Origin of the sequence: Anaerosalibacter massiliensis (assembly GCF_024623155.1) — a bacterium.
Classification (GTDB): Bacteria; Bacillota; Clostridia; order Tissierellales; family Sporanaerobacteraceae; genus Anaerosalibacter; species Anaerosalibacter massiliensis.
In genome coordinates this window covers 1-57,671 of the sequence record NZ_JANJZL010000008.1, presented here as the reverse complement: position 1 = coordinate 57,671, position 57,671 = coordinate 1, and the positions used below count along the sequence as shown (strand labels likewise).

Annotated in this window: 62 protein-coding genes, 1 tRNA gene and 1 riboswitch (1 of these 64 running past the window's edge); of the genes, 3 read left to right on the top strand and 60 right to left on the bottom strand. The window is 30.9% G+C overall.

What is annotated here, in order from left to right; all coding sequences use genetic code 11:
• The 13 genes from flgK to NSA23_RS11425 all read right to left on the bottom strand — a co-directional run.
• On the bottom strand, positions 1-1,396 hold the 5' portion of the coding sequence (gene flgK / locus NSA23_RS11485) for a flagellar hook-associated protein FlgK (RefSeq protein ID WP_257490561.1). The gene continues 23 nt to the left of window position 1, outside the view; 1,396 of the gene's 1,419 nt are visible here — the first part of the coding sequence; the start codon lies at positions 1,394-1,396; its stop codon lies beyond the left edge, outside the window.
• 2 nt (positions 1,397-1,398) lie between these two features.
• Positions 1,399-1,872 (bottom strand): flagellar protein FlgN, encoded by a 474-nt coding sequence (locus NSA23_RS11480; protein ID WP_257490560.1) that lies wholly within the window; start codon positions 1,870-1,872, stop codon positions 1,399-1,401.
• 14 nt (positions 1,873-1,886) lie between these two features.
• Positions 1,887-2,168: a flagellar biosynthesis anti-sigma factor FlgM gene (flgM, locus tag NSA23_RS11475; RefSeq protein WP_042678786.1), complete on the bottom strand. Its 282-nt coding sequence runs from the start codon at positions 2,166-2,168 to the stop codon at positions 1,887-1,889.
• A gap of 67 nt (positions 2,169-2,235) precedes the next feature.
• Positions 2,236-2,658 (bottom strand): TIGR03826 family flagellar region protein, encoded by a 423-nt coding sequence (locus NSA23_RS11470; protein WP_257490559.1) that lies wholly within the window; start codon positions 2,656-2,658, stop codon positions 2,236-2,238.
• 12 nt (positions 2,659-2,670) lie between these two features.
• Positions 2,671-3,333: a ComF family protein gene (locus NSA23_RS11465; RefSeq protein ID WP_257490558.1), complete on the bottom strand. Its 663-nt coding sequence runs from the start codon at positions 3,331-3,333 to the stop codon at positions 2,671-2,673.
• A gap of 9 nt (positions 3,334-3,342) precedes the next feature.
• Entirely contained in the window at positions 3,343-5,556 is a 2,214-nt protein-coding gene (recD2, locus tag NSA23_RS11460) for an SF1B family DNA helicase RecD2 (RefSeq protein ID WP_042678721.1), read from the bottom strand.
• A gap of 810 nt (positions 5,557-6,366) precedes the next feature.
• A complete protein-coding gene (locus tag NSA23_RS11455) occupies positions 6,367-6,945 on the bottom strand; it encodes a hypothetical protein (protein WP_042678722.1) in 579 nt (192 codons plus the stop codon).
• Between the two features lie 59 nt (positions 6,946-7,004).
• Complete coding sequence (locus NSA23_RS11450) at positions 7,005-7,148, bottom strand: YvrJ family protein (protein WP_075052094.1); 144 nt, start codon at positions 7,146-7,148, stop codon at positions 7,005-7,007.
• A gap of 60 nt (positions 7,149-7,208) precedes the next feature.
• Complete coding sequence (locus NSA23_RS11445; RefSeq protein WP_042678723.1) at positions 7,209-7,427, bottom strand: DUF2922 domain-containing protein; 219 nt, start codon at positions 7,425-7,427, stop codon at positions 7,209-7,211.
• Between the two features lie 31 nt (positions 7,428-7,458).
• Positions 7,459-7,680 (bottom strand): DUF1659 domain-containing protein, encoded by a 222-nt coding sequence (locus NSA23_RS11440; RefSeq protein ID WP_042678724.1) that lies wholly within the window; start codon positions 7,678-7,680, stop codon positions 7,459-7,461.
• Positions 7,681-7,734: 54 nt separating this feature from the next.
• A complete protein-coding gene (locus tag NSA23_RS11435) occupies positions 7,735-8,298 on the bottom strand; it encodes a sigma-70 family RNA polymerase sigma factor (protein WP_042678725.1) in 564 nt (187 codons plus the stop codon).
• Positions 8,299-8,491: 193 nt separating this feature from the next.
• A complete protein-coding gene (metK, locus tag NSA23_RS11430; RefSeq protein WP_042678726.1) occupies positions 8,492-9,679 on the bottom strand; it encodes a methionine adenosyltransferase in 1,188 nt (395 codons plus the stop codon).
• Positions 9,680-9,768: 89 nt separating this feature from the next.
• A riboswitch (SAM riboswitch) is annotated at positions 9,769-9,883 on the bottom strand.
• 59 nt (positions 9,884-9,942) lie between these two features.
• Complete coding sequence (locus NSA23_RS11425) at positions 9,943-10,416, bottom strand: COG2426 family protein (protein ID WP_042678727.1); 474 nt, start codon at positions 10,414-10,416, stop codon at positions 9,943-9,945.
• Positions 10,417-10,622: 206 nt separating this feature from the next.
• Between NSA23_RS11425 and NSA23_RS11420 the strand changes: the two genes are divergently transcribed.
• Positions 10,623-10,699, top strand: a tRNA-Pro gene (locus NSA23_RS11420).
• A 731-nt stretch (positions 10,700-11,430) separates the two neighbouring features.
• Positions 11,431-12,144, top strand: a complete 714-nt coding sequence (locus NSA23_RS11415) for a tRNA lysidine(34) synthetase (protein WP_042678728.1) — start codon at positions 11,431-11,433, stop codon at positions 12,142-12,144.
• Between the two features lie 50 nt (positions 12,145-12,194).
• Here the strand turns inward: NSA23_RS11415 and NSA23_RS11410 are convergent, their stop codons facing one another.
• The 33 genes from NSA23_RS11410 to NSA23_RS11250 all read right to left on the bottom strand — a co-directional run bounded on the left by NSA23_RS11410 (position 12,195) and on the right by NSA23_RS11250 (position 43,895).
• Positions 12,195-12,530, bottom strand: coding sequence for a rod-binding protein (locus tag NSA23_RS11410; protein ID WP_257490557.1), 336 nt, complete (start codon positions 12,528-12,530; stop codon positions 12,195-12,197).
• A 24-nt stretch (positions 12,531-12,554) separates the two neighbouring features.
• Complete coding sequence (flgG, locus tag NSA23_RS11405) at positions 12,555-13,349, bottom strand: flagellar basal-body rod protein FlgG (protein ID WP_042678729.1); 795 nt, start codon at positions 13,347-13,349, stop codon at positions 12,555-12,557.
• A 15-nt stretch (positions 13,350-13,364) separates the two neighbouring features.
• Positions 13,365-14,405, bottom strand: a complete 1,041-nt coding sequence (locus tag NSA23_RS11400) for a flagellar hook-basal body protein (RefSeq protein ID WP_257490556.1) — start codon at positions 14,403-14,405, stop codon at positions 13,365-13,367.
• Between the two features lie 64 nt (positions 14,406-14,469).
• A complete protein-coding gene (gene mreB / locus NSA23_RS11395; RefSeq protein ID WP_042678731.1) occupies positions 14,470-15,495 on the bottom strand; it encodes a rod shape-determining protein in 1,026 nt (341 codons plus the stop codon).
• A gap of 183 nt (positions 15,496-15,678) precedes the next feature.
• On the bottom strand, positions 15,679-15,933 hold the full coding sequence (gene spoIIID / locus NSA23_RS11390; protein WP_042678732.1) for a sporulation transcriptional regulator SpoIIID: 255 nt from the start codon (positions 15,931-15,933) through the stop codon (positions 15,679-15,681).
• A gap of 99 nt (positions 15,934-16,032) precedes the next feature.
• Positions 16,033-16,797, bottom strand: a complete 765-nt coding sequence (locus tag NSA23_RS11385; protein WP_050069683.1) for a M23 family metallopeptidase — start codon at positions 16,795-16,797, stop codon at positions 16,033-16,035.
• A gap of 257 nt (positions 16,798-17,054) precedes the next feature.
• Positions 17,055-18,077 carry a stage II sporulation protein D gene (gene spoIID / locus NSA23_RS11380; protein WP_042678733.1) on the bottom strand — a complete coding sequence of 341 codons (1,023 nt, stop codon included), beginning with the start codon at positions 18,075-18,077 and terminating at the stop codon, positions 17,055-17,057.
• A gap of 79 nt (positions 18,078-18,156) precedes the next feature.
• The gene (gene murA, locus NSA23_RS11375) at positions 18,157-19,410 is read right to left on the bottom strand and encodes a UDP-N-acetylglucosamine 1-carboxyvinyltransferase (RefSeq protein WP_042678734.1); all 1,254 of its coding nucleotides are present in this window, start codon (positions 19,408-19,410) and stop codon (positions 18,157-18,159) included.
• 20 nt (positions 19,411-19,430) lie between these two features.
• The gene (locus NSA23_RS11370; protein ID WP_042678735.1) at positions 19,431-20,189 is read right to left on the bottom strand and encodes a YwmB family TATA-box binding protein; all 759 of its coding nucleotides are present in this window, start codon (positions 20,187-20,189) and stop codon (positions 19,431-19,433) included.
• Between the two features lie 139 nt (positions 20,190-20,328).
• On the bottom strand, positions 20,329-20,757 hold the full coding sequence (locus tag NSA23_RS11365; RefSeq protein ID WP_042678736.1) for a F0F1 ATP synthase subunit epsilon: 429 nt from the start codon (positions 20,755-20,757) through the stop codon (positions 20,329-20,331).
• Position 20,758: 1 nt separating this feature from the next.
• Complete coding sequence (gene atpD, locus NSA23_RS11360) at positions 20,759-22,156, bottom strand: F0F1 ATP synthase subunit beta (protein ID WP_042678737.1); 1,398 nt, start codon at positions 22,154-22,156, stop codon at positions 20,759-20,761.
• Between the two features lie 17 nt (positions 22,157-22,173).
• Positions 22,174-23,040, bottom strand: a complete 867-nt coding sequence (atpG, locus tag NSA23_RS11355; RefSeq protein WP_257490555.1) for an ATP synthase F1 subunit gamma — start codon at positions 23,038-23,040, stop codon at positions 22,174-22,176.
• 14 nt (positions 23,041-23,054) lie between these two features.
• On the bottom strand, positions 23,055-24,560 hold the full coding sequence (gene atpA / locus NSA23_RS11350) for a F0F1 ATP synthase subunit alpha (protein ID WP_042678739.1): 1,506 nt from the start codon (positions 24,558-24,560) through the stop codon (positions 23,055-23,057).
• A gap of 21 nt (positions 24,561-24,581) precedes the next feature.
• Positions 24,582-25,124, bottom strand: a complete 543-nt coding sequence (locus NSA23_RS11345) for a F0F1 ATP synthase subunit delta (protein WP_042678740.1) — start codon at positions 25,122-25,124, stop codon at positions 24,582-24,584.
• Positions 25,112-25,624: a F0F1 ATP synthase subunit B gene (locus NSA23_RS11340; RefSeq protein ID WP_042678741.1), complete on the bottom strand. Its 513-nt coding sequence runs from the start codon at positions 25,622-25,624 to the stop codon at positions 25,112-25,114. The genes NSA23_RS11345 and NSA23_RS11340 overlap by 13 nt, the downstream gene beginning before the upstream one ends.
• Before the next feature lie 57 nt (positions 25,625-25,681).
• Complete coding sequence (gene atpE / locus NSA23_RS11335) at positions 25,682-25,960, bottom strand: ATP synthase F0 subunit C (protein WP_042678742.1); 279 nt, start codon at positions 25,958-25,960, stop codon at positions 25,682-25,684.
• 43 nt (positions 25,961-26,003) lie between these two features.
• Positions 26,004-26,675, bottom strand: a complete 672-nt coding sequence (atpB, locus tag NSA23_RS11330; RefSeq protein WP_042678743.1) for a F0F1 ATP synthase subunit A — start codon at positions 26,673-26,675, stop codon at positions 26,004-26,006.
• Between the two features lie 22 nt (positions 26,676-26,697).
• On the bottom strand, positions 26,698-27,096 hold the full coding sequence (locus NSA23_RS11325) for an ATP synthase subunit I (protein ID WP_042678744.1): 399 nt from the start codon (positions 27,094-27,096) through the stop codon (positions 26,698-26,700).
• Positions 27,097-27,101: 5 nt separating this feature from the next.
• Positions 27,102-27,329: an AtpZ/AtpI family protein gene (locus NSA23_RS11320; RefSeq protein ID WP_042678745.1), complete on the bottom strand. Its 228-nt coding sequence runs from the start codon at positions 27,327-27,329 to the stop codon at positions 27,102-27,104.
• A gap of 222 nt (positions 27,330-27,551) precedes the next feature.
• Complete coding sequence (locus NSA23_RS11315; protein ID WP_050069685.1) at positions 27,552-29,153, bottom strand: sigma-54 interaction domain-containing protein; 1,602 nt, start codon at positions 29,151-29,153, stop codon at positions 27,552-27,554.
• A 167-nt stretch (positions 29,154-29,320) separates the two neighbouring features.
• Positions 29,321-30,682, bottom strand: a complete 1,362-nt coding sequence (locus NSA23_RS11310; RefSeq protein WP_042678746.1) for a short-chain fatty acid transporter — start codon at positions 30,680-30,682, stop codon at positions 29,321-29,323.
• A 160-nt stretch (positions 30,683-30,842) separates the two neighbouring features.
• Positions 30,843-31,502: a 3-oxoacid CoA-transferase subunit B gene (locus tag NSA23_RS11305; protein WP_042678747.1), complete on the bottom strand. Its 660-nt coding sequence runs from the start codon at positions 31,500-31,502 to the stop codon at positions 30,843-30,845.
• A complete protein-coding gene (locus NSA23_RS11300) occupies positions 31,502-32,155 on the bottom strand; it encodes a CoA transferase subunit A (RefSeq protein WP_042678748.1) in 654 nt (217 codons plus the stop codon). The genes NSA23_RS11305 and NSA23_RS11300 overlap by 1 nt, the downstream gene beginning before the upstream one ends.
• Positions 32,156-32,393: 238 nt before the next feature.
• The gene (locus NSA23_RS11295; RefSeq protein ID WP_276505344.1) at positions 32,394-33,575 is read right to left on the bottom strand and encodes an acetyl-CoA C-acetyltransferase; all 1,182 of its coding nucleotides are present in this window, start codon (positions 33,573-33,575) and stop codon (positions 32,394-32,396) included.
• A gap of 271 nt (positions 33,576-33,846) precedes the next feature.
• Complete coding sequence (gene wecB, locus NSA23_RS11290) at positions 33,847-34,956, bottom strand: non-hydrolyzing UDP-N-acetylglucosamine 2-epimerase (protein ID WP_042678790.1); 1,110 nt, start codon at positions 34,954-34,956, stop codon at positions 33,847-33,849.
• 26 nt (positions 34,957-34,982) lie between these two features.
• Entirely contained in the window at positions 34,983-36,038 is a 1,056-nt protein-coding gene (locus tag NSA23_RS11285; RefSeq protein ID WP_042678750.1) for a glycosyltransferase family 4 protein, read from the bottom strand.
• A 282-nt stretch (positions 36,039-36,320) separates the two neighbouring features.
• Positions 36,321-37,823 carry a Na+/H+ antiporter NhaC family protein gene (locus NSA23_RS11280; RefSeq protein WP_042678751.1) on the bottom strand — a complete coding sequence of 501 codons (1,503 nt, stop codon included), beginning with the start codon at positions 37,821-37,823 and terminating at the stop codon, positions 36,321-36,323.
• Between the two features lie 404 nt (positions 37,824-38,227).
• Entirely contained in the window at positions 38,228-39,697 is a 1,470-nt protein-coding gene (locus NSA23_RS11275) for a Na+/H+ antiporter NhaC family protein (RefSeq protein ID WP_042678752.1), read from the bottom strand.
• Positions 39,698-39,755: 58 nt separating this feature from the next.
• Positions 39,756-40,826, bottom strand: coding sequence for an ornithine racemase Orr (orr, locus tag NSA23_RS11270; RefSeq protein WP_097668013.1), 1,071 nt, complete (start codon positions 40,824-40,826; stop codon positions 39,756-39,758).
• A gap of 399 nt (positions 40,827-41,225) precedes the next feature.
• A complete protein-coding gene (gene upp / locus NSA23_RS11265) occupies positions 41,226-41,855 on the bottom strand; it encodes a uracil phosphoribosyltransferase (protein ID WP_042678754.1) in 630 nt (209 codons plus the stop codon).
• 53 nt (positions 41,856-41,908) lie between these two features.
• Positions 41,909-42,358, bottom strand: a complete 450-nt coding sequence (gene rpiB / locus NSA23_RS11260; protein ID WP_042678755.1) for a ribose 5-phosphate isomerase B — start codon at positions 42,356-42,358, stop codon at positions 41,909-41,911.
• Positions 42,359-42,375: 17 nt separating this feature from the next.
• On the bottom strand, positions 42,376-42,822 hold the full coding sequence (locus NSA23_RS11255) for a low molecular weight protein arginine phosphatase (protein ID WP_257490554.1): 447 nt from the start codon (positions 42,820-42,822) through the stop codon (positions 42,376-42,378).
• Positions 42,823-42,836: 14 nt separating this feature from the next.
• Positions 42,837-43,895 carry an L-threonylcarbamoyladenylate synthase gene (locus NSA23_RS11250; RefSeq protein ID WP_042678756.1) on the bottom strand — a complete coding sequence of 353 codons (1,059 nt, stop codon included), beginning with the start codon at positions 43,893-43,895 and terminating at the stop codon, positions 42,837-42,839.
• A 136-nt stretch (positions 43,896-44,031) separates the two neighbouring features.
• On the opposite strand from NSA23_RS11250, the gene NSA23_RS11245 reads away from it, so the two are divergent.
• Positions 44,032-44,745: a ZIP family metal transporter gene (locus NSA23_RS11245; protein WP_042678757.1), complete on the top strand. Its 714-nt coding sequence runs from the start codon at positions 44,032-44,034 to the stop codon at positions 44,743-44,745.
• A gap of 44 nt (positions 44,746-44,789) precedes the next feature.
• On the opposite strand, the gene prfA is transcribed toward NSA23_RS11245, so the two are convergent.
• The 14 genes from prfA to kal all read right to left on the bottom strand — a co-directional run bounded on the left by prfA (position 44,790) and on the right by kal (position 57,494).
• Positions 44,790-45,857 carry a peptide chain release factor 1 gene (prfA, locus tag NSA23_RS11240; RefSeq protein WP_042678758.1) on the bottom strand — a complete coding sequence of 356 codons (1,068 nt, stop codon included), beginning with the start codon at positions 45,855-45,857 and terminating at the stop codon, positions 44,790-44,792.
• Positions 45,858-45,904: 47 nt separating this feature from the next.
• Positions 45,905-46,423: a chromate transporter gene (locus NSA23_RS11235; RefSeq protein WP_042678759.1), complete on the bottom strand. Its 519-nt coding sequence runs from the start codon at positions 46,421-46,423 to the stop codon at positions 45,905-45,907.
• Entirely contained in the window at positions 46,423-46,956 is a 534-nt protein-coding gene (locus NSA23_RS11230; protein WP_042678760.1) for a chromate transporter, read from the bottom strand. The genes NSA23_RS11235 and NSA23_RS11230 overlap by 1 nt, the downstream gene beginning before the upstream one ends.
• A gap of 12 nt (positions 46,957-46,968) precedes the next feature.
• Entirely contained in the window at positions 46,969-47,835 is an 867-nt protein-coding gene (gene prmC, locus NSA23_RS11225) for a peptide chain release factor N(5)-glutamine methyltransferase (RefSeq protein WP_042678761.1), read from the bottom strand.
• Complete coding sequence (locus tag NSA23_RS11220) at positions 47,826-48,776, bottom strand: DUF1385 domain-containing protein (protein ID WP_257490553.1); 951 nt, start codon at positions 48,774-48,776, stop codon at positions 47,826-47,828. Before NSA23_RS11220 ends, prmC begins: the two co-directional genes overlap by 10 nt.
• A 133-nt stretch (positions 48,777-48,909) precedes the next feature.
• On the bottom strand, positions 48,910-49,110 hold the full coding sequence (rpmE, locus tag NSA23_RS11215) for a 50S ribosomal protein L31 (protein ID WP_042678763.1): 201 nt from the start codon (positions 49,108-49,110) through the stop codon (positions 48,910-48,912).
• A gap of 69 nt (positions 49,111-49,179) precedes the next feature.
• On the bottom strand, positions 49,180-50,541 hold the full coding sequence (rho, locus tag NSA23_RS11210; protein ID WP_042678764.1) for a transcription termination factor Rho: 1,362 nt from the start codon (positions 50,539-50,541) through the stop codon (positions 49,180-49,182).
• 108 nt (positions 50,542-50,649) lie between these two features.
• The gene (gene glpX, locus NSA23_RS11205; protein WP_042678765.1) at positions 50,650-51,618 is read right to left on the bottom strand and encodes a class II fructose-bisphosphatase; all 969 of its coding nucleotides are present in this window, start codon (positions 51,616-51,618) and stop codon (positions 50,650-50,652) included.
• Between the two features lie 15 nt (positions 51,619-51,633).
• Positions 51,634-52,281 (bottom strand): fructose-6-phosphate aldolase, encoded by a 648-nt coding sequence (gene fsa / locus NSA23_RS11200; RefSeq protein WP_257490552.1) that lies wholly within the window; start codon positions 52,279-52,281, stop codon positions 51,634-51,636.
• 13 nt (positions 52,282-52,294) lie between these two features.
• Positions 52,295-53,173: a class II fructose-1,6-bisphosphate aldolase gene (locus NSA23_RS11195; RefSeq protein WP_257490551.1), complete on the bottom strand. Its 879-nt coding sequence runs from the start codon at positions 53,171-53,173 to the stop codon at positions 52,295-52,297.
• Between the two features lie 48 nt (positions 53,174-53,221).
• Positions 53,222-53,881: a hypothetical protein gene (locus tag NSA23_RS11190; RefSeq protein ID WP_042678768.1), complete on the bottom strand. Its 660-nt coding sequence runs from the start codon at positions 53,879-53,881 to the stop codon at positions 53,222-53,224.
• Positions 53,882-54,009: 128 nt separating this feature from the next.
• Complete coding sequence (locus tag NSA23_RS11185; protein ID WP_042678769.1) at positions 54,010-56,106, bottom strand: methyl-accepting chemotaxis protein; 2,097 nt, start codon at positions 56,104-56,106, stop codon at positions 54,010-54,012.
• Between the two features lie 134 nt (positions 56,107-56,240).
• Positions 56,241-57,062 carry a 3-keto-5-aminohexanoate cleavage enzyme gene (kce, locus tag NSA23_RS11180; protein ID WP_042678770.1) on the bottom strand — a complete coding sequence of 274 codons (822 nt, stop codon included), beginning with the start codon at positions 57,060-57,062 and terminating at the stop codon, positions 56,241-56,243.
• Positions 57,063-57,107: 45 nt separating this feature from the next.
• The gene (kal, locus tag NSA23_RS11175) at positions 57,108-57,494 is read right to left on the bottom strand and encodes a 3-aminobutyryl-CoA ammonia lyase (protein WP_042678771.1); all 387 of its coding nucleotides are present in this window, start codon (positions 57,492-57,494) and stop codon (positions 57,108-57,110) included.
• Positions 57,495-57,671: the final 177 nt, after the last annotated feature.

The window sequence follows — 57,671 nt, the reverse complement described above, 5'->3', positions numbered from 1 at the left end:
TATTATCTATCATTTCATCAATAGCATTTATTACTCTTGAATTAGCTATATATGAATGTTGATATCTAAGCATATCTGCCATTTCTTCATCAAGGGATACTCCTGAAACAGCTTGTCGTCTTTCATCTATTTCTTTTAATAATTTTCCTTGAATATCTAAGGAATTATTAGCTGACTCTCCTTTTATAGCAATATCAGAGATTAAGCTTCTATAATATTCTTCAAAAGTCATATTATTTAAAATCTTTTTATCTCTTAAATTTAATATTTCTTCAGCTATTTCACCATCTTCTGAAATTCCAGATTTAGAAACCGCTATTTCGTTGAAATTTGAAAGTTTTGGATTTATTCTTATATTTGAAGAATTAATTTCATCACCATCATCACTAATAAAAAAATCTATTTCCATATTTTCACCATCAAGATTATAGCCTTTCCTATGCAATTTATTAATTTCATTAGCCATAGTTTTTACTAATTTATCTAAATCACTCCTATAATCTTCTACTAAATTATCCCTAGCATTTATACATCCAGATAAGCTACCTTTTTCATCTAGTTCTATATATTCACCTGTATCTGACCAACAAATATATATATAACCTTTATTAGGTTTGTTCTCTCCTTCTTTGTTATTTGGCCTAACTGTTGTAGTATCTATATAATTTACATATTCTCCATTAACCAAATCCCTACCTTCAAGCGAAACTACTAATTCACCTGTATTTTTTTCATAACTATTTATAGGTATAATATTTGATAGCTCATCTAATAATTGATTCCTCATGTCTCTATAATCATTTGCCTTAATATTTGAATTTCCACCTTCAGCAAATCTTATCTTACTATTTAAATCTGCTATTTTCGTAAGGGATTTGTTTATTTCATTCACTTCCTTCGTTATTTCCTCATTTAAACTAGACTGAAGATTATCTAATTGAGTATCTATATGATTTACCGTTTCAGTAAAAGCTACTCCACTTTCATGCAGTAGCCCTCTCATTGTAAGACTACCTGATTTTTTAGATACTTCATTCCATCCATCCCAAAAATCATTCATGACCTTTTGAAGTCCACTATTAGGCACTTCATTAAATATTATTTCTACTTCATTTAAGATACTGCTAGTAGCATCCCAATAACCATACTTTTCTAATTCATATCTATAGCTAAAGTCTAAAAATTCATTTCTAATCTGTCTTATTTCTTCTACATGAACTCCCGTACCTTTTTCAAGACCATACCCTATACTAGTATAACTATTTGTAGCATGAATAGTATTTTGTCTTGTGTAGTGAGGGCTGTTCACATTAGATATATTGTGAGATACTGTGTCTAATGATTTTTTATTTGCATCAATTCCTGATATAGATATATATAATCCTCCAAAAGACATTTTTACACCTGCCTATCAAAAAAATTATTTTTAGAACTTGTTTTCTTATTTTCATTTCCATAAATATAAGGGGTTGTAGCATTGGTCATTAAATTCAAATTGAACTCTATCCACTCTAATGAATCTTTAATAAGAAAATTGTTTGTCTTGTTTTTTTCATCTATAGATATTAATATATTACAAAGTTTCTCTCTCAATATTTCTATATCTTTTTTTTCTCCTGGCATCTCAGATATTATAGTAGAAAGAGGCATTTCTTTTGTAATACCCCAACTATCTAAAAGATGTTCTCTTTCCAATTCTAAGGAAGCTATTTTATCTATCAATCTCTCTTCCTTAGTTATCATTTCATTTAATCTATCTACATCATTATCTATAATTAGCTCTGTCTTTTCAACTACAACTCTATCTAAGTTTATAAGAAGATCTAATTGTTTTTCTAATATCCTCATAAGTTCTTCTTTAAAAGTGACCACCCAATCACCCCATTTTATATTCTTTTGTCAAAATTTATTCTTTCAATTATTCTATCTACAATATTTTCTCCATCTATTTTATAGTTTCCAGTTTTAATTTCATTTCCTATTTTTTTTACTTTATTCTCTCTAATTTCTGGCAGTTCTTTAATTTTAATAAATGCTGATTGATATTCTACTGCCTTAGATGATAAATCTAGTTCATCTTTTCTACATTTGTTTCCATTTAGTTTTACTTTCCTAGCACTATTATTTTTATATATTTGAAATACTTTATCTACCCTATTTACATTCATAAAAACACCCCATTTCTTTCCCATCTCAATTATATTATCGGAAATAACAAGGTGTTTCTTTAGACCTTTATTCAATTTTACCATTTTTATACCTTTCTTTTATTCTCATCCTTTCTTTCATATCCCCACTTCCTAATTCAGATGGATCTTTCCTTTGGCCTATAGCTTGTTTAAATTCTCTGTCCATTTGTCCAATACATTTATTACAAAATCTACCTGTTTTTATAGATTTTCCACATCTTTCACAAAAAAGTATTGAATTATGTTCATTTTTTATTTCTAGTCTTCCTTCTTTCAAAAAGTCTATTATCTTTCTTGCTGACACTTCTGTTTCTTCAGATACTTCAGATATATTTGCAGAAGGATTTTCTTCTATATATTTTTTTACCTTTTGAAAATCTTCCTCTTCCTTTTTTCTACATCTAGGACATATATTAAAATTATCATATATATAAATATTGCCACAACGTCTACAATTTCTTACATCCATAAAAAATCCCTCCTATAATTTCATTCCAGATGTTATAGATAAGGCGTATACTTTTCTCCCCTTTCCTTCTTGTAAAAGAACCTTAGCACATTCACTTACAGTTGAGCCTGTAGTAATAATATCGTCTATAATAAGTATTTCTTTATCCATAAATTCAATACTATCTTTAATTTTAAATACTCCTTCTATATTTCTAATTCTATCATGTCTGTTTAATTTGTTCTGAGGTTTTGTCCACTTAATTCTTATTAAATTATTTTTAGATATTGGTATATCTAGTTTCTTTGATAAATACCCTGCTATTAGCTCTGATTGATTATATCCTCTAATAGCCTTCCTTCTTCTATGTATAGGTACATAGGTTATTATATCTATATCTTTCATAATATTTTTTTCATATATAGTTTGAAGTAGTATCTCTCCTAAAGGTTTATATAAATATCCATAGTTCTCATATTTATATAGATATATTTTTTCTTTTATAAATTCATTATAAAAAAGTGAATAAATTGTTTTTTCTAAATATGACAGATCGATTTCCCTATTTAAATATTCAATATTATTTCTACAATAGGAACAAATATATCTATCTACATCATCTGTTTCAACATTACAAAGTAAACAAACTCCCCCTTCAGGAAACAATAACTCATTTATACCTTTAAAAAAGTTCATAAAAACCTCCTAAAAATAGGTCAATATTCTTTTCATTCTAAAATCTAATCCAGAATATCTCTTTGTAATCCTATTGTTTTGAATCATAATAGAAAGATACCTTTCCTCACCTACAAGTACTACTAATTCTTTTGCCCTAGTAATTGCTGTATATAAGAGATTCCTAGTAAGAAGCATAGGAGGCCCACTAGATATAGGTATAATAACTACTGGAAATTCGCTCCCTTGACTTTTGTGGACTGTTGTTGCATAAGCTAGCTTTAATTCATCTAATTGACCAAAATCATATTCTACTTCCTTTTCATCATCAAAAAGTACTTTAAGTATTTCAGCATCATTATCTATGTCTACTATAAATCCAAAATCCCCATTATACACTCCTTCACCTTTTTCCTTAACTACTCCATTTTCTATAATCTCCCATTCAGTAGTATAATTATTTTTTATTTGCATTATTTTATCTCCTACTCTAAATATTTCATCTCCTATTTTCTTTTCACTTTTCCCATATCCTTTAGGATTTAGTATTTCTTGAAGATGTTTATTTAATGAATTTGTACCTATATCTCCTTTTTTCATGGGAGTTAATACTTGAATGTCTTTTAGAGAATCATAGCCATTAAAATTTGGAAGCCTTCTATTACAAAGTCCTAATATAGTTTCAACTACTTCTTTTGGATTGTATTTAGGTATGAAATAAAAATCTTTTCCCTTTACATTTAAAGAAGGAAACTCTCCTTTATTTATTTTATGGGCATTGACTACTATCATACTTTCTTCTGCTTGTCTAAATATCTCATCTAATTTTACTACCTTAACTACTCCACTTTTTATAATATCCTTTAATACATTTCCTGGACCTACTGAAGGAAGCTGATCTATATCACCTATAAATATAACTCTGGTTCCTGGCATTATAGCTTTAAGTAGATTGTTCATAAGAATTATATCTACCATAGAAGCTTCATCTATTATAACTACATCTACATCTAATGGATTGCCCTCATCTCTTTCAAAACCCATTTCTTCTTCCATAAAAGAATATTCTAATAACCTATGAATAGTCTTTGCTTCTCTATCTGTAGCTTGACTCATTCTTTTAGCTGCCCTTCCTGTAGGAGCAGCTAGAGCTATTTTGAGCTTCTTTTCTTCAAAAAGTTTTATAATTGCATTTATAGTAGTGGTTTTCCCTGTTCCAGGTCCTCCAGTAATAATAAGCATTCCATTTTCTACAGATTCTTTTATAGCTTCTTTTTGCTTTTTAGCAAATACTATTCCCTCACTATCTTCTATTTTTTCAATTTCTTTTTCTACATCTATATCTAATTCTTCTAATTCTACTCTTGAAATCTCTACTATTTTCCTACTTACATTGGCCTCTGCCATATAAAAAGGCATATAATATATGAGTATTTCTCCATCAATATTTTCTAATTGAATTTCTTTCCTTATAGCTAAATCTCTTATAGATTCTTCCACTATCTCTTCTTCTATTCTAAGCATTTTTTTAGTATCTTCTATGAGTATATTTTGAGGAACATAAGTATGTCCATTACCTGACCATTTCATAAGTTTAAATTTTATTCCTGCTTCAATTCTATAGGGTGAGTTAATTGCTATTCCCATATTTCTAGCTATTTCATCGGCTTTTTTGAAGCCTATTCCAAACACATCTTCTGATAATCTATAAGGATTTTCAGTGATTATATTTATAGTGTCTTTTCCATATTTTTTATATATTCTAATACCATAAGCAGGAGTTATATTATATTGTTGCAAAAATACCATCACATCTCTTAATTCTCTTTGGTCTTCAAAGGCTTCAGAGATTTTTTTTACTTTCTTTTTCCCTATTCCCTCTATTTCTTTAAGCCGTTCTGGATGGTATTCTATTATTTCTAAAGAATCTTTGCCGAATTTCTCTACTATTTTTTTAGCTGTTTTTTTGCCTACATAAGGAATAAGGCCTGATGAGAGATATTTTTCTATTCCATCTAATGTATCTGGAGTTATTGTAGATATGCTTTCTATTTCTATTTGTTCTCCATAATTTGGATGATATACCATATCTCCAACTACCCTTACTGATTGACCTGTTTTTAGAAATGGATCATATCCTACAATTGTTATTGAATCTCCTTCTGCTTCTAATATAGCAACAATAAAACCATTAGATTCATTTTTAAATATTATCTCCTCTACAATTCCCTCTACAGTAACCAAGCCACTTTCCTCCAATTATCATCATATATTAAATAATATTATATCATAAAATATTGCCGTTACTTAAATATAGCTTATATTCTTTTTAATTTGTACTAATTCATAGATCTTCTTTTCATATAGTGCAAATTTGCAGGTTTTAAGATAATAAGCTTTCTTGCCAAAAAGTTTCTAATCAAAACTTTTTAAGTCAGTCCTATTATCTTAATATAATTCTTTTATAATAGTGCCAATCTACGGATTTTAAGATATTAGAATGTACACTTTCTTTTCACATAATGTCAATTTCCGCAAATAGAGATAAAAATTCGCTCCAAAAAAAGTTTTGATAAAATAGTATCTTCATAAAATAGAAAACGCTAAATATTTTCAAACTCGCTTCGCTCAAACAGTGAAAAATTCTTAACGCATTTTCTATTTTATTCAGATTATTTCATAGCAAAACTTTTTTAAGTCACTCACCTTTTATCTCTATTTGCTTTAATATTGTACTATTAGAATAAATATAGTTAGAAATAAAGAAATATCCCTAGGATTTTAAGGTATTAGGTCTGCTGACTTAAAAAGCCTTTGGGTAGAAAATAGAGACAAAGTTTTTCGCAAAACCCGTGAAATTAATTTTTAATCAACTTAGGAAATAACCATAATTTACAGTAGGGTTTTGTAAAATTTAAATCCTATTTTCTCCAAAGCTTTCTCGGAAGAAAAGTCTAATAACTTAAAATCCGTGAACTAGCACTATATGAAAAGAAGGTCTACTAAAACAGCATCTTAATAATAATACTAAATTTATTAATATATAAACCTGTCTTATTCTAAAGTTTCTTTAATCTTAAGCAATTCCTCCCGCAAAATAGCTATATCTCCTTTAGTTGCAGGTTTATTGTATTCATCATAAAAAGCTATAGTCTCATATATTCCCTTTTCTCTTTCATCATAAAACTTTCTTACTATTTCTCCATTATTAATATGTTTTTCGACAGTTTTCAAAGTATTCAGACTTTTGATTTTATAATTAGGTTTTAAAAAAATATTTACACCATTTAGTCCTTCTTCAATTTTATCTATATAATTTATATTTATATAGCCTAAAGCTCCATCATTTCTAGATATAGGTTTTCTCGTTTTAATTGGTATAAATATATTTTCTCTATTGAAGGGAATAGGAACTAAATTATTTACATTTAATAAATTGCCATAATGTTTTCTTGATTCCTTTAAATCTATTAAAAAATATTTACCTAGGCAATTTAAAAAACTCCTCAAGCTCTTATCTATATAAATCTCTCCACTTTTATAAGTATATATAGCTGTACAATTCCCTTTCATATTTAAATATACGGGAATGAAAGCCATCAATTCTTCTTCTACATATTTCCCTATATTCATAAAAATCCCTCCCTCGACTATTATAATAGAACACTAGTTCTAAGTCAAGAGAGGATTTTTTATTTTATACTAGTTATAACTTTAGATAGCTCGTTTATGCTTTCTGTTAAATCGTCTAATTTACCTTCTATTCTAACCAAAAGATAAATAGATATAACTATTGGAAAACCTAAATTAGCTATCTGAGTATAAATTTCCTCCATGATAACCTCCTTTCCTTAATTTAAGTAAACAGTGGTGGAGATATCTCCACCACTTACAAATTATATTTCCATTTCTTCAATAGTAGTTCTAATAATTCTGGCTCCTGTTGGCAATATAATATTCCCTCCTGCAGAGAAGAATACATTTGTATCTACAATAGTGTCCATAGTATTTCTTACTTCCTCTCCAGTTAAATCATCCTTTGGATCATCTACTGAAAAAGTTACCCTTCTATCTTCTTCATTTTTAAATATCATTTGCAATTTAGCATTCTCCATTAAATCACCTCCTTATATTATTTTCTTTTGATTACTCTTCTAGTAGTTCTACCTCTTCTACCTTCTTTACCTTTAGTAAAGGCATAGATTGAAGAGCTGATAGAGATTTTCCTACCTCATAAACATTTTCATTAGCTGCATCTACTTTAATCCTAGAATAAGTTTTAGATTTAACTATAGGTTTATCTCCATCCATTCCTCCATCTAGTTCCAATTTTAATTTGGAAGATTCCTTTAGTTCTGTAACTGCCATATTATCACCTCCTTCTACTTCTTATATAGAAATAAGGTGACAATCTTACTATTATTAAATATTTTTATTTATTATTTTTTTCATTTTTTCTACTGCTTTTGTTTTTGTATTTACTACTGTCCTATAAGATATATCTAATTCTTTACTAATGTCTACCATATTCATTCCTTTAATATAGTAATTTATAAAAATCTCCCTTTGTCTCTTACTAAGACTTGATAAACCTCTATATAAACTTTCTCGTTCCTGATTATTTATAGCAATTTCTAAAGGTCCGAATCCATCGTCTTTTATATAGTCTATAAATTCTTCACCATCATCTATTGTTTCATTTAAAGATAAAAGACTTTTCTCTTTATGCTTATCTAAATAATGATATTTGAGTTGTAATTTCACATATCCTAAAAACTTTGTTTCCTTTGAATTATCATAATTTTTAATACAACTGAGTATTATTTCATACCCTTCTTGTATAAAATCATCATATTGAGAGTAGTCATTGTAATACCTTTTTATAGAGCTTAAGATTAAAGGTTTCAATTTAAATAATAATTTTTCTTTAGAACTTCTATCTCCCTTCTTACCTAGAGTTACAAGACTTTCTATTTCTCTATACAAACATATCCTCCTAGTGGAAGACCGGCCTTCTAATATTGCTAGCAACTCTATATTACTCTTAAAAAAGGAAATAAAAAAAAGTAGAGTAAGCCATTCTACTTACTCTACTTTTACAATTTTTATATTACTTTATATATAAATACCGTACTTTAAATAAGTCTTTTACAAAAACTTATAGACTTTAAAAAACTCCTTATACTTCAAGACCTTCTTTTCTAAGTACTTCTGCCTTATCAGTTTTTTCCCACGTTAAGTCTAGGTCACATCTTCCAAAATGACCATAGCTTGCTAATTGTTTATATATAGGCTTTCTTAAATCTAATTTATCAATAATAGCTGCAGGTCTTAAATCAAAATGCTTTCTTACTAATTCTTCAATCTTTTCATCTTTAATTTTCCCAGTTCCAAAAGTTTCAACATATATAGATAATGGTCTAGCTACTCCTATAGCATAAGCAAGTCCTACTTCACATTTGTCAGCAAGTCCGGCTGCTACTATATTCTTTGCTACATATCTAGCTGCATAAGCTGCAGATCTATCTACTTTTGTTGAATCTTTTCCTGAAAAAGCTCCTCCACCATGTCTTCCATATCCACCATAAGTATCTACAATTATTTTTCTACCAGTAAGTCCAGCATCCCCCATTGGTCCACCTATTACAAATCTTCCAGTCGGATTTACGTAGTATTTAGTATTATCATCTATCATATCTTTTGGAACTATTTTCTTTATTACCTCTTCAATAATATCTTTTCTTATAGTATCTAAATCTACATCACTACTATGTTGAGTAGAAACAACTATATTTTCAATCCTTACAGGCTTATTGTCTTCATATTCAATGGTTACCTGAGTTTTCCCATCTGGTCTTAGATAGGGAAGTATACCATCTTTTCTAACTTTCGAAAGTCTTATAGATAGTTTATGAGCTAAGGCTATAGGCATAGGCATAAGTTCTTCTGTTTCATTACAAGCAAAACCAAACATCATGCCTTGATCTCCAGCACCTATTTCATCATATTTGTCTTCGCCATTTTCCTTATGTTCTAATGCTTTATCCACTCCCATTGCTATATCCGATGATTGTTCATTTATAGATGTTAGTACCGCACAAGTATCAGCATCAAAACCAAATTTTGCTCTTGTATATCCTATTTCTTTTATAGTTTTCCTAACAACTTTAGGTATATCCACATAACAATTTGTAGTAATTTCCCCTGAAACTAATACTAGTCCAGTAGTAACAGAAGTTTCACAGGCTACTCTAGCATTAGGATCTTCTGCCAAAATAGCATCTAATATGGCATCAGAAATTTGATCACAAACTTTATCTGGATGACCTTCTGTTACTGACTCTGATGTAAATAACCACTTTTTCATAAGAGTACCTCCTTAAATTTAGCATAATAGCTTAATTTATTCTAAAAAATAAATAAGCCCTTCCCAAAGGAAAAGGCAGACAAACTGTCACCTCATCTTTCAGAATTTAATTCTGTGGGATTTAGCACCGTCGTAAGCTTTTATACTTAGTTACAGGTTGCCGGGTTTCATAGGGCCCATTCCCTCCACCACTCTTGATAAGGTATCAAGATTTTGTATTCATTTATTTAATTGTATCACACTAAAAATTTTTAGTCAATTGACTAAAAAACTGATATAACCTTATAACTTAGACTAAATACTATAATTCCTGAAGTAATTACTCCTCCTATAATAGCAGCTAAAGCTTTATTAAAATCTATTTTAAGTAATGTTGCAGCTATACATCCAGTCCAAGCTCCTGTAGTTGGAATTGGTATAGCAACTAATATAAAAAGTCCTAATAAACTATATTTCTGTATTTTTTCTCTACTTCTTTTAAGAGTTCTTTTCTTAACCCATTTTATTAATTCAGAAAAAAGAGCAGTTTTTTCTAAATAATTCATTATTGGTCCTAAAAGTTTCAATAGGAAAGGTATAGGAATTATATTACCTATAATACTTAAAATAAAACTTTCTAATGGTGTAAAACCCAAGGAGATACCTAATGGAATAGCCCCCCTAAGTTCTACAAGAGGCATGGCAGCAACTAATATTACAGTTATTTCATCCTTTATCGTTTCTAATATATCCAACATATAATCCCCCTCACTACTACTAGTTTAATATATTCTACCCATTATAATAAATTCCTTTACAAAAAACAAAATAGTTTGAAATAGTTAGATATAATTAAATTTGACGAGATATCAATAGATATATAGCTATATTTTAACTTTTAGCTGTTTTTTATGCATTGCATTATAATCTAAAATCTCCTATAATAAAATAGTCGTCGGAATTACGGGGTGTGGCGCAGTTTGGTAGCGCACGTGGTTTGGGACCATGGGGCCGGGGGTTCGAATCCCTCCACCCCGACCATTTGTAAAAAAGAAGGATTGAAAATTCAATCCTTCTTTTTTTATACCCTATTTTATTTTTTATTATATACTATTTTATATATTATCAATAACCGGTTCAATTTATTTTAGCTTATACTTTCTTTTAACCTTGTACCAGCTCCAGCAAATACAAATAAAAATTCGCTCCAAAAAAAGTTTTGATGAAATAGTATCCTACCAAAAAATAAAATGCTAAATATTTTCAAACTCACTTGGCTGAAACAGTGAAAAATTTTTAACGCATTTTATTTTTGAGTCGGATTATTTCATAGCAAAACTTTTTTTAGTCGCTCATTTTTTATTTCTATTTGCTTAAAGATTGTATTATTTGAAAAAATACAGCTAAAAGTTTCAAAGTTAGAGTTTTTGGTTTAAAGAATTAGCGTAATTAAGAATTTTAGGTTATTGGATTTAACTGACTAAAAAGACTTTGATTAGAAAATAGAGACGAATTTTTTCATAAAACCTGTGAAATTGATTTTCAATCAATTTAGCAAAAACCCATTATTTACGTTAGAATTTTATGAAAAATTAAGTCCTATTTTCTTCAAAGCTTTTTCGGAAGGAAAGCCAATAACCCAAAATCCGTGGCTTGGCATAAACTAAAAAAGCATACAAATTTAGAAAAATAAATAGTGAAATATATGGACTACAATAGTATAATATATTTTGATATGTTTTTACTTACTTTCTATAAGAAAGGTTGATATAATGAAAAAAATTTTGGGACCTATGAGAAAAGCTATAGAAGATTTTAATTTGATAGATGATGGTGATAAAATCGGAGTTGGTGTATCTGGAGGAAAAGATAGTATGCTTCTTTTATATGCATTGAAACTTTATCAAAGATTTAGTCCAGAGAAATTTGAATTGGAAGCTTTTACAGTTGATTTAGGTTTTGAAGGCTTTGAAACAAAGGCCATTGAAAGCTATTGTGAAAGTATAGGAGTACCTTTCAATTTGAAAAAAACTAATATTAAAAATATAGTATTTGATACAAGAAAAGAAAAAAATCCCTGCTCTCTATGCGCAAATATGCGGAGAGGAGCTATTCACAACTCTTTAAAAGATAGAGGATTTAATAAACTAGCATTAGGCCATCATGGTGATGATGCTATAGATACGTTTTTCTTAAGTTTATTATATGAAGGAAGAATAAATACTCTTCCTCCTTTAACCTATTTAGATAGAAAAAAAATATATATTATACGTCCACTATTATATGTATCAGAACAGGATATAAAAAATTCTATAGAAAAAAATAATATTCCTATAGTAAACAATCCTTGTCCAGCTGACAAAAAAACCAAAAGAGAAGATATGAACAAATTAGTACATAAAATCTATAAAGAGGTTCCTGATGCTAGAAATAGGATACTTACAGCTCTAAATAATGAAAAAGGGCTTAGACTTTGGTTTAGCTAAAAAAGTAGTGGAAACCCCACTACTTTTTTTACAATATATTAATATATTTATTATATCTTAACTACATTTTTATTTTTAAAATCATCATAGAGAATCTTAGCTATTCCTATCCCATCTTCTTCACTATCAGACATTTTTTTAGCCATCTCTTCATCAAACATATCTTCAAATATTTTAGTAGCTGTACTTTTTTCTATAAGTCCATTGTCTGGAATAGTCTTTCTCATTTCTTTCAGCATCATATGAATAAAAACGGCCTCAAACTCCTTGCATACATCCATTAGCTCTTTATCCTTTTTATCTTCACTAGCATTTTGAATTCTCTTTTGAAGAATATCCTCATCTGTAGTCTTTTGCATTATAAAACTATTGGGAAATATCTCCATATCTTCACCCCGTTATTTCTCTAATTATCTTTTAAGATTTCCAATCAATTGAAGCATTTCATCGGAAGTTTGTATAGTTTTAGAATTTATCTCATAAGCCCTTTGAGCAGTAATCATTTTTACCATTTCATCTACTACTGCAACATTTGAAGACTCTAAATAACCCTGAGCTATTTTACTTTCCATTTCATTTGCACCTATAGGGATTTCTCCACCAGAAGCTTCTGTAGCCCTATAAAGGTTTGAACCTTCACTTAAAAGTCCTTCTGGATTCATAAACCTAACTAATTTTAATCTTCCTAAATTTACTGTCCTATCTGCCTCATCCTTTGCAGTTATATTTCCTCTTTCATCAATAGTTATATCTCCCAATCCACTCCTAATAACTATATCATTATTTGCATCATTTAAAACTCTATAACCTTCTGTAGTTACTAATGTTCCTTGATTTCTATCTATACTTAATTTAAAACTTCCATCTCTTGTATACCTTATATCTCCATTAGGAAGTTCTACTGCAAAAAAACCTTCCCCATTTATGGCTACATCATAATCACTTTGTGTTTCAATGAAACTACCATTTTTAAAATTTCTCTTAGTTGCTGTAGGCATGACACCATGACCTACTTCTAAATTCACTGGTCTACCTTCATCATCTACTATATTGTTTCTTCTCATACTTGTATAAAAAAGATCTTTAAATTCTGCTCTTTGAGCTTTGTATCCAGTAGTATTTACATTAGAAAGATTATTTGAAATAGTATCTATATTTAACTGTTGTGCTCTCATTCCTGTAGCAGCAGTCCACATTGAACGCATATTATTCTTCCTCCCCTATACTCTACCTATTTCATTTGCTGATTTGTCCATCATTTCATCTTGTACTCTTATAGCTTTTTGACATGATTCAAAATTTCTTAAAAGAGATATCATCTCCACCATCTCTTTTATAGAATCTACATTTGAATTTTCTAAAAATCCTTGTAACAATTCTCCATTAAAAGGTATTTCTTCAGCATCTACATCTTCTGCCATCCTATATAAGTTGTCCCCTATTTTTCTTAAAAATTCTTTATTGTTCAAATCTACAATATCTAAACTACCTACCATATTTCCATCTACTAATACTCGTCCATCTTTTGTAATCTTTACATCATCTCCATTGATAATTATGGGCCCACCACTTCCCATAACTCTATGCCCATCTGATGTAATTAGCTCTCCTATATTATTTACAGTAAAGGAGCCATCTCTAGTATAGTAAGTTTCTCCATCTTCACCTTGAACTTTAAAGAATCCACTCCCTTTTAATGCTAAATCAAAAACTCCTCCAGTATCAAGAAACTCTCCTTGTGTAAAATCTGTTACAACTTTTTTTACTTTCACTCCTGGACTCATAGTTCCTATAACTTTTGCATTTGGATGGAATACAATACCTTCAAGTAATCCTTCAATATTTCCTCCACCTCTAATGGGATTACGATTTTGATCTAGTATGTAGTTTTCTCCGTTTGTCCTGTATTCATCCTGCTCATTTTTATAGAAAGTTTTTAAATAGCCTTCATCATCAACTATAAATCTAATATCTTTCACATAGCTTATACCATTAGGAGTTCTAACCATGAAATAGCCTTCATCTGTATGTGCTCTATGGATATTCCCATTAGTTTCATAACCTATTTCATTTTCCATTCTAGGTTTAAAATCTGGTCTATCATTTATTTTAGAAAGCAAAACTTCTGGGAAAGACTCTGTTAAGACCACATCTTTCTTAAATCCTGTTGTGTTTAAATTTGAAAGGTTATTTGATATTGCCTCTAATCTTCTTTGATTTGCCATCATAGCAGTAGCACTAATATATAATCCCCTATTCATTGCATCACATCCTTGACATAATACTCATAGGTATATATCGTCAATTTTAAAGTATACTTTAGAACTATCTTTCAACTATAGAATCAGAATCTAATAAACTATTTTCTAAGACATCTACCCAATCTAGAGCTTTGCCTGTCCCTGTAGCTACACAAGCAATTGGATCCTCTGCTATATTTACTCTAATACCAGTTCTTTCTGATATTAATTTATCTAATCCATATAAAAGTGCCCCTCCACCTGTCATCACTATTCCAGAATTTGCAATATCTGCTGCTAATTCTGGTGGCGTTCTTTCAAGTACTGTATGCACCGTATCTACAATGCTTGAAATTGGTTCTTCCATTGCTTCAAACATTTCTTGTGAAGAAATATTTATAGTCTTTGGAAGTCCAGTTACTAAATTTCTTCCTCTTATCTCCATATAAACTTCTTTTTCTCTTTTATAAGCTGTTCCTATGTTTATTTTTAATGCTTCAGAACTTCTTTCTCCAATTATTACATTATGTTTTTTTCTAATATATCTAGTTATTGCTTCATCGCAATCATCTCCTGCAGTTTTTATAGAACGGCTAACTACTATTCCCCCTAGAGAAATAACAGCTACATCAGTAGTTCCTCCTCCAATATCTACAACCATATTTCCATTAGGTTGGGTTATATCTATACCTGCACCAATTGCTGCAGCAATTGGTTCTTCTATCAAATAAGTTTTCCTTGCACCAGCTTGAGTACTAGCTTCAAGAACTGCTCTTTTTTCAACTTCTGTAACCCCACTTGGAACACATACTATGGTTCTAGGTTTAAAAAATGTTTTTCCTGAAGCCTTCTGTATAAAATATTTCAACATTCTTTCAGTTACACCATAATCAGATATTACTCCCTCTTTTAAAGGCCTCATTGCAACTATATTACCTGGAGTACGTCCTAGCATCTTTCTTGCCTCTTCTCCTACAGCTAAAAACTTGTTTGTATTGTAATCAATTGCTACTACTGAAGGTTCATTTAGTACAACTCCCTTATCTTTAGCATAAACTAAAATACTCGCAGTTCCTAAATCTATTCCCAAATCTGTTCTAAAAGCAGCCATTTTTGTTCCTCCTTTATTCTAATCATATATAAATCATATGTTATTTTCATTTTTAGTCATCATATTATAATTCTATACTCATTTTAAAATTCCTTCAACTTTTTAAATATAAGTATCAATAAAGGAGAAAATATATACAAATAGCTTAAAAGGTCCCAATGGGACCTACCCAATGGGACCTATTTAATCGCTAGCCGCTTTGTATTTCATCTTTGTAGCTTTGCCACCTCTAATATGTCTTTCTGCCTTGTTTTGCTCTAGTACTTTTTTTACCATACTTGCTACAAGAGGGTTTATCTTAGGGAGACGTTCTGTCACATCTTTATGTACTGTACTTTTACTCACCCCGAATACACTGGCTGCTTGTCTAACGGTTGCCTTTTCACTTATTATATACTTTGCAATCTCTAAAGCCCTTTCTTCTATATAGTCTTTCACATATTTAACCCCCTTTGAACTTTATTTTAGGATTGGGTCTTTTTAAATATCTATGCACACTAAATCTCTAATAGAACCTTTATTCACACCTTATGAACTTTAGTTGATACCTGGTAGATATTTTTTAGGATCTACTTTTTTTCCATTGAATATTGTTTCAAAATGTAAATGAGGCTCATCAGCCATCTCTAATCCTTTAGGTTTTCCTACTCCACTTATAGGAGTTCCTTTTTTGACACTCTGCCCTTTTTTGACCATATCTTTTGTAGATAAATTTGCATATCTACTCTCTAATCCTTTTCCATGATCAATTGTTATAACTATTCCCCATAACTCATCTTCATATACTTCTTTTACAACACCGTCAAGACAAGCCTTTACTGCTGTTCCCTCATTGGCCTTAATATCTATTCCTTCATGACTAGTCCACTCTTCTAAAGTCTTCGAATAAGCTAAATTATCGGTACTAAAATCTAATCCTATTTCTCCTTCTACTGGCATATAGAAAGTTTGGATTACATTGTTTTCTTGCTCTTCCTTTGGCTTTTCTTTAGGTTCCTCTTTAGGCTCTTCTTTTGTTTCTTCTTTAGGTTCTTCTTTTTCCTCTTCTTGTTTTTGTTTTTCCTCATGCCTTTTCTTTTCTTGTTGTTTTAAACTTTCCAATGATGGCTCTTCTACACCATGCTTATCTTCGTCTGTTAATATTAAAAAATCTTCCTCTTCTACAGGATCATTTTCACTTTTCATCCTATCTAAATTTTTCTTTGAGGCCCATACAGCTGCTGTTCCTACTATACAGACGCAAACAAATAAAATAATATAAAAGCTATCCTTATGAGTTAATTTATCGAATTTTTTTTTCATACATACACCTCCGTCTCAACTTCTAATACTATTATTGCCAAAATAAAATATTTAATACACAATTAAACATTTTCATTTGAATAAAAAATTCGATAAAAGTAGAGGACTATTTCTTTGATTTCTTTTAATATAGTGTAAGGCCTCGAAGTTTAAAATAATAGACTTAGAACTTTCTTTCAATATAATGCCAGTTTCCGCAAATAGAAATAAAAAAAGAACCATTCTTTTATTTCAGAATGATTCTTTCTTAATCTTCTTTAATCTTTTTTATATTTTCTTACATCCACACCAGTATAATAGTGCTTCAATATATCTTTATATTTTTTCCCTTTTTTAGCCATACCATTGGCTCCCCATTGGCTCATACCTACTCCATGACCATAGCCAATAGTTTCTATATCAATCATATTTGACTTTGGATTATATATTATTTTAAAATTAGTTGAATTTAAATTGAAAATTTCTCTAATTTCACTACCATTAACTACTTGACCATCTATCATTATCTTCTTTACTCTACCACTTTCTGATCTCTCTACTAATTTAATCTTTTCAGGAAAATTATCCTTTTTAATATTTACACTAGGATATTTTGTCTTCATTTTTTTTATAAAGTCATCTGCAGTAAAAGTGGCTACATCTTTAAATTTTGGCGCTCCTTCCTCATAGGGACTTGATACTGATTTTAAATAAGGGCTTTCACTAGCAAAAACATCTTTTGCATCTTCTGTCATACCACCACTAGTTGAATGATAGAGAGGTTCTACAATTTCATCTTCATAATATACTACCTCTCCAGCAGTACTTTCTACAGCCTCTTCAATTTTAGACCAGTATTTATTAATCCACTTTTTAGAATGAACTTCCTCCAACTCTTTTATAGAAAGAAAAGCTTGACAGTGAACTCCAGTACAAAGGGGAGCTTGAGAATGGTCAGGATGTCCCTCATCAAACTTGTTCATTTTATGAAGGGCATAGGTCCTGCTAGCTACTGCTTGAGCCTTTAGTGCTTCCGTATGAAACTCTCCTGGCATTTCAGCTGCTACCACTCCTTTTACATAATCCTCAAGAGAAAGCTTTATAACTTCTTGAGTTCTAGTATCATATACCTTTATGTATCCATCAAACTCCTCTTTCTTTGCCTTCTTCTCATCTTTTTTAATTTCTTTTATTTTTATTTTGTTTTCAAGAGAAATAAACTTAGAAGTTTTTACAAGTACAGTTGGAAGAACAATAGTTATTATCAATATAAATCCTATATATATCCATAGTTTTTTCATCTTCTCCCCCTCTTTTATCCAATGTTTAGTCATACTAATCTAATTACATTGTATGCAGTGGGAAAAGATAGTATGTTAATTATTCTGTTCTATAAATTTTAGCTCCTAATTTAGTTAATTTCTTTTCTATACCATCATAACCTCTGTCTATATGGTACACATGGTCAATAGTAGTTTGTCCCTCAGCTATAAGACCAGCTAGAATAAGTGCTGCTCCTGCTCTCAAATCTGTAGCTTTAACTGGAGCACCTGTTAATGAATCTACACCTTGAATTATAGAACTTCTACCATCGATCTTAATATCTGCACCCATTCTCTTAAGTTCATCTACATGCATAAATCTATTTTCAAATACGGTCTCAATTACAACACTAGTCCCCTTACTTACACTCATAAGACTCATAAATTGAGCTTGCATATCTGTAGGAAATCCTGGATAAGGTAAAGTTTTCACATCTACAGCATTACGGCTGTCTACGCCTATAACTCTTAACTTATCTCCATTTTCCCATATTTCACATCCAGTTTCTCTAAGTTTTGCAATAACTGGTTTAATATGGCTTGTAATAACATTTTCAATTATTATATCTCCACCAGTAATAGCACTGGCTACCATATAAGTACCTGCTTCAATCCTATCAGGAATTACTGAGTGAATAGCTCCTCCTAATCTTTCTACTCCATTAATTCTAATACTGCTAGTTCCAGCTCCTTTGATATCTGCACCTAATTTACTTAAGAAATTAGCTAAGTCAACTATCTCTGGTTCCATAGCAGCATTGTCAATTATTGTTTCACCCTCTGCTAAAACAGCTGCCATCATTATATTTTCTGTTGCACCTACACTAGGAAAATCAAGATATATTCTATCTCCTATTAATTTATCTGCATAGGCTTCTATATTGCCATGATCTACATCTGTCTCTGCTCCTAAGGCTTTAAATCCTTTTAAATGCAAATCTATAGGTCTAGTGCCTATAGCACAGCCACCAGGGAGAGAAGTCTTAGCTTTTCCTAAGCGGGTTAAAAGAGGTCCCATAACCAAAAAAGAAGCCCGCATTTTGCTCATTAACTCATAGGGAGTCTCATGTTTATTTAAATTTGCAGAATTTATCTTTATTTTCCCATTTTCATATCTTTCTACTTCTGATCCTAAAGATGCTAACACCTCACATATAACATCTACATCCCTTAAACTTGGTACATCTTCTAAAACAATATCTTCTGTGCCTAATAGAGAAGCCGCAAGAATTGGCAAAGCTGAATTTTTTGCTCCGCTAACCCTAACCGTTCCTTTTAATGGAGGGCTCTTCTCTACCACAATTTTACTCAAATAAATCCCCTCCTAGTCCTTTAATAACTAATTGTAATAATTGGTGTGCCAATCCACACACAAGTCTTATCTTCATATTCATTATACCTTATTGCTAAATTATAATTCATCTTTTTATTACCTGAGTATATATAATTTTTAAATATTGGAGTATAAGCTGTAATACTTACTAAATTTTCCTCATCATAATTGTCTACTATAACACCATTTACCCTTTTAATTGCTTTTATAATCTTTTTATTTATATCACTCCTATCCAATTTTCCTTTAAATCCTCCTACAATGCAAGTGGTAATTTCTGCTTGTATTCCATATTGAGCAAATATATCTTGCGTATTCTCCATTATATCATTAATTTGACCATTTTTCTCCCTTTTAACTAAATTTACAAAAATAGTAGTTTCACCCTCATCCTTATTCTTAAGTCTATAAGACGATATAGTTATATCTATTAGGTCCTCTGTACTATTTTTAGCATTATACTGTATAAATCCTTCTTTTTCTATAATTTCACCTGTAATATCTTCTAATATACCTAGTTTTTCTCCTAATTCCTCTCCTAAAAGGACTATTTCTTCTTTGGAAATAAATTCATCCTTATATTTTCCACTGCAATGAATATCCAATTCTATAAAATCTGCCCCCATATTCTCAATAGAATCCATCAATATATTTTCTTGATAATTATAACCTTGTAAATTATCTTGACTGAAACTAAAATTTGTTAAAACTAAAGATATTATAATTCCTAAAAAAGTAATATTTCTAAACCATTTCATATTTATAACCTCCATATATAAATTGGAGGAAAAGGTATATATGTAAAAATGTAAAGGGGGACAAAACATTTTTACACTAAAAAAGCACCCTTTCCTCATGGTATGAGTATTGCCATGACAGGGTACTTTTTATACATTACTACTCAATATTTTTTGTGCTATCTATATTTTTCATTTTCGCTACATCAAGCCTATTTAATGCCCTTCTTAAGGCTAATTCTGCTCTTTTTGTATCTATTCCACTAGGCTTTTCTTTAAGCCTTTTCTCAGCTCTTTTCTTAGCTTCTTCAGCCCTTTTTATATCTATTTCCTCAGGCCATTCTGCAGAATCTGATATAATTGTTGTTTTTTCTTTTGAAACTTTAATATATCCACTGCAAAGAGCTGCTACTTTTTCTTTTCCATCTATTATTATTCTGACCTTACCTATTTTCAATGGTGTAACTAATGGGGCTCTGTTTTTAAGTACTGCTAAGTCTCCATCAACTCCCCTTACTATAACTGATTCTACTTCACCAGAAAAAAACATTCTATCAGGAGTTACAATTTCAAGAGGAAAATTAGTCATATTAACCCTCCATCTCCTTAGCTTTTTCTATTACTTCATCAATAGTTCCTACCATGAAGAAAGCTCGCTCTGGTATATCATCATGCTTTCCTTCCAGTATTTCTTTAAATCCTCTTACAGTTTCCTTAATAGGTACATATTTTCCTTCCATTCCTGTAAATTGTTCAGCTACATAGAATGGTTGAGATAAGAATCTTTGAATTTTTCTTGCACGAGAAACTATAAGTTTATCTTCATCAGAAAGTTCATCTATACCTAATATAGCTATAATATCTTGAAGGTCCTTATATCTTTGAAGAACCTCCTGCACTCCACGAGCTACTTCATAATGCTCCTCTCCAACTACCGAAGGATCCAATATTCTAGAAGTAGAATCCAATGGGTCTACTGCTGGATAAATACCTAATTCAGCAATTTGACGAGAAAGTACTGTTGTAGCATCTAAGTGAGCAAAAGCCGTTGCTGGTGCTGGGTCAGTTAAATCGTCAGCTGGTACATATATAGCTTGAACTGATGTTATAGAGCCTTTCTTAGTAGAAGTAATTCTTTCTTGCAGTTGTCCCATCTCTGTTGCAAGAGTTGGTTGATAACCTACTGCACTAGGCATTCTGCCTAAAAGTGCTGAAACTTCTGAACCTGCTTGAGTAAATCTAAAAATATTATCTATAAACAACAAAACATCTTGCCCTTCTTGATCTCTAAAATATTCTGCCATAGTAAGTCCAGTAAGTCCAACTCTCATTCTAGCTCCTGGCGGCTCATTCATTTGTCCAAATACTAAAGCTGTCTTATCTATTACTCCAGATTCAGCCATTTCATAATAAAGGTCATTTCCTTCTCTAGTTCTCTCTCCTACTCCTGTAAATACAGAAAGTCCACCATGTTTCGTTGCAATATTGTTAATTAACTCCTGTATAAGGACAGTTTTTCCTACTCCTGCTCCACCAAATAACCCTATTTTACCACCTCTTGAATAAGGTGCAATAAGATCTACTACTTTAATTCCAGTTTCAAATATTTCTTTTGCTGTCTCTTGTTCTTCAAAAGATGGAGCTGGTTTATGAATTGGAGAAAAGTTCTTAGCATCTATTCCTCCCTTTTCATCTATAGGTTCTCCTAATACATTAAATAATCTACCTAATGTTTCACTTCCTACGGGTATCTCTATAGGTTTCCCTGTATCTACTGCCTCCATTCCTCTTTTAAGTCCATCAGTAGATCCCATAGCGATACATCTTATAGTATCATCGCCGATATGTTGGGCTACTTCAACTATAAGTCTCTCTCCATCATTATCTATTTCTATAGCATTTAAAAGATTAGGAAGATTTTCTTCACTAAATCTTATATCTACTACAGGCCCAATTACTTGAACTATTTTTCCTATATTCTTAGCCATATCTACACTCCTTCCTGCTATTTCAGAGCTTCTGCTCCTGCTACAATTTCAGATATTTCACTGGTTATTGCAGCTTGACGAGCTCTATTGTAGCTAAGAGTTAATTCATCTATCATTTCTTCTGCATTTTCTGTTGCAGATTTCATAGCAGTCATTCTAGAACCTTGTTCACTACAAGAAGACTCTATTAAAGCACCATAAACAGTACTTTCAATATATTTAGGTATTAGATAGTCAAGTACCTCTTCTGCAGAAGGTTCATAATCTATAACAGAAGTTTTTTCTTTTTTATCTTCATTTACATCTTTATTAGGTAAAAGTTTAATTGCTTTAGTATCTTGAGAAAGAGTGGTAATAAATTCTGTATAAGCAAGTACTACCTCATCCACTCCTTTATTTTCATAATGTTCCATAGCTAATTTCCCAATTTTCACAGCATCACTAAACTTTGGTTCTTCTGTTATATTTATAAATTCACCTATTACATTATATCCTCTATTATTAAAATAATCTTTTCCCTTACTTCCTATTACTATTAAATCCACTTTATCTTTTTTGTCTTTTATTTTATTTTCTACAAGTCTTATAATATTAGAATTGTATCCTCCTGCTAAACCGCCATCAGCAGTAATAACAATATATAAAGATCTTTTAACTTCTCTATGCTCTAGAAAAGGATGTCTGATATTTCCTGTACTAGAAAGCACCTCTTGAATACTTTCCAGTACAGTATTAAAATAAGGTCTTGTTTTTTCTAACTTTTCCCTTGCCCTTCTAAGTTTTGCAGAAGATACTAATTCCATAGCCTTAGTTATTTGCTTAGTATTACTAATTCCTCTAATACGTCTTTTTATATCTCTTGTTGATTCAGCCAAATATTTCACCCCCTAATAGGGAATTATTGAAAACTCTTTTTAAATTCTACTATAACTTCTTTTAATTTCTCTTCTGTCTCTTCCGTTAAATCATTTGTTTTTCTTATATCCTCAGTTATATTAGGATAATTATTATTTACAAAATTTATGAATTCTTTTTCAAATTGACTTATTTTTTCTACAGGTATATCAGATAAATACTTATTCATAATAGCATATAAAATAAGTACTTGATCCTCTACATTCATAGGACTATATTGAGGCTGTTTAAGAATCTCCATGATTCTTTCACCTTGATCAAGCCTTTCCTTTGTATCCTTATCAAGATCTGAACCAAATTGAGCAAAAGCTGCTAATTCTCTATATTGAGCTAATTCAAGCTTCAATTGTCCTGCAACTTTTTTCATAGCTTTTATCTGAGCAGCCCCTCCAACCCTAGATACAGAAAGTCCTGTATTTATAGCTGGTCTTTGTCCTGAGAAGAAAAGATCTGTCTCTAGAAATATCTGTCCATCTGTAATTGAAATAACATTTGTTGGTATATAAGCAGAAATATCCCCTGCTAATGTTTCTATAATAGGTAATGCAGTTATAGAACCACCACCATATTTTTCATCTAATTTTGCAGACCTTTCAAGAAGTCTTGAATGTAGATAAAATACATCTCCTGGAAAAGCTTCCCTTCCTGGTGGTCTACGAAGTAGTAATGACATTGCTCTGTAGGCAATAGCATGTTTAGAAAGATCATCATATATTATAAGTACATCCTTACCTTGATCCATGAATTCTTCTCCTATACTAACACCTGAATATGGTGCTATATATTGAAGCGGTGCTAACTCACTAGCTGTAGCAGATACTACAATACTATAATCCATGGCTCCATGTCTTTCTAATACATCTACTATTTGAGCTACTGTACTTCTTTTTTGACCTATAGCTACATATATACATATTACATCTTCACCTTTTTGATTTAACATAGTATCTATAGCTACAGCAGTTTTCCCAGTTTGTCTATCTCCTATTATAAGTTCCCTTTGTCCTCTACCTATAGGGAACATAGAATCTATAGATTTAATACCTGTTTGCAATGGTTCAGATACACTTTTTCTTGTTATAACACCTGGAGCAATTCTTTCAATAGGTCTAAATTTTGTAGCGTTTATAGGTCCTTTTCCATCAATAGGTTGACCTAATGCATTTACTACCCTACCTATCATTACATCTCCTACAGGAACCTCCATTATTCTACCTGTCCTTTTAACTGTATCTCCTTCTTTAATATCCTTATCTGAACCTAAAAGCACACATCCTACATTGTCTTCCTCTAAGTTCAAAGCCATACCATATACTTCACCTGGAAACTCAATTAACTCCCCAGCCATACATCCTTCAAGACCATGAATTCTTGCAATACCATCTCCTACTTGAATTACAGTACCTACATCTACCATATCAAGTTTTTTATCATATCTTTTAATCTGTTCCTTTATTACTGAACTTATTTCTTCTGGTCTTAGATCCATCGGACTATCACCTCTATTTCCTTATACTTTCATACTTTTTAAGTTCTTCTGAATAGACTCTAGCTGTCCTTTCACAGTTCCATCTATTATTTTATTTTGAATTTTAAGCATTACTCCACCAACAACTTTATTATCTACTATATTTTTTAGTACTATATTTTTTCCTAATTTATTTGAAAGTATGGTCTTAAGTTTATCTTCAGCTTTTCTATTCATTGGAACAGCAGTTATTGCCGTTACCTCCAATATGTTTTTCTCTTCATTGTATAATTGATGGTAGTAACTATCTATTTCATTAATATATCTTTCTCTTCTTTTATCAATAACAATATATAAGAAATTCAACATTTCTTGAGAAATACTTTCTTTAAATAGTTTATTTACTAAATCTTTTTTCTCATCCTTAGTAATCTTAGGATGACTTAAAACCACACCAAGTTCAGGATCATTTTCAAGAACTCTTCCTATAAAACTTACTTCTTTCTCAAATTCTTCAACTTTATCCAACTCTAACCCAGTTTCAAAAAGAGCCAATGCATAGCGTTTCCCAACTAATTTTGCCATTTATCCATCCCTACCTCATCTATAAACTTGTCAATTAAGTCATTTTGTAGGTTTGTGTCTAGTTCTTCATCAATAACCTTTGAAGCTATAAGAATTGCCATATCTCCTGCTTGAACCTTTATTTCATCTAATGCTTTTTCTTTTTCTCTTTCTATTTCTTTTCTGGCTCTTTCAATAATTCCATCAGCTTCTACTTTTGCCTCTTTTATTATATCCTCTTTTATTTCCTCTCCACGTTTTCGTGCAGATTCTATTATTTCCTGCCCTTCAGCTTTAGCTTCATTTATACTAATTTCATATTGAGTTTTAAGCTCTAATGCTTCTCCCTTTAAAGATTTTGCATCATCTATATCATTTTGAATCTTATTTTGTCTTTCATTCATATATTTTGAAACAGGTTCATGCAAAAAATGCTTTAATATAAAAAATAGTATCACTGTGGCTATAAGTTGTAATATCATTGAAGATAGCTTAGGTATTACATTTACAACAAATTCCATAAACTGAACCTCCCTTTTATCGGGTATATTCTAAGAGATGGGAATCCCCATCTCCAATTACAAGTTTAAATAAGCAGTTAGTAATGGTCTTACAAATAAAAGGATTATAGCAATAACTAATCCATAAATACCAGTTGTCTCTGCAACTGCTTGACCTAAAAGCATAGTTCTAACTATATCATCTTGAGCTTCTGGTTGCCTTCCTACTGCCTCAGCACCTCTACCTGCTGCATGACCTTGACCAATCCCAGGTCCAATACCTGCTATCATAGCAAGACCTGCTCCTATTGCTGAACATCCTAATATAAAAGCTTCACTAGTTATTCCTTCTAACATATTGTTTCCTCCTCCCAAAATTTTAAAAATTTTCTAAAACAATTTAATCCATTGCTCCACCTATAAAAATCATAGTAAGCATGGAAAAAATAAAGGTTTGTAACACACCTGAAAATACATCAAAGTATGCATGTAAAATTGGTGTAAAAATTGGAGCCAAATAGCCTAATGCACTATATAAAAGCCCCATTATAATAACTCCACTTAAAATATTTCCAAATAAACGAAATGATAGGGATATTGGATTTGCCAACTCCCCAAGTATATTTAATGGGGTAAGAAATGCCATAGGCTCAGTAAAGTTTTTAAAATATCCTAAAAATCCTGAAGTTTTAAAGCTATAATACTGAGTCAAAAAGAAAGTCATTAGAGCTAATGTGAAAGTCACGCTATAATCAGACGTTGGAGGAGTAAATCCTACAAGTCCAAATAAATTAGCTATTAAAAGAAACATAACTAATGTTAAAATATATGGTGCAAAGAAAATTTTATCTGGTCCCATAGTACTTTTCACTAATCCATCTACTTTTTCTACTAATACTTCTACTACATTTAAAAATGCTGAGGGCTTCTCATCTGTGCTTGCCTTTTTTATTTTATTATTTACTATTAAGGCAAATATTGTTAAGATTATTAAAACTATCCAAGAATTTACTACAGTATCAGGTATAAATATTTCTTTTCCAAATAGATTTGTCTCTATATTTATTTCCAAGTTCCTCCCTCCTTCCTCAGTTTTATTTTTTATTAAGCTTCCTTCTATTTCTTACCTTTATAGTATCATAAACTGCACTGGAAAGTATAACTATCTTTATCATAAAAAGCCCTAAAGCTGTAGTAACAAAACTTAAGTAGTCCGCTAATGCTGCCACAGACAAAACTACAAAATAGATAAGATATCTAATAAAATAATTCCTTACTGAATAACCATATGCACTCTTAGAGTCCATTTGAACTGCCTTGTTTATAGTAGAACCCATTAATATGAAATTCAATATACCTATACTAGAACCAAAAAACATTCCTAAAGCATATGTTTTTCCATTTTTCATAACTATCAATAGTATGCCTATAACTACTAAACTAAGAGCTATTGTCCTTTTTATTATCTTTATTATCTCTTTGTCCCGAAGCATTTAATTCACTTCCTTTTTTTAGTATTCCTTGTTCCAAGTTTAAATAAATTCATGAATCCAGACAAAGCTCCAAGTATAATGAATATAATAGTAAAAACCATTTCAGTGCCTAATTTTTTATCTAAAATATTTCCTAAAAAAACACCTACAAGTATAGGTGTTATAATTGAAAGACCTACTTGAGTTATTAATGCAATACTTTCTCCAATTTTACTTTTCTTATTATATTTCAATAGAAACACTCCAGATTTCTTTATATATAATCACAACCCTGATATTTTTTATACAAAGTTTATATAAAAATCTTATGAAATACTATATATTATATATAAAATATATAATATATATCGATAATTTTCAAACTATTCTACAGGATTTTTATATAATATATATTTATATTTCTATAAAATGTGTATCGTTTTTGTATATGTACCATCAACATTACAACACATGTATCATAATGGCACATTATATTTCTTTAGTTTTCTATAAAGTGTACTTCTAGAAATTCCTAACATCTCGGCTGTCTTCTTTTTATTTCCATTATTCTTGTCTAAAAGTTCTAATATATGCTTTATTTCCATATCTTCTAAAGATTTTTCGTCTATTTCATCCTTCTCTGCAGATACTACTATTTCAGTTTTTTCCACTATTTTTTCAGGTAAATGTTTAGGAAGTATTTCTCCTTCAAAACACAGATTTACAGCTCTAAATATTGCATTTTCAAGTTCCCTTACATTCCCTGGCCAATCATAATTTATAAATATATCTAAAACATCTTTACTTATAGTAATCCCATTTTTATTTAATTTAGTTGCTGCCTTTTCTAAAAAATGATTTGTAAGCTCTATTATATCTTCTTTTCTATGTCTTAAAGGTGGAATTTCCATACAAAGCATATTTAATCTATAAAATAAATCTTCTCTAAAATTATTCTTCCTGACCTCTTCTTCTAAATTCCTATTGGTAGCTGCAATAATCCTTATATCTATTTCCATAGGCTCATATCCTCCCACCCTAGTGAAAGTGCCACTTTGAAGAACTCTTAAAAGTTTTGCCTGAATGTCTATAGGCATTTCTCCAATTTCATCTAAAAAAATAGTACCTCCATCAGCTAATTCAAACTTTCCTAATTTACCACCTTTTTTTGCTCCTGTAAAAGCACCTTCAGCATATCCAAATAGTTCAGACTCTACTAGTTCACTTGGAATCGTAGAACAATCTAATATTACAAAAGGATCTCCGACCCTTGAAGAATTATTGTGAATAGCATGAGCAAACAATTCCTTACCTGTACCACTTTCTCCTTGTATAAGGACTGTTATATCAGTATCTGCACTAGCTTTTGCAACATCAATAATTTTGGCTATTTTATTACTCTTATGAACAATATCTCCAAAATCAAAAGTTGCTCTATATCCAGATATATTGTCTATGAATTTAGTTGCTGTATTTATTTCTTTTATCTTATCTAAAGCTCCTATTACTTTTTTGTTTTCATCTAAAATAGGCAAGATAGTCTTTAGAAGCCTTCTTTTCTTCCCTTCCTTAGTCTTTACAAATATCTCCTTATTAAACACTGGTATACCAGTTTTAAGTACTTGAACCACCTTTAATTTTGTAAGATAAAAATCCTGAAGAGGCTTATTAGTTATTTCATCTTTAGGAACTTCTATAAACTCTAATGCCTTTTCGTTAAAATACCTTACGCGTCCATTATTATCAAATACTAAAACTGCATCAGGAACAGTCTCTGCTATCTTAAAATTAAAATACTTTAATTTATTGGCTTCAGAAAGAAGGAATACATTATTGTATTTTTCTTCAACTAACTTAAAAACTAGATCTGCCATAGATTCTTCTATATCTTTATACAATTTTTTATCTAAATATATAATTACCCTATAGTCTTTTAAATCATATTCTTTTTTTAAAAAATTTTCTATGTTTTTTCCTTCTTCTAAAACAAGACTTCTATCAGAATTATAGATCTTTATTCCTAAACCTTCAATATCCAACTCTTCTCTAATTTCTTTAATCCAACTTTTCTCAACCATTTTCTAACCCCCAAGTAGCTTATGCAGTTTAGCTTCTACCTTATATTTTATAATAATGGATATTTTTTTCAATATCTAATATGGTTAAGAATTTATCAATCGATAGTTAATCATATATCAATATCTGACTAAAAAGGCGACTCTAAAGAGTCGCCTTTTACATTATTCTATAAGAAGAAAAGTCCTAACGCTATTATAATTCCTGCCCAAAGCAAGTCAATTATACAGAATCCCATAATATCTCTAGCTCCAAGACCTGCTATACCCAATGCTGGTAATGCCCAGAATGGTTGAATCATATTGGTCCAAGCATCTCCCCAAGCAATTGACATTGCAGTTTTTGCTGCTGGTACACCTAAAGCCTTTCCAGCTGGCATCATAATAGGAGCTTGTACTGCCCATTGTCCACCACCAGATGGAACAAAGAAATTTACTATTCCTGCACTTAAGAATGAGAATAGTGGAAATGTTTTAACTGTTGAAATACTTACAAACCATTCGGAAATAAGGGATGCAAGACTAGCACCTTCAGGGTTTGCTCCAATCATCATACCCATTATTCCTGAATAGAATGGGAACTGAAGTATTATTCCTGCTGCTCCTGTTACTGCCTCTCCTACAGCCTTTATAAATCTTCTTGGTGTTTTATGGAATATCATTCCTAAGATTAAAAATATAAAATTAAGTATATCTAAGTTTAAGTCAAAACCATGTGTAGAGAAATAGTAAACTATATATACAAGTCCAAATATTCCTGTTATTATAGAAATTATTCTACTATTTTCAATTCTATCAGCTGGAGTATCATTTTTAGATAATTCTGCTTCTGCAGCTTCTTCATCTGCACTATTTTCTAATAAATTCACATCTACAGTTACAGTTTCACCCTTTTCTGGATGCATAGCTCTATTTATAAGGGGTAAAGTTAATATAATTGCAAAAGAAATCACTAAATTAAATGGTGCAAATATAGTTTGAGTAGTAGGTATTATTCCTGTTACAGCACCTGCAGTCATTCCTTTTAAATCTGCTGTACTAGTTGCCAATGTAAGTGGTATAGAAGCAGAAATTCCTCCATGCCAAACTAGGAATCCTGAATAAGCACTAGCAATTAAAAGTCTATAGTCTACATCTCTTACTTGTTTAACTAATTCCATAGCATAAAGAGCTCCTATAACAAGTCCAAAACCCCAGTTAATCCAACAAGCTAATGCTGAAACAAATGATACTGCAAATATAGCTTGAGTAGGAGTCTTTGGTATACTAGCCATCTTTCTAAGACCTTTTTTAACTGGTGGAGAACTTGCTAATGTATGTCCTGTAACCAGTACTAATGCCATCTGCATTGAAAAACCCAATAAGTCCCAAAAACTGTTTCCCCAATGAACTAACATGTCTAATGGACTTTGCCCAGTAAATATTATACCTAGAATAAATGTAAGTATTGTAAGAAATATAGCAAAAATAAATGCATCAGGTAAATAATTCTGTACTAAGCTTACGCAACCATTAGTAAACTTCTTAAACATAATCCATCCTCCTTTGTTTATATTTTAAGATAGTTATATTTATGTCAATCTATTCCTTAAAATATCTTTTTTTTCGACTTTTTCCTCTGTTAAAAGAATAATTTTGGCAGCATCTAATGTTAGCCACTAAATGCTGCCAACTTTATATTTTAAGATATACTTATGCTTCCATTTCTTTTAAATCATCAGAAATTATTAGTTCTGCTTCTGTAGCTTTTTGTACTTCTTCTACTGTATATTCTGGGTTTATTTCAGTTAAAACTAATCCTTTATCAGTTACTTCTATAACTCCCATTTCAGTTATTATTAGATCTACTTCTCCTGCTGCTGTTAGAGGTAGATTACATTCTTTTAATATTTTTGGATTGCCTTTAACTGTATGTTCCATAGCTACAATAACCTTCTTAGCTCCAACTACTAAGTCCATAGCTCCACCCATTCCTGGAACCATTTTGCCAGGAATCATCCAGTTTGCAAGGTTTCCTTTTCCGTCTACTTGTAGTGCACCTAGAACTGTCATGTCGACATGTCCGCCACGAATTATAGCAAAGGATGTAGCACTATCAAAGAATACTCCACCTTCTTTTATAGTTACCGGCATGCCACCAGCATTAACTATATCCTTATCTTCTTTTCCTTCTTCTGGTGCTGGTCCTAAACCAACAAATCCATTTTCTGATTGGAAAGTAACGTCCATACCTTCTGGTACATAGCTAGCAACCATTGTTGGAAGTCCAATACCTAAGTTAACTACATCACCATCATGTAATTCTTTAGCAACCCTTTTAGCTATAAAAGCTTTTCTTTCTTTCTTATCCATTATTTGTCACCTCCAACTATGTAATCAACAAAGATTCCTGGAGTTACAACTTCATTTTGATCTATTTCTCCAACTTCTACTAGATTTTCAGCTTCAACTATTACTAAATCAGCAGCTGATGCCATTACAGTGTTGAAAGTTCTAGTTGATCCTCTATAAACAATATTACCTTTTTTATCAACTTTATGGCCAAGTAATAAAGCAACGTCAGCTTTTAATGGTTTTTCTAATAAATAAGTTACACCATCTACTTCTACTTTTTCTTTTCCTTCTTCTATTACAGTACCAACTCCTGTTGGAGTTAAAAATCCACCAAGACCTGCTCCTGCTGATCTTATTCTTTCTGCTAGTGTTCCTTGAGGAATAAGATGTACTTCCATTTCACCAGCATTCATTTGATTTCCTGTTTCCTTATTTGTTCCAATATGGCTTGCATATAAAGTCTTAACTTGTTTATTAACTACTAGTTTACCAACTCCTGAATCTACGAATCCTGTATCATTACTTATTATAGTTAAGTCTTTAACTCCCTTTTCAACTAGTGCATCTACTAATTTATGAGGAGTTCCACAGCTTAAGAAACCACCAATCATAACAGACATACCTTCTTCTATATGACTAATAGCTTCTTCTATAGTCACTACTTTATCCATGATGAGCACCTCCATATATTTTATTTATTCACAAAACTTATAAACATGCATTATAATCTTATCAATATTATATTATATCAATTTGTTAATTTATTTTCAAACATTTTGTAGCTTTTTGTCAAATCTATTTAAATAAAATAGCTTGTACAATGGCTGTAATAAGGTTTACAGCCATTGTAAATTTATAGATATTATTTTCACAACTTCTAAATATTTATTAATATTATTAACTTTTTTATTATCTTTTAACAATTAATGAAGTTCCTTGTCCTCCACCAATACATAGTGTAGCTAAACCAAGTTTTGAATCTCTCTTAGCCATTTCATATAATAATGTAACAAGTATTCTTGCTCCTGAAGCTCCTATTGGGTGACCTAATGCTATAGCTCCACCATTTACATTAGTTTTTTCTAAATCTAATCCTAATTCTTTAACTACTGCTAATGATTGGGCTGCAAAAGCTTCATTTGCTTCTACTAAATCCATATCTTCAATAGTTAGATTTGCTTTTTCTAATGCTTTTCTTGATGCTGGTATTGGGCCAGTTCCCATAATGCTTGGATCTACTCCTGCTGAAGCATAGGATACTATAGTTGCTAATGGTTTAACTCCTAATTCTTCTGCTTTTTCTTTTGACATAACAACTAATGCTGCTGCACCATCATTAATTCCTGAAGCATTACCAGCAGTTACAGTACCATCTTTTTTAAATGCTGGCCTCAATTTTGCCATTCCTTCTATAGTACTACCAAATCTTGGATGTTCGTCAGTATCTACTACTACAGGATCACCCTTTCTTTGAGGCACTTCTACAGGAACTATTTCATCTTTAAATCTTCCAGACTTAATAGCTTCTTCAGCTCTTAATTGGCTATTTAATGAAAATTCATCTTGTTCTTCTCTAGTAAGATTCCATTGTTCCGCTACATTTTCGGCAGTAATACCCATATGATAATCATTGAATATATCCCAAAGCCCATCATGAATCATATAATCTACTACTTTTCCATCGCCCATTCTTTGGCCCCATCTAGCATTATTTAATAAATATGGAGCTCTACTCATATTTTCTGTTCCACCTGCTACAACTACATCAGCATCTCCAGCCATTATAGCTTGTGCTGCTAATTCAACAGTTTTAAGTCCTGAACCACAAACTTTATTTACTGTAAAGGATGGTACTTCTACTGGAATTCCAGCACGAACTGATACTTGTCTAGCCACATTTTGACCTAACCCAGCTTGAAGAACATTACCAAAAATTAATTCATCAACTTGATCTTCTTTAATTCCAGCTCTTTTTATAGCTTCTTTTACTGCAACAGTTCCTAAATCTACTGCTGCTACATTTTTAAATGAACCTCCAAAAGTTCCAATAGGTGTTCTAACTGCACTTGCAATAACAACTTCTTTCATAATGTATACCTCCCATTTATAATTATATTTATTTTATTATATATTATATGTGCATTGCACAAGTGGCACATATAATATATGCAAACTACATGCCAAGTTTTTTTAAAAAATCGAGTTATACATTTAATATATATTCCATATTACTATTCCATATTACATAAATATCGTTATTAAAATAACAATCTTCGTGAAAAAAATAACTTGTTTTTGTTTGATTCTTTCTACTTAATTATAACATATTCATTATATAATTCAAACAATTTTCTACATTTTACTATTTAAATTGTTCTAAAATAATTTGAACAATTCGCTGTGATGCCTTCCCGTCTCCATAAGGATTAACTGCATTGGCCATATTATTGTACTCATTTTCACTTGACAAAAGTAAATCTAATTCATTAAAAATATTTTCTTTAATTGTTCCAACTAATCTAGCAGTTCCAGCTGATATACCTTCTGGTCTTTCAGTTTCTTTTCTTACAACTAATACAGGTTTGCCTAGGCTAGGAGCTTCTTCTTGTAATCCACCAGAATCTGTAACTACTATATGGGCTTTTGCCATTAAATTTGTAAAAGGTTCATAGTCCAATGGTTCAATTAAATGGACATTGTTATTTCCATCAAATACTTTATTTGCAATATTTCTAACCTTAGGATTTAAATGAACTGGAAATACTACTTCCACGTCATCATATTTTTTTGTTATTTCATCTACTGCATTAAATATATTTTCCATAGGACTACCTATATTTTCTCTTCTATGAGAAGTAAGTAAAATAACTCTTTTATTTTCAAAATCTATATTATTTAATAATTCATCCTTAAATACATAATTTTCTTTCACTACATGGAATAATGCATCTATAACTGTATTTCCAGTTATGAATATTTTTTCTTCAGGATAACCTTCTTTAAGTAAATTTTCCCTACTCTCATTTGTAGGAGCAAAATGATAATTAGTTACAATTCCTGTAAGCTTTCTATTAGCTTCTTCTGGATAAGGAGAGTATATATTTCCACTCCTAAGTCCTGCTTCTACATGTCCTACTTTTACTTTTTGATAGAAAGCTGCTAATGCACCTGCAAATACAGTAGTAGTATCTCCTTGGACTAACAGTAAATCTGGCTTAGTTTTTATAATTATCTCTTCTAATCCTTCCAATCCCTTAGTAGTTATTTCCGTTAGACTTTGTCCAGGTTTAAATATGTCTAAATCATAATCTGGCTTTATTTTGAAAATATCTAATACCTGATCTAGCATTTCCCTATGCTGAGCAGTTACACATACTATATTTTCAATTTCTTCCACATCTTCCATTGCTTTTACAATAGGAGCCATTTTTATTCCTTCTGGCCTAGTTCCAAATACAGTCATTACTCTAATCTTTTCCATTTATATCCCCCTATTTTTTATTTCTTTCCATTTCTTCTTTTGTTTTCAACACATAATTTCCCAGCAAATATTATAGTAAGTAAAATAATTATACCTGATATAATTACTACTTGCCCACTATTAAATTTAGATACAGCTACTGCACAAAATCCAAATAACCCACTTATTAAATACATTATAAAAACAGTCTGTTTTTGATTTAATCCTTTATTAAGAAATTTGTGATGAAGATGTTCTTTATCCGCCTCCATTATGGACTTGCCATTTAACAATCTTCTAAATATTGCAAAAGTAGTATCAAAAATAGGCAGACCTAGAACTATTATAGGAGCTACTATGGCTATAGCAGCTGCACTTTTCATCACTCCTTCTATCGTTACAGTTGAAAGCATAAATCCTAAAAATAATGCTCCTGTATCTCCCATGAATATTTTAGCCGGATTGAAATTAAAGGGCAAAAAACCTAAGCATGCACCAGCTATTATAGACGATATAATCATAATATGTATATATGAACTATTCATTATACCATTTGCATTATAAGCAATAAAGACTAATGATAAACTAGCTATCATAGCTACCCCAGCTGCCAATCCATCAAGTCCATCTATTAAATTCAATGTATTAGTTATTCCAACTACCCAAAAAATAGTAAATGGAATAGAAAGCCATCCTAGATATATAAGGGTATTTTCCTTTGAAAATGGATTAGTTATAAAATCAATCTTCACATCCCCAGATATAATGACTAAACTTGCAGCTATTTGAAAAATCAGCTTCATTCTAGGACTTAAATCCATTGAATCATCAATTATCCCTGAAGCAACTATTATGCTACTACCAATAATTATAGAAACTAAAGTCCTATCTAGCGGTATGAATATAATTGCCGAAATAACTGTAGCTATATATATAGCCAATCCTCCTAGTAAAGGAACAGGCTTTTTGTGAACCCTTCTACCATCCTTTGGTATATCTATAGCTCCAATTTTATATGCGACTTTCTTTGCAACTGGTGTCATAAAAAATGAAATCAATGTTGCTGCTATAAATGGAATCAAAAATCTTGCCATAATTATTTATCGCTCCTTCGGAACTCCCTTTTAAGATTTTATAATAATTATTTTAATAAGTCAAAGCTTATCTTTATATTGTTCAACATAAGTTTTAAATATCCTTTTTAAAAAAATTAAAAAGATGGAGTATATACTCCATCTTTTATAAACATTTTACCACTTTTTATATTATTTTTCTACTATTAGAATTTCTTCTTAAATTTTATAATAATTATTTCAACAAGTCAAAACTTATTTTTCAATATTATCTAACATATATCTCGGATGTTCTTTTTATATCTATCTTTCTTCAGTTGTACATGATCTTAAACTTAATTCTTCTGAAGTACTTCCTTGCTTTTTAATTTTTACATCAGGTTCTGATGGTATATCAAAACTAGGTATAAATCTATCCCAACCCGTACGAGTGAAAACTATCATGGAAACAACTGCAATAATACCCATGAAATTATACTTTATAATATCTGTAGCTTGAAATTTGTGCAGAGGATAAACTGCAGATGCAATTCCAATATAGAAATTCACATACACATGCCATGGAATAAGCTGGGAGCCAAATACACCTAATGAACTTCCAAAGGCTGCATTTCTAAGTCTTAGTTTATACATATCCTCTTTACTAGCTTCCACATTATCATCTGTAAGAGTTTTGATAATAGGTCCAATAGTTACTATTTGTGCCATTTCATCAGAAAGAGCCGCATTGCCTAGTAGACAAAGTAATGCATTACAAGTCATAAGTTGTTTTACACTCTCAACTCTATTTGCTATGAAATTAGATAGTGGTGCAAAAGCATCCATTTTAGTCATAATTCCACCAAAAGCTCCTACCCACATCATCATCACTATAACCCAGCTTCCTGCCTCTGAAAATCCAGAATATATTAACCCTTCTTTTCCTAGAATTTGAGTAATTTCGGTAACTGTCCCTGCAAACGATCCTAATATTAAAGATGTTGCTATTCCAATACCTAGACAAGCTATTGTTGGTAATCCTTTAACTGCAACTACTATAACAAGTATTAAAGGAATAATCATATAAAATGGTACTCCTGTTTTTACCTGATTTAAAAGGACTATAGCAGAAGGGTTTTCAGATTCTAAAGCTTTCCAAACTTCTCCTGGAATTTGATTGATAGCCTCGGCTGCATTTGCTGTTGTATTAGGTAATCCCATTCCAACACTTACTACAAAAAACAATACTGCAGTAAGTACTAAACATAATATAGCCCATACTCCTTGATGCTTAATTCTATCAATTACTTCTACATCTTGGATACCAGAGCTTACTACTGTAGTATCAGAAATAAGTCCAATGTTATCACCAAAACATGCTCCACCTGCAACTGCAGCAGTTGTAAGTAAAAGATTTCCATCTACTATGTGATTCAACCATAAAAATATAGGTGCACATGCTGCAAATGTTCCCCAAGATGTACCTGTTGCTACTGAAAGAACACTAGTTACAATAAGTCCAGTTACAGCTACCGTTTTTCCAGTAAGCCCTAATTTTAAAGCCATATTTATTATAGCTGCTCCTACACCTGTAGCCATAAAACATTCTGCCATAGCATAAGCCATCATTAAAATAAAAAATACTAATTGCATTTCTTTTACATTATCTACTGCACAATCGAGTATTTCTTCAAAAGAAACCTTTTCAGTAAAATGTGCTATAACTGCAGCATAGATAGTAGCTATTGGGGAGGCTAATAGTGCATCCATTCCTCCAATCATTAATCCTGCCATTAAAAACACTGGTGAAAGTCTTAACAAAGCCATTTAAAAATCTCTCCTTTTAGTTAGTTAGTATTTTAGTTAGTACAAATTTTAATAAATATTTATATATGGACTCAAATGCAAACCCTTTCCAGAATGAGAAAGCGAATACATCTAAGTACTAGTAAATGATTGTTGATATAAGTATTTAAGCCATGTAGATTCCTATATTTAAATAAATATTATTATATTTAAAAGAGAATACTAAATTCTCAAATTTTCTATTTAAAGATTTTATCCTATTTTTCTATATAAGTCAATTGAGCAAAAATTGTTAAAATAAACACAACAATTATAACAAAAATACAGAAAGCTCTTGTAAATAGTAGTTATATAAAGAATTAACTTACTAAAAAAACTATCTTAAAGTAATTAATTACTTTAAGATAGTTTTTTTGAAATTTATATTATTTTTCTACTGCTAATTCTTTTTTCTTCAGCTTTACTTCTGGCTCTGATGGCATTGCAAATTTAGGTATGAATCTATCCCATCCTGTACGAGTTAGAACTACTATAGATATTACAGCTATCATAGCCATAAAATTGTATTTAATAATATCTGTATTTTTAAACTGATGCAATGGATAAACTGCTGTAGCGATCCCTACGTAGAAACTTATATACACATGCCATGGTATAAGTTGGGAACCAAATACTCCTAATGCATCTCCAAAAGTTGCATTTCTAAGTCTTAATTTATACATATCTTCTTCACTAGCTTCTACATTGTCATCTGTAATAGTTTTTATAATAGGTCCAATAGTTACTATTTGTGCCATTTCATCAGAAAGAGCTGCATTTCCTAAAATACAAAGAAGAGCATTCCAAGTCATAAGTTGTCTTACAGACTTTGCTTTCCTTGCTATAAATTTGGATATTGGAGCAAAAGCATCCATTCTAGCCATTATTCCACCAAAAGCTCCTACCCACATCATCATTACTATAACCCAACTTCCTGCATCCGCAAATCCAGTATATATTAACCCTTCTTTTCCTAGAATTTGAGTAATTTCGGTAACTGTCCCTGCAAACGATCCTAATATTAAAGATGTTGCTATTCCAATACCTAGACAAGCTAGCGTTGGTACTCCCTTAATTGCAACTGCTATAACAAGTATTAATGGAATAACCATGTAAAATGGTACCCCTTCTTTTACTTGATTTAAAAGAGTTACAGCAGAAGCATTTTTTTCTTGTAAAACTCCCCATACCTCTTCTGGAACCTGATCAATAGCCTCCTCTGGATTACCTTTTACATTAGGTAGTCCCATTCCAACACTTACTCCAAAAAATATTATTGCTGCAAGAACTAAACAAATTATAGACCATGCTCCTTGATGCCTAATTCTATCAATTACTTCTACTCCTTGAATACCGGAGCTTACTACTGTAGTATCAGAAATAAGTCCAATGTTATCACCAAAACATGCTCCACCTGCAATAGCTGCTGTAGTAAGTAAAAGATTTCCATCTACTATATGGTTTAACCATAAAAATATAGGTGCACATGCTGCAAATGTTCCCCAAGATGTGCCTGTTGCTACTGAAAGAATACTAGTTACAACAAGTCCAGTTACAGCTACCGTTTTTCCAGTAAGTCCTAATTTTAAAGCTATATTAATAATAGCAGCTCCTACTCCTGTAGCCATAAAACATTCTGCCATAGCATAAGCCATCATTAAAATAAAAAATACTAATTGCATTTCTTTTACATTGTCAACTGATGCTTCTAAACTATCTTGAAAAGAAACCTTTGAGGTTACTCTTGCTATAATAGCAGCGTATACTGTAGCTATTGGTGCGGCTAATAGTGCGTTAATGCCTCCAATCATTAATCCTGCCATTAGAAACACTGGTGATAGTTTTAACAAGGTCATTAGATATCTCTCCTTTTATTTTTTTATTTTAGTTATTAGAGATTAATGAATAAAATATTTATATGTAAACTCTCCTTACATAAGGAGAAGTCATACATCTTAGTATAGCTACATAATCAAGGGTAAAACTTATTACATCGCCAATTTTATAGTCCATATCACAATTAGTTATATTTAAAATTAAATGGTCACTACTACTTCCAAGTATATTTATATCTTTGTTGTCTGGAATCATAAATTCAGGATCACAATCTTGCTTTCCTATAGCACATATAGCCCTTTTCATCATTCCTTTATCCTCAAAAGTTGGAACATTTCTAAAAGCATCCATTGCTTTTTCTCCTATAGGCATAGAAGGTTTTTCTTGTATTTCCACAATTTCAGCCTTTAGTTTAAAAGCATCATTATAAGTATTTGGTATCATTGTCCAAGTTACCTCTACTAAACCAAGAAGTATAGATGTACCAAGTCTCATTTGGTTTATACCTTTTGGTAATCCACCATTTTGTATCAAACATAGAGAACTTGAATTCCCACCAGATATAAGCTCTAATTCTATATTAAATATTTTTTCTATTTCTTCTTTAATTTTTACAAGTTCACCCATATTTTCTTCAGAAGGAATAATTGCACCATAACAAGTTAAATTAGTACCTATCCCTACTAACTTAACACCTTCTAATTCTAATATTTTTTCAACTGTTTTAAGAATTTCACCTTTATTTTTATAAAAAATTCCTTCTCTTAAATCTCCTAAATCCACCATCAAAACAATTTCATGAATCTTTCCTGCCTTTATAGCCTCTTTAGATATAGCCCTTATTGTTTCTATTTGTGAATTAAGGGATATATCTGCAAACTCAACTAAGTTTTCTACCTCACTTATACCTGGAAGCCTTAAAAGCATTTTCTTAGCAGGTATATCTTTAAACTTTGCTAAATTATCCAATTTAGAGTCACCTAATATACCTATTCCTCCATCTACCATAGCTTTTGCAAGTTCAGTAGAGCCACTAGATACTTTAGTTACACCAACTGGATTTACTCCATGATTTCTACATATATTGGATACTACTTTTGTATTATGTTTTATTTTTTCAAGATTGACTTCAATAAATGGATATTTCAATATTCTTTCCCCCATTTTAATTTGATTTTAAAATAAAAATTATTTAGACAGGATTTAGAAAACGTTTTTTTAAAAGATTAAAATTAGACATGATGTCTTATAATACCTCTACAATCGACTCGTTTATATTTTAACATATTTTTTTCCACAATGCATGTATTTTTTTATGAAGATTTGTTTACAAATGTTTTTATGTAAGTACTTTATTCTACAAATATCACAAAAATCCTTTATTTTCTCAAAAATTTTACAATTATATTAAATATTTAATATAATGTTTTATTATATATTGATTATACCAATATACTTTATATATTTATAGTCAATATTTTTTAGTAAATTATCCAAATTATCCAAAAAGAAATCCACTTCAATATTGAAGTGGATTTCTTTTTATTATTATTTAGTTCCAAATAGTCTATCTCCTGCATCTCCAAGACCAGGAATTATATATGCATCCTCATTTAATCTTTCATCTACTCCAGCTACATATATATCCACATCTGGATGGGCTTTTGAAACTTCTTCTAACCCTTCTGAAGCTGCAATAAGATTCATTAGTTTGATATTAGTAGCACCTTTATTTTTTAGAAATTGAATAGCAGCTACTGCTGATCCTCCTGTTGCAAGCATAGGATCTAATACTATAAGCTCTCTTTCCTCAATATCTTGAGGAAGTTTGCAATAGTATTCTACAGGCTTGAAAGTTTCAGGATCTCTATAAAGACCTACATGTCCAACTTTAGCTGCTGGCAATAAATTCAACATGCCATCTACCATACCTAATCCCGCTCTAAGTATAGGAACTAGTCCTAGTTTTTTCCCTGCTATTACCTGAGATTTTGTTTCAGCAACAGGAGTTTCAATATTAATATCTTCAAGAGGAAGATCTCTTGTTACCTCATAAGCCATTAACATAGAAACCTCTTTTACTAGTTCTCTAAATTCTTTAGAACCAGTATTTTTATCTCTTATAAAAGTTAATTTATGCTTGATCAGTGGATGATCTAAAATTACTACCTTTCCCATAAACAAGACTCCTTCCATATAGTTTAAGTTTTTCTCTTAAAAATCCTTATACATTATAACATATACTTAGTCTCTATGTCAGAAATTTTATCCACTCTTCTTTTATGTCTTTCACCTTGGAAACTTGCTTTAAGCCAAGTAGAAACTATTTCTAAAGCTAAATCTTTCCCTATTACTCTTCCACCTAATGCAAGAACTTGTGCATTATTATGTTCTACAGACATTCTGGCTGAGTAAGTATCACTACATAATGCACACCTTATGCCCTTTACTTTATTGCAAGATATAGATATGCCTATACCTGTTCCACAAATAACTATTCCTCTATCACATTCCCCATCTTTCACAGCTTCTGCTACTTTCTTTCCAAATTCAGGATAATCAACTGAATCTAAAGAATTGGTACCATAATCAATATATTCTACTCCTTCCTTTTCCAAAAAAACTTTAACTTCTTCTTTCAATTCATATCCTCCATGATCTGAACCTATAGCTACTTTCATAAATATTCCTCCTATTTCTATATTTTTTCTACAATTTTTTCTAAAGCTTCTTTTATCTCATCTTTAGCCTCATTATAAGCCCTAAGACCTTTTCCATAAGGGTCTATTATATCTTCTTCAACTCCAAAGGCATATTCCTTTAAAGTATAAATTTTCTCCTTCACTAGGGGATAAGTTCTTAATAATATATTTTTATGTCCACTAGTCATAGTAAGTATCAAATCTGATTCTTCTAAAAGTTTTCTATCAATCGTTTTAGATCTATGATTAGAAATATCTATTCCTTCTCTTTTTAAAATTTCTATAGCTTCCCTACTAGCACTATTTCCTTCCATTGCAAATACTCCAGCAGATTTTACATTTACATTTCTTATTTCTTTTCTGTCTAATAAATCTTTAAAAAGTCCCTCTGACATACTACTCCTACAAGTATTCCCTGTACAAACAAAAAGAATTTGCTTCAAAATTCTTCTCTCCTTTACACCTTTATTATATTTCCGCCACAAGCTTTTTTCATTCTATTCATAATAGCTGTTCCAATACCTGTAGTATCTACTCCTTCAGCTAATATTATATCTACATTTAAATCATCAAATTGTCTCAATACTTTAAATAAATTTTTAGCTATTGTGTCTTTTTCTTTCCTACTTCCTACTACTAGTATATTTTCACCACTATATTCTTTTTTTGTCTCCTCAGTTGCCATTATACCCAGTTTTTTTCCTTCTTCTTCTGCTTTTTTAGAATATTTTTTTATTGCAGAAGGAATATCTTCTATATTTCCCGAGAAAACTATCATTTTAGCCTTTGGTGCATAATGCTTATATTTCTGTCCTGGAGATTTAGGAACTATGTCTTCATCATCCTTTATTATACTTTGATCATATTCAACTTTGGGAAATATTTTTATTAGATCTTCATAAGTTACTCCACCAGGTCTAAGTATAGTAGGTATGTCCTGGGAAATATCTAGTACAGTAGACTCTACTCCTATTCCAGTATCTCCTCCATCTATAATCATATCTACTCTTCCATACAAATCTCTAATAACATGTTCTGCATTTGTTGGACTTGGCTTGCCTGAAAGATTGGCACTAGGAGCTGCAATAGGTACTTTTGAATATTTTATGATTTCCGAAGCTATCTTGTGTTTAGGCATCCTAATAGCTACAGTTGATAGCCCTCCTGTTAGTTTTTTAGATACTTTCTCACTCTTTTTAAATATAAGAGTAAGAGGGCCAGGCCAAAAACTTTCCATAACTTTCTTTGCCTTTTTATCTACAGTTTCCACTAGTAGATACACTTCTTCTACATTATTTACATGGAGAATTAAAGGATTGTCTTGAGGCCTTCCCTTAGCTATAAATATTTTATCTATTGCCTTATCATCAAAACTATTAGCACCTAAACCATAAACTGTTTCTGTAGGAAAAGCTACTACTCCTCCTTTTTTAATTATATCTGCAGCTTTGTAGATTGTCTTTATATCTGGATTATCTTTTTCTACTTTTTCTACAATAGTTTCTATTCTAACCATTATATCCCTTCTCCTTATTATCTTTTCTTCTAACTATATATTATACACGAATTCTTTAATATTAAGTAGCTTTTTAGTTCTTTATATTCATATATAAGAATAATAATAAAATAGACAATAGTTTAGGAGGTAGATCATGGAAAATATTTTAACTATTACTTTAGTGGGCTTTTTTGTAGGAATGGTTGGCACTGGAATTGGAGGTCTATTTGCTCCTTTTATTAAAGGAACAAACCAAAAGTATGTTAGTTCTTTACTTGGACTTACTGGAGGAATTATGCTAAGTATTGTAGCTTTTGAACTTCTACCTCAATCTTATATATTAGGTGGGATAATCACAGAAATAGTTGGGATATTGGTTGGAATTATTTTAGTTGTTTCTATAGAGGAAATGACTTCTAAAAAAGATTACGATTCCCTTTTCAAAAGTGGAATTGTTTTAAGTATAAGCATGGGAATACATAATTTACCTGAAGGATTGGCTATAGGTTCAAGTTTCATGGCTGATAATGAAATGGGAATCACTCTAGCATTAGCAATACTTATTCACAATCTTCCAGAAGGCCTAGCACTAGCTATACCTCTTAAGGCAGGAAAGCTTTCTAATTTAGAAATAATTTTAATTACATTCTTTGTAGGAATTCCTACTGGAATAGGTAGCTTCATAGGTGCTTATGTTGGAACTGTATCTAATTTTTTAATATCTTTTTGTTTAGCACTTGCAGGAGGAACTATGCTCTATATAATATGTAATGATTTAATTCCAAATGCCAAAGATTTACATAGTGGAAGAACTGCCACTGTATGGATAATTATTGGCTTCATACTAGGCATGATAACAGTTTTTTAGTTATACTAATAAAAAAACCCTTCCATTGGAAGGGCTCTCTGATTTTAACCTACTTGTTTTAATTTTTCAGCTTGGTCTGTTGTTATGAGTGCATCTATTATTTCTTCAATATCTCCATCTAAAAATCCTTCTAATCTATGAATAGTCATATTAATTCTATGGTCTGTTACCCTACCTTGTGGAAAATTATAAGTTCTTATTCTTTCACTTCTATCGCCTGAACCTACTTGACTTCTTCTTTCCTGAGCAATTTCTGCATTTTGTTCCGTCATAAGTTGATCATAAAGTCTAGCCTTAAGAATCTTCATGGCTTTATCTCTATTCTTATGTTGAGATTTTTCATCTTGACAGGATACTACCATTCCTGTAGGTAAATGGGTGATTCTAACTGCTGAATCAGTGGTATTTACACTTTGACCACCATTTCCTGAAGAACGAAATACATCTATTCTTATATCATTTGGATTGATTTCCAAATCTATATCTTCAGCCTCTGGAAGAACTGCCACTGTAGAAGTAGATGTGTGTATTCTACCACTAGCCTCAGTTTCTGGTACCCTTTGGACCCTATGAACACCACTTTCATATTTTAACTTACTATAAGCACCTTTTCCCTTAATCATAAATATTACTTCTTTAAATCCACCAATACCTTGATTGTTTGAATCCATCATTTCAACTTTCCAACCTTGTTTTTCTGCGTACATAGAATACATTCTGAAAAGATCTCCTGCAAATAATCCTGCTTCATTTCCTCCAGCTCCAGCTCTTATTTCTACAATAACATTCTTATCATCATTTGGATCCTTAGGTATAAGTAGTATTTTAAGTTCCTCTTCTAAAGCTTCAACTTCTAATTCTAATTCAGATATTTCTCCCTTTAGCATTTCTTTAAATTCATCATCTAATTTTTCCTTAAGCATTTCTTTATCTTCTTCTAAAGTTTCTAAAGCCTTATTGTATTCCCTATATTTCATAACTATAGGCTCTATTTCTGCATGTTCCTTAGCAAGCTTTTGCCATTCTTTTGTATCTTCTATTACTTTAGGATCAATTATTTTTTGGCTAAGTTCTTTATAATCATTTTCCAAAAAATCTAATTTGTCTATCATATTTTCACCTCCAAAATTTTTCATCTATATATAAATACACTCATAATCTAAAAAAGTAATACTCCTGCTACTCCTGCCAATACAATGGATAAAATAGGATGAATGTTTTTAAAAGATATTAAATAAAATAGTACCACTCCTATTATAACACTCTTAAAATCTATAAATGCATTTCTTGCTACACTAATACTTGCTGATATGATAAGTCCTAAAACTACTGGTCTTATACCTATAAAAGCCCAATCTACATAGGGTGAATCTTTAAATTTTGATAAAAAATGAGCTATTAAAATTATTATCACAAAGGAAGGTAGTACTACAGCAGTAGTTGCCAATATAGAACCTAAAATTCCTCCTACTTTGTATCCTAAAAAAGTAGCAGAATTTATGGCAATAGGTCCTGGAGTCATTTCTACTATAGCTAATATATCTATAAACTCTTTATTAGTTAACCAGCCATGAACCTCTATTGCTTCATTCTGAATAAGTGGAACCATAGCATATCCACCACCAAACGTAAAAGCTCCTATTTTTAAAAATGATAAAAAAAGTTTTAATAATTCCATTATTTCTTCTCCCTATTTTTATAGTATCCTATAGAGCCAAAGGCTGCTACAAGTATTATAATTATTGGACTTACATTGAATACAACTACAGCCAAAACTGTAATTAAGCCAATGGCTAACATATATTTATTAACATTCATACCTTTTCCAATTTTATATACTGCTGAGAAAACTAAAGCTGCTACTGCTGGTCTTATTCCTAAAAATGCTTTTTCTGCTATAGCATTATTTCTATATTTCCAAAGGGATGTTACAATTAAAAGTATGATTAAAAAAGAAGGCAGAACGGTACCTAATGTACAGACAATAGAACCTTTTACACCTTTTAATTTATATCCTACATAAGTACTTGTATTTACTGCCACAGGTCCTGGTGTTACTTCAGCTATTGCCAATATATCAACAAATTCTTCATCACTAAGCCATTCTTTTTTTTCTACCACTTCATCTTGAATAAGTGGAACCATAGCATATCCACCACCAATAGTAAAAGCCCCTATCTTAAAAAAAGTTTTAAACATTTCAAAGTACATAATATTCCCCCTTTATGGCACTCTTCCAACTACTACTCTATCTAATCCTTGAAAATCCTTTATTATATATATATCCTTAAATCCATTTTCATTGAACAATCTTTTCACATAAGTGCCTTGATCATAACCTATTTCAACTGCTAATATCCCTTCTCTTTTTAGATATTCTTTACTATCTGGTACTATTTTTTCATAATATGAAAATCCTGACTCTCCTCCATCTAATGCATTTTTAGGCTCATGTTCTCTTACTTCTATTTGTAGTTTAGATATATCTTCTGTAGGTATATATGGAGGGTTTGATACTATTATATCTACTTTTCCTTCCAATTGTAAAGTTTTTATTCCATTAAATAAATCTCCTTTATAGAATTTTACCTTGTTGTTTAGTTTGAATTTATCTCTATTTATTTTAGCTACTTTTAAAGCTTTATCATCTATATCCACTGCAAAGACTTTTATATTTTCTAAATAATATGCAAGAGTCAAGGCTATACAACCGCTTCCAGTACCTAATTCTACTATATCTAAATATTCATTTTTAAATTCTTCATTTACCTTATTTATAATCCATTCAACTAATATTTCCGTATCTGGCCTAGGAACGAGGACTCCTTCTTCTATATAAAAATTCAGACCATAAAATTCTTTTTCTTTTAAAATATAACTTAAAGGCCAACCTTCTTTTCTCTTTTCTATGAAATCTAAAAACTTATCCACAATTTCCTTATTAACTTCCTCATTACCATGTGTATAAATATAGCTTTTATCTACATTTTGTAGATAAGATAGTATAATTATAGATTCAGATATAGGATCTAAATATTCTCTCTTTCCTAATTCTTTAACTCCTAATTTTAAAAGTTCATTTATTTCCACAAATCATCCTCCTTATCCTTTACTAAAACACCTTTCAATGCTTCAATGGCTACTTCAATTTGCTCATCATCTGGTTCTCTAACTGTAGCAATTTTTTGCAGCATAAGTCCAGGATAGGATAGTATATAGGCAAATATTCCATTACTCCTACCTATAATTTTATTTATTTCATAAGATATTCCCGCTATTATAGGAAGCATGAGAAGCCTTATTAGAAACCTTTTAACTGGATTTGGCCATCCAAATAAAGATAGTACCAAAACACTTACTATCATTACCATAAATAAAAAGCTAGTGCCGCATCTAGGATGTAATATAGGATATTTCTTTACATTTTCTACTGTTAATTCTTCTTCATTTTCATAACAATGAATTGTTTTATGTTCTGCACCATGATATTCAAAAACTCTTCCTACATCTTCTATTTTTGAAATAATTATTACATATATTAAGAAAAATATTATCCTTATTAACCCTTCTATAAGGTTTAAAACTATAGGGCTTTTTACAGTTTTTTTTACTAAACTTGTTAAAAACATAGGCCCTGCCATAAATACTACTATTACTATTAATAATGAAAATAATAGAGAAAAAATTATCTCGGCAGTTTCAGATTTATCTTTAAAGACTTTTTCAAAAAAACTTTCAGATTCATCTTCTATATCTTCTTCATAAAATTCTGCTGAATACATTAAAGTCTTAGTTCCTACAATCATTGCCTCTACTAATCCAACTATTCCTCTTATAAAGGGTAGTTTAAAAAGTTTATTTCTAGAAGCTATATTATCTATTTTTTCTTTTTTGATTTCTATTTCATTGTCTGGCTTTCTTATTGCTATAGCTATATCTTTAGGTCCTTTCATCATGACTCCTTCTATAACAGCTTGCCCTCCAATAGTAGTCATATGTTTTGGAATCCTTTTTATATCTTTTATTTTCAATTTAAAACCCTCCAAATCTTTTATAAAGTTATTATACCATATAAAATTTATTGGATACAATTTTCATATTTTACCTAATTTTAGACAAAAATAAAGGCTAGATATAAGCATCTAACCTATTATTAAGAAACATTTATTCCAAACCATATTTTTTCTTGAATTTTTCAACACGTCCACCTTTTTCAGCAAACTTTTGACGGCCTGTAAAAAATGGATGACATTCTGAACAAACTTCAACTCTCAATTCCTTCTTAGTTGAACCAGTTTTAAATGTATTTCCACAAGCACAATGTACTGTAGCTTCGTAATATTCTGGATGTATTTCTTTTTTCACGATGCTCACCTCTCTTTTACACATTTCAACTCATATATTATAGCACAATAGAGTATCTATTTCAACTTCTTAAGACCAAATTTTTTTCCTCATAATCTCTATGAAAGTATTATTATCTTCAGTTTGCATAAGGTCTTCTGTTATAGTTTCTGTCACATCTTGAGTAGGGGAATTGCCTAAGGCTTTTCTTATACCCCAAATAGTTTCAAGTTCTTTTTGATTTAATAGAAGTTCTTCTCTTCTAGTACCGGATTTGTTTATATCAATGGCAGGGAAAATTCGTTTTTCTGAAAGTTTTCTATCTAAATGAATCTCCATATTTCCTGTCCCTTTAAATTCTTCAAAAATTACATCATCCATTCTACTGCCTGTTTCAACTAATGCAGTAGCTAATATAGTTAAACTTCCACCTTCCTCTAGATTTCTTGCTGCTCCAAAAAATCTTTTTGGTTTATGTAATGCACCTGGATCTAATCCTCCTGAAAGGGTTCTGCCGGTTGCAGGAATAGTTAAGTTGTAAGCTCTGGCAAGTCTTGTAATACTATCTAGAAGTATTATTACATCTTTCCCATGTTCCACAAGTCTTTTTGCTCTTTCAAGCACTATTTCTGCTACTTTTGTATGATGTTTTGGAAGCTCATCAAAAGTAGAATATACTACATCACCTTTTACTGATCTTTTCATATCAGTGACTTCTTCAGGTCTTTCATCTATTAAAAGTACTATTATTTCCATCTCTGGATGATTAATAGAAATAGCATTGGCAACTTTCTTTAGAAGAGTAGTTTTTCCAGCTTTAGGTGGGGAAACTATCATACCTCTTTGGCCTTTTCCTATAGGAGCCATCAAATCTATCATTCTCGTAGAAAGTTCTCGGGGAATTGTTTCAAGATTTAATCTTTCTCTAGGATATATAGGAGTTAGAGTATCAAAATCTGGTCTTTTAGGTGCTGTATCTGGATTTAGACCATTTACGCTTTTTACATATAGAAGGGCTTTATACTTTTCTCCTTGTTTTGGGGGCCTCGTTATACCATATATTTTATCCCCAGTCATTAGTTTAAATCTTCTGATCTGAGAAGGGGATACATATATATCTTCATCTCCAGAAAGATAATTATCACATCTTAAAAAGCCATATCCATCATTATGGATTTCTAGAATTCCCTCTGCTGCATTGATATCATCCATTTGCTCTAATTCTTCTGTAATTTTATTTGGCAAGGCTGATGTATTTATGTCCTTAAGCTTTACATTATTCTTTGGTTTATACGATTTCTTACAGTTCTCTGCTTCTTTTGAATTCTGCTTGGCACTTATCATATCTATCAACTCTCTTTTTTTGTACTTATAAGGGCTCTTAATATCCAAATCTTTAGCAATATCACGTAGCTCTGTAATTTTTTTACCCTCTAATTCTACTTGGGTCAAACAAATCCACCTCCACAATATTTAAAAACTATATCATTCAGAAATAAACTATATAGGAAAATAAGATAGAAAAAGGAAAGGGAAACTCCTGTAGTAGCCTACAGGAATTTATTTAGCATATTCAGGTTTTTTATCTAATTTATGAAGAGCTTCTACAAATCTAATAGTACCTGTTTCAGATCTCATAACTACAGAATAAGTCCTAGCCATATTACTCTCATAATATACTACACCTTTTAAAAGTTCACCATCTGATATACCAGTAGCTGCAAACAATATCTGATTCCCACTAGCTAAATCTTCCATAGTCAATATTTTATCCACATTTGCTCCCATTGATTCACATCTTTTTCTTTCATCATCATTCATAGGATATAACTTTCCTTGAAATTCACCTTCCATACATTTTAAAGCTGCTGCTGCTATTACCCCTTCTGGTGCACCACCTATTCCCATAAGTACATCTACACCAGAATGTTCGAAACATGTAGCTATGGCTGCTGCTACATCTCCATCACTAAATAATTTAATTCTAGCTCCTGTTTCTCTGATTTTTTTTAAAAGCTTATCATGTCTTGGCCTGTCTATCACAGTAACAGTTAAATCTGAAATATCTTTATTTAAAGCTTTTGCCACATTGAATAAATTTTCTTCTACAGATGCATTTATATTTATAGAACCTTTTGCCTTTGGTCCCACTGCTATTTTATCCATATACATATCTGGTGCGTGAAGAAGACATCCTCTAGGGGCTACTGCTACCACAGATAATGCATTTGGAAGACCCTTAGCTACTGATGTAGTTCCATCTAGCGGATCTACTGCAATATCCACTTCAGGGCATCCCTTTTGAGCCTTTCCTATCTGTTCCCCAATATACAACATTGGTGCCTCGTCCATTTCTCCTTCACCTATTACCACTTTTCCATCAATATTCACTGTATCAAACATCTTTCTCATTCCATCTACAGCCGCCTGATCTGCTACTATTTTATCGCCTCTACCAAGATATCTAGCACTTTCCAATGCTGCTGCTTCTGTTACTCTGACTAAATTTAAAGCTAAATTCCTATCCATCTAATAAACCACTCCTTATTTTGGACTTACCCCTTCCCAATCCTTTAAGAACTGTTTTATTCCAAGATTTGTCATAGGATGTTTAACCATTTGCTCAAAAACATTGTAAGGTATAGTAGCTATATGAGAACCTGCCCTTGCAGCACTAAGTACATGCATAGGATTTCTAACACTTGCAGCTATTACTTCTGTTTCTATACCATAATTATTATATATTTCAACTATGTCTTTTACAATATCTATTCCTTCATTTCCTATATCATCCATCCTACCTACAAAAGGACTTACATAACTAGCTCCAGCTTTTGCCGCAAGTAATGCTTGACTTGGAGAGAAAACTAAAGTTACATTAGTTTTTATATTTTCATTACTTAATATTTTAACTGCTTTAAGACCTTCTTTTGTCATTGGTATCTTAATAACTATATTGTCATTTATACTAGCCAATTCCCTAGCCTCTTCAACCATTCCATCACTTTCAAGGGAAATAACTTCTGCACTTATAGGTCCATCTACTATACTAGATATTTCTTTTATAACTTCTTTAAAATCCCTACCTTCTTTTGCAATTAGTGATGGGTTAGTAGTTACACCACATATTACTCCCCAGTTATTTATTTCTCTTATTTCGTCAATATTTGCTGTATCAATAAATAGCTTCATTATAGTTCCTCCTTTATGCTCTTCCAGCTGAACCAAAGACACGCATTTTTTCTGCAACAATCTTACTCATATTGGCTCTAGCAGGTTTTAAAATATTTCTTGGATCAATTTCATCTGGATTTTCCTTTATAAATTCTTTTATTGCATCTGCAAATGCCATTCTTACATCTGTATCTATATTTATTTTGTTAATTCCTAGACTAACTGCCTTTTCAATATCATCATAGGATACTCCACTAGAACCATGTAGTACTAATGGCATATTTGTCATTTTCTTTATAGTTTTTATTCTATCAAAGTCTAATTCTGGCTTTCCTTTATACACACCATGAGCAGTTCCTACTGCTATAGCAAGATAATCTACATCTGTTTCCTTTGCAAATCTCAATGCTTCATCTGGATCTGTCATAGTAGCATCTTTTTCATCTACTTTAATATGGTCTTCTGTACCACCTATTTTTCCTAATTCTGCTTCTACTGATACACCTACTGCATGAGCAATTTCTACTACCTTTTTAGTTAATTCAATATTTTCTTCAAGTGGAAATCTTGAACCGTCAACCATTACTGAGGTAAAACCATTCCTTATACATAACATTACTTGGTCAAAGTCTGTACCATGGTCTAAATGAATTGCTACTGGAACTGTCGCTTTTTCAGCAGCTACCTTAGCTAATTTAGAAATATAATCTATTCCTGCATATTTTATTCCTCCTTGGCTAGCCTGCAATATAACTGGGGATCTAGTTTCTTCAGCAGCATCTATAATAGCTTGGATTATCTCCATATTATTTATATTGAAAGCTCCCACTGCATAACCATTTTTATGTGCATCCTGCAATATCTCTTTACCTGTAACTAACATGTCAAAATCCTCCTTTTTATTTTCCACTTATCATTATGCTAATTCTATTATATCATCTTTTGCCTTATTACACTATTATCTCTCCTTAGTATTTTTGTTTTTTTCAATTATAGAATCAATATAAACAATATTATGCTTGTGCATAACTATCTTTTCTTTCTTTTGCAATACTTCCAAATCTTCTTCTGTCTCTGCATATATTATTTGTATACTATTGCAATTTAAACATCTTAATTCAATTCTATCAAGAAAAACTTCCATTATTATATTACTAATTCCACAATCACAATTAATATTTCTATCTTTACTTAATCTATCTAATTTATTCAAAGAAGCAACTAATATTTTAAAGTTTTTAGAATAATTATCAAATCCTGAACCTGTTAACAATTTTTCAAAATTTATCTCCCGTTCATTTAACAAACTTTTAGCATTCTCTTTCTTTCCTATAAAACATATCTTTATATCTTCCATGCAAAAAATAGTGTTATCCCATCTCAATAACTCTTTGAGAGTATATCTATATATATGTTTGTGCCCACATACAAAACAATTTAACTTTATCCAATAAATTTGATAATCAGTAGTTTTTATGGATACATTTTTTTGGCCACATTTACACCTAAATTCTACTTCTTCATTTCTAGGAATATTAAATATATTTAAATTATATATTTTTATTCTACCGCAAGTATTACATCTTATAAGTAGAGTTCTATGCCCATAAATTACCAAATTAAGCACCTCCTCTACTTTTTTAAATTCTTCATAAACTTTTTAAATCCTTCTATTTGTCGATTTTTCTTTTAAAAAAATTATTAGGTAGAAAAATGATGCTTTCTACCTAATTTTGTCTTTATTTTTTAATATTTTACTTTAGCAATAAGATTCTGCAAATCTTGAGCTAGTTCGGCTAAACTTTCACTAGCAGAGGCAATTTCCTCCATAGCTGCTGTTTGCTCTTCTGTAGCTGCTGATACATTTTGGATTTGAGAAGATACATCCTCACTAATTTTTTTCATACTTTGAGATGAATTCATTATTTCATTGCCTTTTCCCACTATCCCTTCTAGATAATTGGTCATACTATCCATTTCACCACTTAAGTTCTTTACCAAATCAGTTATCTCTCCAAATACAGTCTTAGTAGTACCTACTACTTCTAATCCTTCCTCTACATTTTTTATATTTTCCTCTGCCAAACTATTTGTCCTACTTATTATATTGTTATTTTGGACTATAAGATCGCTTATTTTATCAGAAGCTTCTCCTACTTCTTCTGCAAGCTTCCTTACTTCTTCTGCCACTACAGTAAAACCCTTGCCTGCATCTCCAGCTCTAGCTGCTTCAATAGCTGCATTTAATGCAAGTAAATTAGTCTGTTCTGATATGGAGCGAATTATATCTACAAATTCATTTATCTTATCTGAGCTGTTCATTACTTCTTTAAGAGAAGTATATACCTCTTCAGTGCTAGAATTTATATTTTCCATCCTGTTTATTGCTTTTCCAATATCTTCTCTTCCTATATCCGATTTTTCATTAGCAAATTGGCTCAATTCAGATATTTTTTCTCCTCTTTGTAGAGCTTCTTCTAAATTTGTACTAATATCCGACATAGAAGTTATAATACCTATTACTTTATTAAATAAATTCTCACTATCTTGAGAAACTACTGAAGATGAACTGGCTACACTTTCTTGTGCTGCAGTAGATTCTTCAGAAGTACTGGCTAATTCTTCTGAGAAAGAAGCTACTTGTTCACTACTTTCAGCTACTTCTTTTACAAATGTTCTTAAGCTATCAGTAGTCTTTTGGAATGAATTAGCTAGATCTCCTACCTCATCTTTCATATTTAAAAATTCATCATTTATATCTTCACTAATATTTAAATCAGCAATAGCTTCTGCAGACGTTGTAGCTTTCACAATAGGTTTTGATATATTCCCTCCCATTATATAACTGAAAACTATTGCAATAACTGATAAAATAATTCCTATGATTAAAGACCTTGTGACCATTGAATTTAAAGGTTGCTCTACTTCTTTTACTGGTATAGAAAAACCTATTGTCCAATTTGAATATTCTATTGGGACTGTTAAAAAATATTTATCTACATTATCATAATCTTTTATAATTTCTATATTTTTCTTTCCATCTTTATTTTTAATAAGCTTATCTATTTCCTTACCCATTACATCTGTAGCTTTTGTAAATCCTTTTTCCTTTGAATACATGAAATCTTTATTATAATGAACTAAAATATTCCCATCATCGTCTATTAAAAACCCTTTAGAGCCTTTTAAAGGCTTTGCTTTAGATGTAATATCCATAAGATGATCTATAAATATATCAGAACAAAGAACTGCCTTTGTTTTCCCATTTTCCTTTATAGCTTTACCCATAGTAACTACAACTTTTTCATGCTCAACATCTACATAAGGTTTAGACAAAGCTACGCCATTACTTTCATCTGCCCTAATATACCAATCTTTCTCTCTCACATTATAATCATCTGGTATTGGTATATACCCTAAATGAGTAACCAATTTATTTTCTTCAGGCAATCCCATGAAATATTCAATTATATCTGGATTTGTATCATTTTTGTATTTAAAGTATTTAGATAAATACTCTGGACCATAAATATTATCCTTCTTATCTTTTTCATCTTTTTCATCTTTTTCATCTTTTTCATTTTTTTCGTCATCCTTCTTATCAGCCTTTTGATTATCCTGATACTTTAAATCTTGCTCCATTTCTTCAATTATTTTGCCTTGTACCCTTAACCAACCATCTATTTCTTTTCCATACCTATTTCCTGCTTCTTCTAAACTTCCAAGTTGTCCATCTATTATATGTCTAGAGGATGTTCTATAATTCATAAAAGAAACTGCAAAAATACTTACTAAACATATAATGCAACAAAAAATAACAATTTTTGACTTTATACTTTTCATCTAATTTCTCCCCCTTGAATAGAATATGTAACATTAATAATATCGACAAAATAATAATATTATTAAACAAAATAAAGGAATAATACCTTATTATAACAAGATATTATTCCTTTAACATATTATCTTATATTAAACTATTTTAAAGGCTTAAGACCTAATATTTCTCTTGCTTCAACTGGTGTTGCAACTTCTCTTCCTAGTTCTTTCGCCATTCTCACTACTTTTTCGACTAATTCAGCATTTGACTTAGCTAAAACACCTTTTTCAATATAAACATTGTCTTCAAATCCTACTCTTGCATGACCACCCATTATTATAGCTGCCATTGCCATAGGCATTTCATATCTTCCTACTCCTGAAACTGTCCAAGTAGAACCTGCTGGTAAACTATCTACTAAAAATGCTAAATCCCTAACTTCTGCATTCATCTGTACCCCTAGTACAAAATCAAAATGCATAGGTGCTTTAATAAATCCTTGCTTATGATATCTTATAGCTAAATCCACCATGCCTTTGTCAAACACTTCTATTTCAGGTTTAACATCCTTTTCCATCATTACTTTTCCAAAATTTTTAATAGTATTTTCTGTGTTAACAAATATTTCATCTCCACCAAAGTTCAATGTTCCACAATCTAATGTAGCCATTTCTGGATTTAACTCTACTGGTTGAAGTCTTTCTTCATCACTCATACCTACTGCTCCACCTGTTGATGGCTGAATTATTACATCTGGACATCTTTTTCTGATTTCATCCATACAAGCTTTAAATCTTGCCTTATCTTGAGTTGGGATACCATCATCATTTCTTACATGTAGATGTATAATACTCGCCCCTGCTTTATATGCTTGTTCTGCTTCTTTTCCAATTTCTTCTACAGTATACGGAATATTTGGATTGTTCTCCTTAGTTACTTCGGCTCCGCATATTGCCGCTGTTATAATTAGTTTATCCATAGGATATCACTCCTCTATAAATATTTAATCCGTTCTCAATAAACCTTATTTATTTCTTTGTTTATCCTTTGGAACTACACAAGTTCCTGATGCTTTACAAACTACTATAGGTTCTTCTAATACATCACATGCTGAATCATTAAGATCTGGTCTTGGTTTAATAACTTTTCTAGCTTCAAACTCCATTTTTCTTGAACTATTTCCAACCTTAACTATTTTTCCAACTGCTTCAATATAGTCTCCTGCATATACTGGTGCTAAAAATTCCACATCATCATATCCTACAAAAAGTCCTTCATCTCCATCGTGTCTAATAAGTAATTCTGTAGCCACATCACCGAACAATTGTAACATCTTAGCTCCATCTACAAGATTTCCACCATAATGTGCATCTCCTGCACTCATTCTTATCCTTATCATTGCATCTTTCATTTAAATACCTCCATACTCAATAATAGTTTTTAATCATTTTTATTATAACATAATTAAGCATATAGTTTTTCAAATATGTCTCTTAGAGCTTTAGACTCTCTCATAATTTGTAGTGAAATTTCTGCATGACCTTTTGTATAGCCATTGCCTATAACCATTTCTATGTCTTTTCCTACT

What these genes read in the sequence shown, in the direction of transcription:
- flgM (WP_042678786.1), bottom strand. Translation starts at nt 2,168, where the DNA reads ATGAATGTAAATAGGGTAGATAAAGTATTTCAAATATATAAAAATAAT.
- NSA23_RS11470 (WP_257490559.1), bottom strand. Translation starts at nt 2,658, where the DNA reads ATGGATGTAAGAAATTGTAGACGTTGTGGCAATATTTATATATATGAT.
- NSA23_RS11465 (WP_257490558.1), bottom strand. Translation starts at nt 3,333, where the DNA reads ATGAACTTTTTTAAAGGTATAAATGAGTTATTGTTTCCTGAAGGGGGA.
- NSA23_RS11455 (WP_042678722.1), bottom strand. Translation starts at nt 6,945, where the DNA reads ATGAATATAGGGAAATATGTAGAAGAAGAATTGATGGCTTTCATTCCC.
- NSA23_RS11450 (WP_075052094.1), bottom strand. Translation starts at nt 7,148, where the DNA reads ATGGAGGAAATTTATACTCAGATAGCTAATTTAGGTTTTCCAATAGTT.
- NSA23_RS11445 (WP_042678723.1), bottom strand. Translation starts at nt 7,427, where the DNA reads ATGGAGAATGCTAAATTGCAAATGATATTTAAAAATGAAGAAGATAGA.
- NSA23_RS11440 (WP_042678724.1), bottom strand. Translation starts at nt 7,680, where the DNA reads ATGGCAGTTACAGAACTAAAGGAATCTTCCAAATTAAAATTGGAACTA.
- metK (WP_042678726.1), bottom strand. Translation starts at nt 9,679, where the DNA reads ATGAAAAAGTGGTTATTTACATCAGAGTCAGTAACAGAAGGTCATCCA.
- NSA23_RS11425 (WP_042678727.1), bottom strand. Translation starts at nt 10,416, where the DNA reads ATGTTGGATATATTAGAAACGATAAAGGATGAAATAACTGTAATATTA.
- NSA23_RS11415 (WP_042678728.1), top strand. Translation starts at nt 11,431, where the DNA reads ATGAAAAAAATTTTGGGACCTATGAGAAAAGCTATAGAAGATTTTAAT.
- NSA23_RS11410 (WP_257490557.1), bottom strand. Translation starts at nt 12,530, where the DNA reads ATGGAGATATTTCCCAATAGTTTTATAATGCAAAAGACTACAGATGAG.
- flgG (WP_042678729.1), bottom strand. Translation starts at nt 13,349, where the DNA reads ATGCGTTCAATGTGGACTGCTGCTACAGGAATGAGAGCACAACAGTTA.
- NSA23_RS11400 (WP_257490556.1), bottom strand. Translation starts at nt 14,405, where the DNA reads ATGAATAGGGGATTATATATTAGTGCTACTGCTATGATGGCAAATCAA.
- mreB (WP_042678731.1), bottom strand. Translation starts at nt 15,495, where the DNA reads ATGGCTGCTTTTAGAACAGATTTGGGAATAGATTTAGGAACTGCGAGT.
- NSA23_RS11385 (WP_050069683.1), bottom strand. Translation starts at nt 16,797, where the DNA reads ATGAAAAAAAAATTCGATAAATTAACTCATAAGGATAGCTTTTATATT.
- spoIID (WP_042678733.1), bottom strand. Translation starts at nt 18,077, where the DNA reads ATGAAAAAACTATGGATATATATAGGATTTATATTGATAATAACTATT.
- NSA23_RS11370 (WP_042678735.1), bottom strand. Translation starts at nt 20,189, where the DNA reads ATGAAATGGTTTAGAAATATTACTTTTTTAGGAATTATAATATCTTTA.
- NSA23_RS11365 (WP_042678736.1), bottom strand. Translation starts at nt 20,757, where the DNA reads ATGACTAATTTTCCTCTTGAAATTGTAACTCCTGATAGAATGTTTTTT.
- atpD (WP_042678737.1), bottom strand. Translation starts at nt 22,156, where the DNA reads ATGGCTAAGAATATAGGAAAAATAGTTCAAGTAATTGGGCCTGTAGTA.
- atpA (WP_042678739.1), bottom strand. Translation starts at nt 24,560, where the DNA reads ATGGATCTAAGACCAGAAGAAATAAGTTCAGTAATAAAGGAACAGATT.
- NSA23_RS11345 (WP_042678740.1), bottom strand. Translation starts at nt 25,124, where the DNA reads ATGGCAAAATTAGTTGGGAAACGCTATGCATTGGCTCTTTTTGAAACT.
- NSA23_RS11340 (WP_042678741.1), bottom strand. Translation starts at nt 25,624, where the DNA reads ATGGAATTTGTTGTAAATGTAATACCTAAGCTATCTTCAATGATATTA.
- atpE (WP_042678742.1), bottom strand. Translation starts at nt 25,960, where the DNA reads ATGTTAGAAGGAATAACTAGTGAAGCTTTTATATTAGGATGTTCAGCA.
- NSA23_RS11325 (WP_042678744.1), bottom strand. Translation starts at nt 27,096, where the DNA reads ATGCTTCGGGACAAAGAGATAATAAAGATAATAAAAAGGACAATAGCT.
- NSA23_RS11315 (WP_050069685.1), bottom strand. Translation starts at nt 29,153, where the DNA reads ATGGTTGAGAAAAGTTGGATTAAAGAAATTAGAGAAGAGTTGGATATT.
- NSA23_RS11310 (WP_042678746.1), bottom strand. Translation starts at nt 30,682, where the DNA reads ATGTTTAAGAAGTTTACTAATGGTTGCGTAAGCTTAGTACAGAATTAT.
- NSA23_RS11305 (WP_042678747.1), bottom strand. Translation starts at nt 31,502, where the DNA reads ATGGATAAGAAAGAAAGAAAAGCTTTTATAGCTAAAAGGGTTGCTAAA.
- NSA23_RS11300 (WP_042678748.1), bottom strand. Translation starts at nt 32,155, where the DNA reads ATGGATAAAGTAGTGACTATAGAAGAAGCTATTAGTCATATAGAAGAA.
- NSA23_RS11285 (WP_042678750.1), bottom strand. Translation starts at nt 36,038, where the DNA reads ATGGCAAGATTTTTGATTCCATTTATAGCAGCAACATTGATTTCATTT.
- NSA23_RS11280 (WP_042678751.1), bottom strand. Translation starts at nt 37,823, where the DNA reads ATGGCTTTGTTAAGACTTTCACCAGTGTTTTTAATGGCAGGATTAATG.
- NSA23_RS11275 (WP_042678752.1), bottom strand. Translation starts at nt 39,697, where the DNA reads ATGACCTTGTTAAAACTATCACCAGTGTTTCTAATGGCAGGATTAATG.
- upp (WP_042678754.1), bottom strand. Translation starts at nt 41,855, where the DNA reads ATGGGAAAGGTAGTAATTTTAGATCATCCACTGATCAAGCATAAATTA.
- rpiB (WP_042678755.1), bottom strand. Translation starts at nt 42,358, where the DNA reads ATGAAAGTAGCTATAGGTTCAGATCATGGAGGATATGAATTGAAAGAA.
- NSA23_RS11250 (WP_042678756.1), bottom strand. Translation starts at nt 43,895, where the DNA reads ATGGTTAGAATAGAAACTATTGTAGAAAAAGTAGAAAAAGATAATCCA.
- NSA23_RS11245 (WP_042678757.1), top strand. Translation starts at nt 44,032, where the DNA reads ATGGAAAATATTTTAACTATTACTTTAGTGGGCTTTTTTGTAGGAATG.
- prfA (WP_042678758.1), bottom strand. Translation starts at nt 45,857, where the DNA reads ATGATAGACAAATTAGATTTTTTGGAAAATGATTATAAAGAACTTAGC.
- NSA23_RS11235 (WP_042678759.1), bottom strand. Translation starts at nt 46,423, where the DNA reads ATGGAATTATTAAAACTTTTTTTATCATTTTTAAAAATAGGAGCTTTT.
- NSA23_RS11230 (WP_042678760.1), bottom strand. Translation starts at nt 46,956, where the DNA reads ATGTACTTTGAAATGTTTAAAACTTTTTTTAAGATAGGGGCTTTTACT.
- glpX (WP_042678765.1), bottom strand. Translation starts at nt 51,618, where the DNA reads ATGGATAGGAATTTAGCTTTAAATTTAGTCAGAGTAACAGAAGCAGCA.
- fsa (WP_257490552.1), bottom strand. Translation starts at nt 52,281, where the DNA reads ATGAAGCTATTTATTGATACAGCAAATATTGACGAAATAAGAGAAATA.
- NSA23_RS11185 (WP_042678769.1), bottom strand. Translation starts at nt 56,106, where the DNA reads ATGAAAAGTATAAAGTCAAAAATTGTTATTTTTTGTTGCATTATATGT.
- kce (WP_042678770.1), bottom strand. Translation starts at nt 57,062, where the DNA reads ATGGATAAACTAATTATAACAGCGGCAATATGCGGAGCCGAAGTAACT.
- kal (WP_042678771.1), bottom strand. Translation starts at nt 57,494, where the DNA reads ATGAAAGATGCAATGATAAGGATAAGAATGAGTGCAGGAGATGCACAT.